Below are 57,671 nucleotides of genomic sequence, written 5' to 3'. Positions count from 1 at the left end.
AAAGTTGATAGTTCATTTCTTTTAACTTATTTTTCAAGTTTTCTGTTTGCATAGAAACTAAATCTGGTAAGCTTTGAGTATTATTATATACAGATATCGACATAATTCGATTTTGGATTTGAACATCAACCATTATATCTTTTAATGATGAGAGCTCTAGATAAAACACAACGCGACAATAATTAGGATCGATCTTTCCATTTTGTTGTTTTTTCCCACTCCACTGAAACGTTAAGTCCGTTTGTAATCGCTCAGTTTGAATAGGGACTTGGGTAATAATTTGTTGTGTCGGACCATTTTCTTGATGAAGAAGAGTTTGACCGTTCAACCTTAATAGCAATTGATCTATTTGTTCTCTTATTGCTGGAGGATGATGGTTTTCTTTCGTCGCTGAAATTAATAAAGGTTTTAAGCTCTCTTTCGTTTCTGTTTCGATAAGAGCGTAATCCTTTTTCAAGTGCTGTAGAAGCTCGTATTCGGCTTTTGAACCTATTTTATCATCCATATACATTAGTAGGTTTTTCACATCGTCACCTGTCTGTAGAGAGGGCTCATGACCCACTAAACGAAAAAGTAGTTTACTTTCTTCATTTGTAAAGAAAGAATAATCCCTTTTTAGATTTGACGATAAGGGATTAGGAGTTTCTTTAATGTCGCTAGTTGTTGATTCTTTAATTTGTGTTTCATGACCTGAAGAATTCGTATCCACGATGTTATTAGCAACAGATGTGTTCCTTAAAAAGTCTAACAAAGGTAAAAACTTGGTATTTTGTTCGTTGTTTATTTTTTGTGAAATTCCTTGGATAAGCAACTGCTCTTTTTCTGGTAGCTGTCCAATTTTTCCCACGTCTGAAATTGCTTTAACCAAATTTGCGGCGATCACCTCAATAGGTTTTTGAATAATTTCCTGTAATACTTTTGTTAGTTTTCGATCGTTTAAAGAGGGTTTGATCATTCCTTCTAAATTTGTTAAAAGTTGATTTATCTGTTTAACTAACGGCTGGGTTGTTTGGACTTCCTTCAATGATTTTATAACAGCTTCCGTAAGAGGGAGATTTTGTTTAAGGGAGAATAAAATAGCTTCTTGCGTTTTAATACCGTCCGTTTTTTGTGTTTGTTTTAACATCTCTGTCGCTAAGACTAATTGTTCCTTTGAGATAGGAATGTTCTCTTTTACTATCGCTTTGACCAAGGAGAGATTTTTATTTGTTGGGCGAACCTGAAACATCGTTAATAAGTCTTTTGCACTATCTTGAATCGATTGCTTAGGTGCTTCTAAGGGCTTTAGTACTTTTAATTGAAAATGTTGTTTTTCATTGTGACCTTTTACAACAAACCAATAGCTTTGCATGGAAGTGAGCGCTGTCTCTAGCTGCGCGATCAATTTAGTTTGTCCTACTTGTATCAATGCTTTTTGATTTGGAAAAAGCTTAAGCACATTCCCCACAATCACTTCATTTTCTCTTAAATTGAGAGGTTGTTGCGACAAAGAGGTTGATGATGTAATTTGTTGAAACATTGATTTAATCGCAGATAGCTGTTCCATTTCCTTCCCTCCCCCCTTTGTCCCGTTATGATTGATTGTTTATGATCATCTCTTTGACTGGTGAAAAACTTTCTCTATGATGTTTAGTTTTTCCATACTTATTTAATGCTTCTATGTGGCTACTTGTTCCATAGCCCATATGCTTATGAAAACCATACTCTGGGTATTCTAGGGCAAGCTCTTCCATTATTCTATCACGGGTAACTTTAGCGACTATTGAACTAGCTGCAATTGAAATACTTTTTGAATCTCCCTTAATAATCGATTTTTGTGGGATTAAGAGAGGTAATTCCATCGCATCGATAAGCAAAAAATCCGGTTGCTGCGAGAGATCAGCAATTGCTAGTTGCATGGCATGTTTTGTTGCTTGGTAGATGTTCATTTCATCGATTTGTCTTGGTGAAACAATACCAATCCCAACTGCTAGGGCATGTTGAACAATTTGATCAAAGTATTCTTCTCTTTTTTTTGGAGAAAGCTTCTTAGAATCGGTAATACCCAATGTGTAAAAATGCTCGGGTAAAATAACTGCAGCTGCCACGACTGGACCTGCAAGAGGACCTCTTCCCACTTCATCAATTCCACAGATAAATTTGAACCCGTCTCTTCTTGCTTCTCTTTCGAACTGCATCATTTCTTCAAATTGCTTGCGGTGTAGTTTTTCTCTTTCATATGTATTTAGCCACTTTTTCACTAGCTGCTGAACCCCTTTGCGTTCGTCACGAACACAAAGTCTTAAAAACGGGTCATCCACTGATGACACGTCGGCTAATTTATGTTCAATTTCTTTTGTTGTCCAACTCATGAGCTCCACCCTTTTCTTACTCTCTATATCGGCATACCTTAAATTTATAATTGACTTATGACCTCGGGGGCAGTACAACCTCGACGTCCTGTCGCTGTAAGTGCACTAGCACCGTCCTGTGCGCTGGTGCTATGCTAGAACGCTCTCTGGCAAGGAAGTCAAAGACGCGACGTCAGTCGCCATGGCTGCACTAGCACGTCTGTGCGTCGGAGCTGGATTCAGAATCGCATACTAAGTCTAAAATCATAAAATTTCCGATATTAAAATAAAGACGCGCAAAGATGCGTGTCTCAATGATTGTTTTCTTTATATTGACTTGGATTCTCGAAGGTTAATCTTCCAAGCTTCTCATTTCTGATTTCTCTAATAATGAGCTCTGAGGTTTTATCGTAATCGATATAGCCACCAGACATGATGCATCCACGTTTTTTCCCTATCTCATCGAACAATGAAACAACTTCTTCTGGAATTTCCTCTAAATGATATCGATCTTTTAACCGTTCTGGATAATTCTCTTTTAAGAAATTTAATGCGAAAACAGTAATTTCTTGCAGGTTAAGTATTGAATCTTTAATAGCACCTGTCGTCGCAAGCTTTAATCCTACAAGCTGATCTTCAAATTTAGGCCATAATATTCCTGGCGTATCCAAGAGCTCAAGTTCTTTGCCAACTTTAACCCACTGCTGAGCTGTTGTAACTCCTGGTCGATCAGCGGTTTTCGTAATATTCTTCCCAGCCAACCGGTTAATCAAAGTTGACTTACCAACGTTTGGAATACCTATGATAAGCGCTCTAATTGCCCGTGGCTTAACACCTCTGGAGGCGAGCCTATCAAATTTTTCTTTGAGCAATTCTCTAGACAATGTAACAATCTGCTTTAAACCTGTGCCTGTTTGAGAATCAATCGCTAGAGCAGGAATTTGTTTTTCTTTAAAATATTGAATCCACTGCTTCGTCAAATAATCGTCAGCCATATCGGCTTTGTTTAACAATACAATACGCGGCTTGCTCGAAATAATTTCATCAATCATTGGATTTCTTGATGACATAGGAACTCTTGCATCAACTAACTCAAATACGATATCAATCAGTTTTATTTTTTCTGTTACTTGTCTCCGTGCTTTGGCCATATGACCTGGGAACCATTGAATCGTCACGTTTACACCTACTTTTAATCGATTACTTTACAAGTTTAATATCTGTTAAAGGCCAATAAATTAGACTCGTTTCCCCCATTACTTCTGAAATTGGGACGGTGCCAATATGCCTACTATCCTTACTGTATCTTCGATTATCACCCATAACAAATAGATGACCATCAGGAACTATAGCTTGGTCAGTTATACCTTCCAATGTAAAATCGTCCGTTAATTGACCATCAATTAATTCCTGTTTGTATTCTTCAAGGTAAGGCTTTTCATATGCTTTTCCATTTATATAAAGTGTATCATCCTTGTATTCTACAGAATCACCAGGTAATCCAATTACTCTTTTTATGTAATCCTTATCCTCTGTTGCATGAAAAACAACAATGTCAAATCTATCAGGATTGCCTATTTTGTAACTAAATTTATTCACAATCATTCGGTCATGGTTTTGCAAGGTAGGCATCATGGATAGACCATCAACCACAATAGGCGCAAATAAAAAATAGCGTATAACTGCTGCTAATAACACAGCAATTGCTAAAGCTTTTATCCATTCAAAAAGCTCGTTTTTCTTTTTAGTCATAGATTCACCTACTCTTAATATAAAAATAAAAGTCCCTACCATTTAATATAGCGTATGAAGCTTATAAGCTTCAACTAAATGAACGTTCATTTATATAAGATTAAATTTAAGCTAGTAAAAAAATTTGCTAAAAAAGGAGCTTAATCTATAAAGACAAGCTCCTCCTAGTACATTTATAGTTACAGAATTATCAACTAATCCCTGATCCCTATAATTGTTTCTTGACATCTGCCAAGTTAAATTATCTAATTTCTTTAATACGTGCTTTTTTGCCACGTAATTCACGAAGGTAATAAAGCTTCGCACGGCGAACTTTACCACGACGTATTACTTCAAGTAGCGCGATTTTCGGCGTGTGTACTGGGAAAGTACGTTCAACACCCACTCCGTAAGAAATCTTACGAACTGTAAATGTTTCACTAATACCACCACCACGACGCTTAATCACAACACCTTCGAACAACTGAACACGCTCACGTGTACCCTCAACAACTTTAACGTGAACTCGCACTGTATCACCAGGGCGGAATGAAGGTAAATCAGTTCTTAATTGTTCTTTTGTGATTGCTTCAATTAGTTTTTGCATCGTATTCAACTCCTTCCAACAGATGCTCATTCCAATACACTTTATTGCAGCGGAACATCGTTTTAAGACTTCTGTAAAAAAGCTTGTCAAACAAGTTTATCTCAGCAAGTCACAAGATTCATCATAACACAGCCAGCCTATCCACGCAATAGTTAGGACTGATTTTTAAATTCCTGCAACCACTTTTTATGCTGTTCAGATAATGGGTATGAATCCAATAAATCAGGTCTACGAAGAAAGGTTCTCCTAAATGATTCTTTCTCACGCCATTCTTCAATTAATTTGTGATTTCCTGATAAAAGCACCTCAGGAACCTTTAAACCACGAAATTCTGCTGGTCTTGTATAATGAGGATGTTCTAATAATCCAGAGCTGTAGGAATCAAGTACAGGCGAATCCGCGTTGCCTAAGACTCCTGGCAATAATCTTACAACACTATCAGCAATCACCATTGAAGCAAGCTCGCCTCCAGTTAATACAAAATCACCGATTGATATCTCATCTGTTACGAGGTGTTCACGAATCCGCTCATCATAGCCCTCATAATGGCCACAGATGAATAATAAATGCTCTTCCGTTGCTAATTCCTCTGCTTTAGCTTGATTAAACCTCGCGCCTTGTGGACACACAAGAATTACTCGCGGTTTAGTATTAGATTTACCTTGAAGCTCTTCAACTGCATCAAAAATTGGTTGTGGCGTTAGCACCATCCCCGCTCCACCACCATAGGGGTAGTCATCAACATTTTGATGCTTATTTTCTGAAAAGTCACGGAAATTTACTACGCTAAACTCAACGGCATTTTTTTCTTGTGCTTTTTTTAAGATTGATTGACTTAGAACACCTTGAAACATGTCTGGAAATAGTGTAAAAAAATCTATCTTCATTCGTCAATTAATCCTTCCATTAAAGAAATCACTATTTTTTGGTCTTCAATGTTAATATCCTGAACAATTTCTTCTATATAAGGTATTAAAACATCTTTTCCTGTTTCTCTTTTAACAATCCAGACATCATTTGCTCCTGTTGAGAGAATTTCATGTATTTTACCTATTTCTTCGCCATCCTCTGAAATGACTCGACATCCAATAATTTCGTGATAATAAAACTCACCTTCATCTAATTCACCCAATTGTTCTTCTGGTACTTTGATAAGGAATCCCTTAAATCCTTCAACTTGCTCAATAGATTGCATTCCTTCAAAGGTTAACAAATCGAAATTTTTATGTACTCGATGGGACTCAACTGTTGCTTCTATTGGTTGATCATTATTTGTTTTGAAAATAAATAATTTGTTTCCCGGCTGATATCTTTCTTCAGCAAAGTCTGTTGATGAGATCACACGGACTTCTCCACGAATACCATGAGTATTCACAATTTTACCGACATTAAACCATTTGTTTGTCATACTTTCACCTCACCGTATTTGTTGTACAACTCCATCTTTTATTACGATTGTTTTTTCCTGTAACAATTCATTCCAATTGTCTCCAATATTCACTTCAATTATTGCTTGTACTTCTTTTTCTTTTAATTCACTACCAAGAGGCAACGTATTGATTTGTTCAATTTTAAAGTCGACTAGCTTGATTTTGTCTCTTCTTTTTTCAATTTCTTTTTCATACTGTAAAGACATCACAGGATTATTCTTTGCTTTTTCAACTTTTCTTTGTTCAAAGTAGAGCTGATCACATTCCTGCTCTAACCTCATTTTTCTATCAGTAAATTGAGTGAGTAAGGCTTGTTTGCTCGTTTGTGTAATCACTTGTTTCACTGTAACAGTGTGGAGTATATTCATCTAGCCTTCCTCCCCAGGATGAGCGTAATCTTTTTATCTTTTGAAATTCATTGTATCAAGTATTTTGGTACAAAGGAACTTGAGACTGAAACAAAAAAAGGGGAGGCTAAGCCCCACCCTTTTTTAACGAATAAAAAACGTTACTCATAAACTTTGAATGCGTTTCTACATCCAGCTCCAACGCCTAGCCCCTCGAGGTCATAAGCCAATTATAAATTGAAGGAAAAACCGCCTTCTATTTATAATCGACTTATGCTTGTCGGGGCTGAGCAAGGCGTTTCCGCTTTTGAATCAGTCATTAATTTCAAGTTGAACTCGCTTAGATGAATTAGATCCTGCTGCATAAACAACAGTTCGAATCGTTTTTGCAACGCGTCCTTGTTTACCAATCACTTTTCCAATGTCTTCTTTATGAACCGAGAGCTTATAGACAACTGAATGGTCATGCTCTATTTCATTCACGAGTACATCTTCTGGGTGATCAACAAGTGGTTTCACAATCGTTTCGATTAACTCTATCATCTCTGAACACTTCATTACTTGCTGAGTTTAGCGTTGTGGAATTTTTCCATAATGCCTTGTTTAGAAAACAAGTTACGAACTGTGTCAGATGGTTTTGCACCATTTTGCATCCACTTAAGTACTAGATCTTCATCAATCTTAACTTCAGCTGGTTGTGCAACTGGGTTGTAAGTTCCAACTGTTTCGATGTAACGTCCATCACGTGGTGAACGAGAATCTGCTACTACGATACGATAAAAAGGAGATTTATTAGCTCCCATGCGTTTTAAACGAATTTTTACTGCCATTTTATAAAGCACCTCCGAAATTGTTTCAACAAGATATTATATTATCAACATTATATATGTTTGTAAAGGTTTTTTTCTTGTCAGAAGAAAATCCCTTTAGTTTTTGCTAAAAATTGATGTTTTTTCGATGTAAAATAGACTAATTTTAAAGGGCATCTTTAAGATAGCGGTTCTTCATCCAGAATCACATAAACGGAAATTTCATTCCGCCCTTTTTCTTACCCTTTGTCATGTTGGTCATTTGTTTCATCATTTTTTTCATTTCTTCGAATTGTTTAAGTAGACGGTTGACTTCTTGTACAGAAGTACCGCTTCCTTTTGCAATTCGTTTCTTACGTGATGCATTCATAAGTTCAGGCTGTTCTTTTTCTTTTGTTGTCATTGATTTAATGATGGCCTCAACATGACTAATTTGCTTTTCGTCTACTTGAACGTTTTTTAAGCCTTTTACTTTATTAGCTCCTGGTAGCATACCAATTAGCTCGTCAAGTGGCCCCATGCTACGAACTTGACTTAATTGATCAAGAAAATCGTCAAATGTGAAGGACATTGTACGCATCTTTTGTTCAAGTTCTTTCGCTTTATCAGCATCAACATTTGTTTGGGCCTTTTCGATAAGTGATAAAACATCACCCATCCCTAAGATACGTGAAGCCATTCGCTCAGGGTGAAACGCTTCGAGTGCATCTAGTTTTTCACCTAGACCGACAAATTTAATTGGTGTGTTTGTCACAGCGCGAATGGATAACGCTGCCCCACCACGTGTGTCACCATCAAGTTTTGTTAAGACAACGCCAGTCAATCCCAGTTGTTCATTGAAGCTGCCTGCAACATTTACAGCATCTTGACCAGTCATCGCATCTACAACTAAGAAAATCTCATCTGGCTTTGAAATTTCTTTCACTTGTTGTAATTCGTCCATCAAATTTTCATCGATATGCAGACGTCCAGCTGTGTCAATAATCACATAATCATGGTGCTGTTCTTTTGCATGCGCTATAGCTTGCTTTGCAATTTCAACCGGACTAACTTGATCTCCAAGTGAAAAAACAGGCATACTAATTTGCTTACCGAGTGTTTCGAGCTGTTTAATCGCTGCAGGACGGTAGATATCAGCAGCAACAAGTAATGGAGTACGGTTGTACTTCTTACGCAACAAGTTGGCTAGCTTGCCTGTTGTTGTTGTTTTACCTGCACCTTGGAGTCCAACCATCATAATAACTGTTGGTGGTCGATTTGACACAGCAATCTTACTTTGCTCGCCACCCATTAAAATCGTTAATTCTTCTTTTACAACTTTAATTACTTGCTGTCCTGGTGTTAAGCTTTTCATAACTTCTTGACCAACGGCACGTTCGCTAACGCGTTTAATAAAGTCTTTAACAACTTTAAAATTTACGTCAGCTTCTAATAGAGCAAGTCGGACTTCACGCATCATTTCTTTTACGTCAGCCTCAGAAACCTTGCCCTTACCGCGAATTTTCGCCATCGTATTTTGCAGTCGGTCGGCTAATCCTTCAAATGCCATAGTTGCCGCCTCCTAATCTAATTTCTCAAGCTCATCAACTAATTGCAAAAACTCAGTATACCCCTCTGACTCTGAGAACACCTGTTTTAATTGCTTCGTTATTATTTTACGCTTTTGAAATTTTTGAAATAGTAATAGCTTTTCTTCATACTGCTCTAACATCGCTTCAGTTCGTTTAATGTTATCATAGACAGCTTGTCTACTTACACTATATTCATCAGCAATTTCACCTAGGGAATAGTCGTCTAAATAATAGAGCGACATATAGCTTCTTTGCTTTGGTGTTAACAACGGTTGATAGAAATCTAATAGATAGTTCAGCCTCGTTGTTTTTTCAAGCATCATAGCATCCTCTCCCTTGTTAAGTGAATTACCTTTACATCATAATAGTCTACAGATGGTACTAGAGAATGTCAAGAAAAAGAGCTGCAAAATGCAGCTCTTCTTACTCTTCTTCTTCAACTAAACCATAAAATAATCCATATACGTATTGTTCCGCGTCAAATTGTTGGAGATCGTCCATTTTTTCACCAAGACCAACGAGTTTTACAGGGATACTTAATTCATTTCGAATAGCTAGAACGATTCCACCTTTAGCTGTTCCGTCTAATTTTGTTAAAACAATCCCTGACACATCAGTTGTTTGTGAAAATTGTTTCGCTTGTGTCATCGCGTTTTGGCCAGTTGTTGCATCTAATACTAGTAATACCTCATGAGGTGCCCCTGGAATTTCTTTTTCAATTACTCGTTTAACCTTTTCTAGCTCTTTCATCAGGTTCACTTTGTTTTGCAGACGACCTGCTGTATCACAGAGAAGTACATCCACTTTTCGCGCCTTAGCAGCTTGTACAGCATCATACATGACCGCGGCAGGATCTGAGCCCTCCGATTGTTTGATTACATCAACTCCAACTCGCTCGCCCCATACCTCCAATTGCTCAATGGCACCAGCTCGAAACGTGTCTCCCGCCGCCAATAAGACTGATTTCCCTTCACCTTTGAGTTTATGTGCTAATTTACCAATCGTCGTTGTTTTCCCGACACCGTTCACACCTACAAATAGTACAACATTTAAACGTTCAGTTTGAATATTTAACGCTGTATTACTTTCTTCCTGATCGCCTTGATAAATCTCAACTAATTTTTCTGAGATAACTGATCGAACTTCTTCTGTGTCTTGGATATTGCGTCTTTTCACTTCCATTTTTAATTCATCAATTAAATTCATTACAGTTGTCACACCGACATCTGCACCAATTAAAATTTCTTCAAGTTCTTCAAAAAACTCCTCATCCACTTTTCGGTAACGCGAAACTAAATCATTTACCTTTCCAGCAAACGAATCTCTCGTCTTTGTTAAACCTTCACGAAACTTCTCTGTTACTGAATCTGTTTGATGAGTTAATTTTTCCTTAAGCTTTTTAAAAAAACTCATTTACTCTCGTCCTTTCAACTGATCGACGAACGTGTCCAATCAGTCTAAATAATTTTCTGAAATTAAGGTCGCTTTAATTAGTTTGATACTAACTCTTTAGAATCCTCAAGTCTTACAGAAACAAGCTTCGACACCCCGGACTCTTGCATTGTTACGCCATATAAGACGTCTGCTTCTTCCATTGTTCCTTTTCGGTGTGTGATCACGATAAACTGTGTTTCTCTGCTAAACTTCTTTAAATATTGCGCAAATCGATGAACATTTGCTTCATCAAGGGCTGCTTCTACTTCATCAAGTACACAAAATGGCACTGGACGTACTTTTAGAATTGAAAATAACAAGGCAATCGCGGTAAGCGCTCGTTCCCCACCGGATAATAGCCCTAGATTCTGAAGCTTTTTACCAGGTGGCTGAGCAACGATATCAACACCAGTATTCAATAGGTCACTTGGATCTGTTAATTTCAATTCAGCACGTCCACCACCGAAAAGAGCTTGAAAAACAGATTCGAAATGCGAACGAATTTGATTAAAGGTTGTCTCAAATTTCCTCTTCATTTCTTCGTCCATTTCACCGATTACTTGGAAAAGGGTATCCTTTGCTGTTGACAAGTCGTCACGCTGTTCGGTGAGAAAGGTAAATCGTTCCGATACTCGTTCATATTCATCAATCGCTCCTAAGTTTACCGTTCCAAGTTCATCAATTGCAAGCTTGATTAGCTTAACGCCTTTTCTTGCCTCACTCGCGTCAATTTCTAAAACGTATTTTTGTTTTGCACCTTCAAAAGTTAGCAAGTATTCTTCGCGTAGATGATTGAGCCTGTTATCTAATTCCACTTCTAGTCGATTTAATTTTACTTCATCATCTTTTAACAAATCGAGCAGTTGTTTGTTTTGTCTTTTTAACTCTTTTAATTCTCGTTCATCGTTTTCTAATTTTGCTTGAAGCTGTAACCTTTGTTCGCGACGGCTACTAATTAACTCAATTGTTTTATTTTTGTCGTGAAGTTTTTTCTTTGATGCCTCTTCTAGTTGGTCTTCTCCAGATGAATTTGAATTCATTTCACTAGATAAAAGAGAATAATCTTCACTCGCTTCAGTAAGACGACGTTTTGTTTCATTTATCTCAATCTTAATACGATCTACTTTCTCCTTCTGATTGAAAAGCGATTGCTCATTACCTGCTAATATCACTTTTAACTCGGTTATTTCTTGTTGTACTTCTTCTTTTGAAGTTTGCTGACTCATTTTTTGCTCGGAGAGTTGCTCAATTTCCTTGTCAAGTTGCTCCAACTTCTCAGTTAGCTGTGATAACTGTTTTATTAGTTCATCTTTTCGAGCTCGTTTTGTTGATTGCTCACTTTGATATGATTCTTTTTCAGCATCATATAGACTTAAATGATCATTTACGTTTTTCTCGTTTAACTCGACTTCTCTTAACTCACTTTTGACACTTTGTTGATTAAACCGTAATTGCTCACCTTTTGTTCTCAGTTTTTCAACAGCTAATTCTTGATTTGTAATCGATTCTTTTAAATGTTTTACATTTTTTTCAAGATCAGCTGTTTTCGCTTCCATATCATTTAGCTTTTCTTGAATGCTTTCAAGCTCGCGGCCACGACTCAGCAAAGAGTTGTTCTTTTGCTTCACTGCTCCACCCGTCATTGAGCCACCAGGATTAACAACATCTCCTTGTAGTGTGACAAAGCGGTAGCGATATTGAATAAGCTTTGCTAATTCATTCGCTCCCTTTAAGTCAGAGGTGATAATAACTGTTCCCAAAAGATTCCCAATGATTTTCTTAAATTTCGAGTCATACCGAACAATCTCTGCTCCTACTCCCACAAATGCTGGATGACTTTTTACCATTTGTAAATCATGTGACGAAATGGACCGTTCCTTTATAACGGAGAGTGGCAGAAATGTTGCTCGACCATAGGAGTGCTGCTTTAAGAACTGAATTGCTTTCCTTGCTGACGACTCATCCTCTACTACAACATGTTGCATAGAGCTACTTAAGGCAATTTCAATCGCAGTTTCATAGGTTTTATCCGTAGATAGCAACTCTGCAACAGCACCATGAATACCTTCTAAACTACCTTTTGCTTTTAAAACTTCTTTAACACCCTGAAAAAAACCTGCATAATCTTCCTGCATGCTTTCTAGCATTTCTTTTCTAGACTTTGTTTGCTGTAATAGCTGATAGGCTTGATAAAGAGCAGATTCTCTCTTTTGATAAGTAGTCTTATTTTGATCAAGATTAGATAATGCATCGCGATATGCTTTGATTTGATCGGATAACTGGACTTCGAACGTTACCATTTGTTTTACTAGTTTTTCTTTTTTCTCTAGTATTTCTTTTCGCTCGGTTAAGTACTTTCGGTTCGTCTCCAGTAACCGATCATTTTTACGATCCTGTTGCCCAAGTTGATCATCAATGTAAGAAATTTCATTACGAGAGGATGCTTGTTCGTTTAATAGCTCAAAATATTCACTCTTCAACATTTCGATCTTTTCTTCCATGTTTTGCGCATAGGATGCAAGCTGGACCTGCTTCTCTTTTAAGCTATGTTGAAATGCTTGTACTTTCTCTTGATAATCGTTTAAAACGAGTTCATTGTTTTTCTTTTCATTTTTTAAGATTGTTAAACGTTCTGATAATTCTTCAATTGATTTTTCAAGCTGGGCTTTGTTTTGATGTGCATTTTTCTTGCGTTCTTTTAAAACTTCCTTACGTCCTTCTAATTTTTCAAGTTCCTCACTTGCGAGTAAAAGGACTGATTGTAATTCATCCACCGATTCGTCAAGAGCGGTAAGATGATCCCGGATTTTTTCAACTTCAGATTCTTTTTTTTGCATGGTGGCTGATTGTTGAAGCTCTTGATCTTTCCCACTCTCTACCGCTTTTGAAAGTTGTTCGTATTTCTGGTGTAATTCTTCAATTTCATGTACCGTTAACGCTACCTCAATTTGCTCTAACTCTTCCTTTTTCTGCAAATAGTCAATAGCAATTGATGCCTGGATCTTTAGGGGCTCAACTTGGGCTTCTAATTCGTGAAGAATATCTTGCACACGGTTTAAGTTTTCTTGTGTTTCGGCAAGCTTATATTCCGCTTTCTTTTTTCGTAATTTGTATTTTAATACTCCGGCTGCTTCTTCAAAAATGGTCCGACGTTCTTCAGATTTACTACTAAGTATTTCTTCAACTTTCCCCTGACTAATAATTGAAAAAGCCTCTTTACCTAGACCGGAGTCCATAAACAAGTCGATAATATCTTTTAATCTACAAGATTGTTTATTTATTAAGAATTCACTTTCTCCAGATCGAGTAACCCGTCGTGTAACACTTACTTCATGATAGTCGATTGGTAAAAAATGATCTTCATTATCTAGAGTAAGTGTTACCTCCGCGACATTAAGACCTTTTCGCGAATCACTTCCTGCAAAAATAATGTCTTCCATTTTCGCACCGCGAAGTGATTTGGCGGATTGCTCACCTAGGACCCATCTAATTCCATCGGTAATATTACTTTTACCACTGCCGTTCGGTCCAACAACCGCAGTTACTCCTTCTACAAAATCCACTGTTACTCGTTCAGCAAATGATTTAAATCCGACAATATCCAACCTTTTGAGGAACATTGTGATCCCCCTATCTATATATTCTCTTGTTGTTTTAGATATAATTTGCATTCATAGTTTATCATATTTCTATTATGAGCGAACGCCTAGTTTTTTTACGACAAAAAGAAACCCCCATTCATAACGGGGGAATTGCTATTTCTTTAGTTTTTGCAGCTTTGATAATGCCTCTTGCGCCGCATGTTGCTCAGCTTCTTTTTTTGATTTGCCACTCCCTGTTCCAAATATTTCTCCGTCTAGAGAAACAGTTGTAACAAATTCCCGATTATGCGCAGGGCCTTTTTCTTGGAGGATTTTGTACTCTAAGATTCCTTTTGTATCCCTTTGCACTAGCTCTTGCAGTTGGCTCTTGAAATCCATCACATGCGAAAAAGCACCTTCATTGATTTTAGGAATTACATACTTATCTAGAAATGAAACAACAGCATCCAATCCTTGGTCTAAATATAATGCCCCGATAAATGCTTCAAAAACATCTGCTAGCAATGCAGGACGCTCTCTTCCACCTGTCATTTCTTCTCCTTTTCCAAGAAGAATGAGGCGACCAAAGTTAAGGTTTTGTGCAAACGACACAAGGGAAGGTTCACAAACAATCGCAGCTCTAAGCTTTGTCAGCTCACCTTCGCTCATCATTGGATACTTTTTAAATAAAAATTGAGATATTGTTAATTCTAGGACTGCATCTCCTAAAAATTCAAGTCGCTCGTTATCTTCGTAAGGCTTTTTGCGATGTTCATTCACATATGATGAATGGGTAAATGCCTGATATAATAACTTTTCATTCTGAAAGGATTGACCAATTTCCACTTGATATTCTTTAAATTCTAAAGCTTTTTTTGCAAAAGATCTTTTCTCTTTATAATTTATATGCTTTGACATATAAGAACCTCCATCACAATCCACTACGTGTTCATTCCTTAAAAGGGATAAAGCCCCGCTATATTAACGGGACTTTGAAGCAACATTACTGTTGGCTCTGTATGTAGTTAACAGCGTCACCCACTGTACCGATTTTTTCTGCATCTTCATCAGAAATTTCCATGTCGAACTCGTCTTCTAATTCCATAACAAGTTCCACTACATCTAGGGAATCTGCCCCAAGGTCATCTTTAAATGAAGCTTCTAACTTTATTTCTGCTTCATCAACACCTAAACGGTCGATGATAATCTTTGTTACACGTTGTAATACCTCTGCCATAGTATTTCACCTCCCCTCAAGTATTATAGAGTATTTCTTTTTAAAAAACTAGCGGACATTTAAAGTTCTATCCGTTTTTCAGAAAGAAACTTTTAGAAATGAGTTTTCACACAATCTCTTAGCTTACATCACCATACCGCCGTCCACATGTAGTGTTTGCCCTGTCATATATCTACTTTTTTCTGAGGCAAGAAAGGTTACAATGTTTGCGATGTCACTTGGTTCTCCTAATGAAGCAAGTGGGATTTGTTTTAACATTTCAGTTTTCATTTCTTCAGTTAACTTATCGGTCATATCCGTGGTGATAAAACCTGGTGCCACTGCATTAGCAGTAATGTTACGAGAAGCTAACTCTTTTGCGACTGTTTTGGTTAAACCAATTACACCTGCTTTAGCTGCTACATAATTTGCTTGTCCTGCATTCCCGCTGACACCAACAATTGACGCAATATTAATAATTCGACCATTGCGTTGTTTCATCATTTGACGAGTTACGGCCTTAGTACATAAAAACACACCTTTTAAGTTTGTATTAATTACGTCATCCCACTCGGTGTCTTTCATTCTCATTAACAGGTTGTCCCTTGTGATGCCAGCATTATTCACAAGAATATCTAGACTACCAAAACGACTGATCACTTCTTTTACCATTTCTTGAACAGATTCCGCGTCAGCCACATCTGCTTTTATAGCAAAAGCATCACTACCTATTGCTTTAATTTCATCAACAACTTCATTTGCCATTACTTCATTTCCTGCATAATTAACAGCAACACGAGCACCATTTTTTGCTAGATCAATGGCAATTGCGCGTCCGATCCCACGTGAAGCGCCTGTCACGAGTGCGACTTTGTTCGTTAGCATTATGATTCCTCCTTAGCTTTTTAGCTTCTCGACAGCAGCTTCAATTGATTCTAAATCAGAAACTGCCAAAGTCATTACTGAACGGTCTATTTTTTTCACGAGCCCTGATAGAACTTTTCCAGGACCAATTTCTATGAATGTGTTTACACCTAGTTCAATCATTGTTCTAATTGATTCTTCCCATTGAACGGGTGAGTATAATTGTTTAACGAGCAACTCTTGTATTTCGTCAGGATTTGTAACTGGTTGTGCAGTTACATTTGCAAGCACCGGTATATCCGCCTTTTGAAAAGACAGCTCAGATAAAACTTGCTTTAATTTAGATGCAGCAGGCTCCATAAGCTGAGAATGAAACGGTCCACTAACTTCTAGTGGGATTGCGCGTTTTGCACCTTTTTCTTTAGCTAGTAATGAAGCTTTTTCAACACCTTCTGCGCTACCAGAAATAACAATTTGTCCTGGGCAGTTTAGGTTTGCTAATTGAACTGGATGCCCACTTTGAGTTATTTCTGCGGTAATTTCTGTTAAGGGCTCTGAATCCATACCAAGAATAGCAGCCATTGCACCTATGCCTGCAGGTACGGCCTCATCCATAAATTCACCGCGTTTTTTTACAGCAAGTACAGCATCTTCAAAGCTCAATACACCAGCAGCTACTAAGGCGGTGTATTCACCTAAGCTATGACCTGCAACGTAGTCAGCTTGAAAACCATATGTTTTAAAATGCTCCAACACCGCAATACTTGTTGTTAATAAAGCAGGTTGAGCATTGTATGTAAGGGTTAATGTATCTTGCGGTCCTTCAAAGATTACTTCTGTTAACGTTTCTGCTAATTTTTTATCAGCTTGCTGAAAAATGGCTGTTGAAACAGGCACTTTATCAAATAGCTCTCTTCCCATACCGACCACTTGAGAACCTTGGCCAGGAAATAAAAATGCAATCTTCCTCATCGTTTCTCTCTTCCCCTCTCTATTTAGCGTCAGAGTTGTCTAATACTTCAACTGTTTGACGAATTGTTTCTGATACATTGTTCGCGACCATTTCTCTTGTTTGACGAATCGCATTGTAGACTGCATTTGCATTAGAAGAACCATGTGCTTTAATGACAGGTGCTTTTAAACCAAATAGACCAGCACCACCATATTCTGAGTAGTCCATCTGGTGTTTAATCCCTTTTAATTGTGGCTTTAGAACGGCTGCAGCTAGCTTCGATGTCAGATTACTCGTTAAAGCGGTTTTAAGCATCGAAAAGACTGAAAGAGCAGTACCTTCGATTGTTTTTAGTGCAATATTTCCTGTAAAACCATCTGTCACGACAACATCTGCTACACCTTCTAACAAGTCACGAGACTCGACATTACCGATAAAATTCAAATTAGAGCTTTTTAACAGCTCAAAACTTTGTCTTGTTAATTCATTCCCTTTTTTTTCTTCTGTTCCTATATTTAGTAATCCAACACGAGGATTTGTAATTCCTCGAACCTTTTCAACATAAACAGATCCCATTATGCCGTACTGTAATAAATGCTCCGGTTTGGCATCAACGTTTGCGCCGACATCTAGCATTAAAAAACCTTTCCCATCTATCGTAGGTAGTGTCGGAGAAAGAGCAGGACGATCAATTCCGTCAATTCGACCAACTACAAACAATCCAGCAGTCATTAGTGCTCCGGTATTCCCGGCAGAGATACAACCATCCGCGCGACCTTCTTTTACTTCATTTGCCATCAGCACCATGGAAGCATTTTTTTTTCTTCGAACTGCTCGAACAGGTTCATCCGTAGCTTCTATCACTTCATCCGTGTGGATGATTGAAATTCGCTCTTGTTTAGTTAAGTATGTTTTTATTTTTTTTTCGTCACCTATAAGCGTAATCTCTAAATCCTTGAAGGCCTCAACTACTTTCATTGCTCCCTCTACGATTGATTTAGGTGCATGATCACCGCCCATTGCGTCAATTGCTAATTTCATGTGTTTTACCTTCCTTTAAGGAATGATTGAGTTGATTAGATCGGTACATTTTAAATTCTCCCAGAAAAACAAGCTCGTTCGCTACATAACTGTGAACAGACACTAATGTTCGCCCTTTTTGATCGTCAACTGATGTCACTTTTGCTTTAGCAATCACGCGCTCATTTTCTTTAACCTGCCTAGTAAACCGAATGTTCGCTTTTGCTGTTAATGCTAATTCATCATTAATAACTGCAACCGCTAACGAATTTGCTTGAGCGAAGATGTGGTGCCCCCGAGCAATTTGATTTCTGCTAAATACATGTTCTTTCGTCACTTCTAAAATTGATATCGCTGAATCATCAAGCTGTAGGTCAATTACTTCTCCAATTACTTCATCTATGGGTAATGAACGAACTTCATCGTCAAGCTTTTTCTCAGCAACATGTTTAATTCGTTCACGTAATTCTGGAATTGATAACTCTAAACGGTCAAGGCGTATTGTTTGTATACTAACTTCAAACTTTTCTGCTAGTTCTTCATCAGTTGTAAATGGCGTTTCAATTATTGCTTCAATCAATAATCGTTGCCTCTCTTTTTTATTTCTTTTCATATGTATAACACCGTCCGAACTATTAAGACTAGGTACTAATAGTAGTATATAGTTTAAGAAAAGAGATTGCAAGAATGTTTTGCAACCCTATCTTCAAGTCATTAATCTAATTTTCCCCCGTCTAGTATTCCTGAATTGCTTAAGTACTCTCTCAAATTTTGATAGATATCCTCTTCCCAAAAAGCAGCAGAATTGATTAGTGTTGCAGCATCATTTCTGGCAACTTCTAAGGCACGATAATCATGAACCATATCGGCTACTTTAAAAACAGGCATGCCACTTTGTTTTTTTCCAAAGAAATCACCTGGACCACGAAGTTCTAAATCTCTTTCTGATAACACAAATCCATCATTTGTTTCCGTCATGATTGTCATTCTTTCCTTACCAGTTTCCGATTTAGGGTCTGCTAGTAGGATGCAGTAAGATTGCGCATCTCCTCGTCCAACACGTCCTCGTAACTGATGAAGCTGAGAAAGTCCAAATCTCTCTGCGTCATAAATGACCATTACTGTAGCATTTGGGACATTCACACCTACCTCGACAACTGTCGTTGAAACCAATAGCCCTAGCTGATTTTCACTAAATTCTCTCATCACTTGTTCTTTTTCATCAGAGCTTAGTCTTCCATGCATAAGTCCCACAGAAAAGCGATCTTTATAAAAGTATGTTAGCGTACTGTGAACATCTATCGCGTTTTGATAATCAAGCTTTTCTGACTCTTCAATTAATGGGCAGATAACATAAGCTTGACGTCCTTGCTTTAATTCCTTTTCAATAAAGTGAAGAATTCGATCGAGCATGTTAGGTTTTACCCAGTAAGTCTCAATTGCTTTTCTTCCCGCTGGTAGTTCATCAATTATGGAAACATCCATTTCTCCAAAAGCTGTGATCGCAAGTGTTCGTGGAATTGGAGTGGCTGTCATAAATAAAACATCAGGGTTTTCGCCTTTTTCACGTAATACTTTTCTTTGTCCTACTCCGAAGCGATGCTGTTCATCTGTGATTACTAGCCCTAATTTATTAAAATTTACTTCATCTTGTATTAATGCATGTGTTCCTACTAGGATATCAATCGATTGGTTTTCAAGCTCCTCTAATAAATGACGGCGTTTTTTACCTTTAACAGAGCTTGACAATAAGGCAATCTTAACGTCCACATTTGCAAATAGTTGAAAAAGTGACTCCGCATGCTGCTCAGCAAGTATCTCGGTCGGGACCATTAAGGCGCCTTGATATCCCGAAAGAATCGCTGCATATAATGAAATAGCAGCGACGACTGTTTTACCTGATCCAACATCACCTTGTAATAGACGGTTCATTCGATAGGGAGATTTTAAATCAGCAGTAATTTCATTGACTACACGTTTTTGGGCAGTTGTCAGTGGAAACGGGAGAGTGTAAACAAACTCTTCCAGTTTGCTATCGGAAAACTGGTGAGAGATTCCATGTGACTGTTCGCGTTGTATTTTTCTTAACGCTTGCATCTTTAACTGAAATAAAAGGAACTCTTCATAGACAAATCGTCTTCTCGCCTGCTTTAAGTCATTGGGTTCTAGAGGGAGATGCATCGTTTTTAAGGCTTCTTTTCTAGGTAGAAGCTTGTACTGAATTCGGAGATGTTCAGGAATATTTTCGACTACTTCCTCTTGAAACTCTTTTAGCGCGAGTGCAATAAACTTTCTAATTCCTTTGACCGTAAGCTTACCTTTTACAGAATATACGGGTTCAAGGTCTGTAGATTTTTGATGGGGGCCAAACGTTATTTCTTGAACGGTGATTGTTTGTCTATGCTTGTCCCATTTACCTGTAATAGTAACGGTTGAACCGAGTACAAGGCGACTTTTATAATAGGGCCGGTTAAAACAAACAGCAGTGATTAAGTACCTTCCAATAAGAACACGAATTGTTAATCTGGAGCGTTTTTTTCCAAAATAGGTAAGAGAAGGTTCACTATGGATCTTCCCTTCAACTGTTACTCGTTCATCGTGTTTCACATTCTCAAGATCCCTCAATTGATAATCTTCATATCGGTAAGGAAAATATTCAAGCAAATCTTCAATCGTCACTATGCCTACATCGTTAAGTAACGTTTCGGTCTCATCCCCAATACCCTTTAACGTTGAAATGGATTCTTTCAGTTTATTCTTCACTTTTGCCCAGCGATATACCAAAAATCTTAGCTTCTAGCTCTCGACCTGTTGGAGTCGCTGCCAACCCTCCTTGCGCTGTTTCTTTTAAAGCAGTTGGCATGGCTTGACCGATTTTAAACATTGCATCAATCACTTCATCACACGGTATTCGACTTGTTATCCCAGCTAAAGCCATATCTGCTGCCACCATAGCATTTGCCGCACCCATTGCATTTCGTTTAACACAAGGTACTTCAACCAAACCAGCAACAGGATCACAAACGAGCCCGAGCATGTTTTTCAAGGTAATTGCCATTGCTTCAGCAGCCTGACTAGGTGTTCCACCCGCTAGTTCAACAATCGCAGCTGCGGCCATCCCAGACGCGGAGCCTACTTCTGCTTGACATCCACCTGCTGCACCAGAAATAGAAGCATTGTTGGCCACAACAAAACCAAAAGCACCTGATGTAAATAAAAATTCGACCATTTCTTTACGAGTAGGGTTTAACGTTTCTTTTACAGCAAATAGAGTTCCGGGTACCACTCCTGCTGAACCTGCCGTTGGAGTCGCACAGATCGTGCCCATCGCTGCATTTACTTCATTTGTAGCAACAGCCTTACTAACTGCGTCTAGTATCGGTTTCCCCGATAGAAAAGATCCTTTTTCAATATATTTTTGCATTAATACTGCATCTCCGCCAGTTAATCCTGAGTGAGAGCTTACACCCGCTAAACCCCTTTCAACCGCTTGTTCCATTACAGTTAAGTTTTTATCCATTTGCTCAAAAACTTCTTCACGAGACCTACCCGTTACCTCGACTTCTTGGTCAATCATGATGTCTGCAATTTTTTTTCCTTTGCTTTCAGCCAGTTCAACCAATTCTGCTACGTTTCGAAACAAGATTCATCTCTCCTTCATTAGGCCGTTCATTTCACGCCAGTTATCTTCGCTTCTGCGAGGAAAATACATTAAGTGTTATTCTGCTATCTTGGTTACTTGTAAAATATTTGGTAACGTTTTCAATTCGTCAATAACCTGTTGATCCATATTCTGATCCACTTCGATCGTCATTAATGCCAGTTGCCCTTTTTCCTTACGCGAGACGTCCATATGCCCAATATTAATGGCATGTTTAGCGAGGATATTCGCAACTGCCGCAATAGCACCATACCGATCATTGTGAACAACTAATATCGCTGGGTGATTTCCAGATAGTTTTAATTCAAAACCGTTCAATTCTGTGATTTCAATTTTCCCTCCACCTATTGAGATCCCAACTAACTCTAATTGACCTTGATCATCTCCAATTATTAACCGTGCAGTATTAGGATGATCTGTAATGGCATCTTCTTCTATAAAAGTAATCTTCATACCTAGTTTTTTTGCAATTTGCAAAGAAGATTTGATTCGTTCATCAAATGTATCGTAATCTAGTAAACCCCCAACTGTTGCAACATCTGTTCCATGGCCTTTGTATGTTTTAGCAAAAGAACCATAAAATGAAATTGTTGCCCACTTTGGTTGTCTGCCGAATAAACTTCTTGCGACACGACCTATTCTTGCAGCGCCTGCAGTATGAGAACTTGAAGGACCAATCATAACTGGACCGATTATGTCAAAAACACTTCTATACTTCATGAAATCCCCTTTCACTAATCACTATATTTATTAAATCAATCACAATTTTCTCCCTGTCTCAGTTTAACAGAAGAAGAATCCTTGTGTAAAAACCTTTATTCAAACAAAAGAAATAGAAGGGGATCCCCCTTCTATTTCTTTTGTTTAATTATAATTATTTAAACAATAAAATTGCTTTTATTCAAAATAAAAGTACTTGCACAATAGCATCTTTATTCCACTGAGAAAATATAAGAATAAAGCGGTTGTTTTCCTTCATGAACTTCAATTTCAATGTCACTAAAGTTTTCCTCTACAAAGGCAACAATACTTTGTACTTCCTCGTCATTCGAATCTTCCCCTTGAATGATCGTTAAAATTTCATCATCTTCAGTTAGGATTTCCGTTAGAAGTTTCTTTGCTGCTTCTAATTGATGTTGATCTGTCGTAACGATTTTCCCATCCGCAATTCCCATGAAATCATCTTTAGCTATATCAAGTCCATCAATATTCGTATCACGAACAGCATACGTGATTTGTCCGGTTTTCACAGAATTCAGTGCAGCTTTCATAGCCGGTTCATTCACTTCAGGAGTTGCAGTTGGATTAAAAGCGAGCAAAGCAGCCATTCCTTGTGGTACTGTTTTCGTTGGTATCACTAAGACATTTTCTTCCACAACTGAAGCTGCCTGTTCTGCTGCCATGACAATATTAGAATTGTTCGGAAGTATGATGATGTTTTCCGCGTTTACATCTTTAATAGCCTGAACAATGTCTTCTGTACTTGGATTCATTGTTTGGCCGCCCTCAATGACGGAATGTGCGCCAATACTTCTAAAAAGCTCAGCAATTCCTTTACCCATAGTAACCGTTACAATTCCATATTTTTGTTTTTCTTTAGTTTCTACTTTTGGTGCTGATCCCACAATGTCAGTATGCTGCTGTCTCATATTTTCTATTTTCATGTTAATTAAGCTACCATATTTCTGACCGTATGAGAGCACTTCACCCGGATGTTCAGCATGAATATGTACTTTTACAACTTCTTCATCAGCTATCACTAATAATGAATCTCCAAACTCACTTAAGTCTTGTCTGAAGTTTTCTTCATCAAAAGATGCGTTTTTATCTTCAAATCGGACCATGAATTCTGTACAATATCCGAATTCAATATCTTCTGTATTCATATGACTCTGAACACTTTTGTGATGTTCTGCATTAACTAGTTCATTCATGGAAGGAAATGACGATTGTATATCAGCTACTTTTTCACCCTTAAGCTCGGCTAAAAATCCTTCATATACAAAAACTAGCCCTTGACCACCACTGTCGACTACACCTACTTCTTTTAAAACAGGTAGTAAATCAGGAGTTCGGATCAAAGATGCTTTTGCTTCTTCAAGAATCGCTTCCATTAAATGAACTAAGGAAGTTTCCGTTTTTGCTTTCGCAACCGCTGCCTTCGCAGAATCTTTCGCTACGGTTAGGATCGTTCCTTCAACAGGCTTCATCACAGCTTTATAAGCCGTGTCTACACCTGATTGCAAGGCATTCGCAAATTCGACACTATTAATAGACTGCTTTTGTTCAATTGCTTTTGAGAATCCTCTGAACAATTGAGACAAGATGACTCCAGAGTTTCCTCTTGCACCCATTAGTAAGCCTTTTGATAATGCGATCCCTACTTTACCGATATGCTCAGAACTATTTGCTTGTACTTCTTTTGCACCAGATGTCATTGATAAGTTCATATTCGTTCCAGTATCACCGTCCGGTACTGGGAACACATTTAAAGCATCGACTATTTTTGCATTATTCGATAGGTGGCTTGCCCCTTGCAATATCATCTCTGCAAAACGCTTACCATCTAAAGTTGTAATTGACACAGCCCTTTTCCTCCTTACTACGGGTTCGTAACACGAACACCTTGCACGAAAATATTAACAGATTCTACTGCAAGTCCAACCGTTTGATCCAACGTATATTTAACTTTTGTTTGAACATTATGTGCTACTTCAGAAATCTTCGTTCCATAGCTTACAATAATGTACATATCAATGTTAATATTGTCTTCATCTTGACGAACAATAACACCACGGCTGAAATTTTCTTTACGTAAAATGTCCGTTATACCATCTTTTAGTTGACTTTTAGATGCCATTCCAACAATACCATAGCAGTCAATTGCTGCTCCCCCTGCAACCGTTGCAATGACCTCATTGGATATATCAATTTGTCCGTACTTTGTTTTTAATTCAATGGACATGTTGGTTCCCCCTTAGCTATTGTTCTCATTGGCTATAGCTATTTTACTATAAGTATGAGTTTTTTTAAAGCAATTATCCATACTAGCTGTAAGTTAGACATCATTATACATATACATCATACCATGATTAGGTGTGTCAAGGAGAAATTCTTGAAAGCTTTAGCTCTGAAGTGTTGCAATATAGAAGTGGTTATGATAAATTATTAAAGTATCTCATGACATTTGACATGATTGATCTATGTAAATATGGTAGTTTTTTTTGGTTAGGAGGGAATTATATGGCACGTGTATGCGCTGTGACTGGTAAAAAAACTTCGTCTGGAAACGCTCGTTCCCACGCGATGAATTCAACAAAACGTACTTGGGGAGCAAACCTTCAAAAGGTTCGTATCTTAGTAAACGGTAAACCAAAAAGAGTATATGTTTCTGCTCGCGCTCTAAGATCTGGAAAAGTTGAGCGTGTATAACTAAAAGCTACTTAGCTGATTAGTTGTATCGTTTCCATAGTACAGAATAGTTATCACTAACATAATAGAGCTAAGAAAAAAGCACCGGTTGACCGGCGCTTTTTTTCTTAGTCTTTTTTAAATGAACCGAGCATTGCTCGTATAATTCCACCCAAGAACTTCGGTAACTTGATTGTATAAAATTTCATCTTTTCCCTCCTCAACCAATCGTTCATTGAAATTACTTTTTAAAAAGTGCCTCATATAAGTTTCATCTTTGATCTTGACACGAAGAATAAATCAGTTCTGTAGCATTATATTCAACTTTTAAAAAATAATGACGCATGATTGTGTTGTTTTACTTAGAAGGCTTAATCCTTACTTCTTATACCTAATAATATGCCGTCAAGAAACGAAAAAGTACCTGCTTGATGAATGAGTTCATTACTAATACATAATGTGGATCCTAGCTCGATTTGACAAGAGGTTAGAGGATATTTAAACCCCTTAAGAGTAATTCCTTTAACTTTTTCACTTACGGGTAGAAACGAAATATATTTTTTGTCTGCCAATTTTTTCATTTCATATGTACCTGGTTGATAAAGCCTCATTTGATTTTGACGATCTATCACTTCTATTGTTTTGTTTATATTCTTATATTTTATTAATAATTGAATGTTTCCCAACATATGATCGATTCTTCCACCGGTCGCTCCAAACAAGATAATTTTTGAATACTCTTGTTGTTGCACGGCCCAGTCTAAAGCTAGCTCTGTATCCGTTTTATCTTTCTCAGCAGAAAAAATTGACAACTGGGGAGATAATTTTTTTAAATTTTCTTTTTCACTATCTGAAATTGAATCAAAATCACCAAAAGCATGGTATGGATCTATGCCTGCATTGATTATATAAAGAAGTCCTTTATCGATTCCAATCCATTTTGTCTCTTCATTGTTGAAAGCATTTAAATCAGGTAATTCTTCCAATGGTCCTCCAGCGACTAAAGCCAAGGTCTGCATGTGTTTCTCCCTTCTAGTTGACATAATACTATTATGTTTTCTTGAACACGACTACAAAAAAAGTTGACTCATCAGTAAGTCACTATTACTCCCTTTCTGTGAGAATATAGAACTTAAGAGCCAACCTTGATTTTCAATAAGAATTAATTTCCTCTAATTTCAGAAATCGCTTTATGGCGATCTTTTTGACTATAAATCGCAGATCCCGCCACAAGAACTGTAGCGCCTGCTTCAACACAAAGCTTGGCCGTCTCTTTATTTACTCCCCCATCTACTTCTATTTCGATGGATAGATTTTTTTCTTTGATAATTTCCGACAAAGCTTTAATTTTTGGTAGAACTTGTGGAATAAATGTTTGTCCACCAAAGCCAGGATTCACAGTCATTAGAAGGACAAGATCAAGATCTTCTAGTACATGCTGAATCATTTCAATAGGAGTATGTGGATTTAAAACAACTCCCGTTTTTATCCCGAGTTTCTTTATTTGCTGAATCGTTCGGTGAAGATGATTACATGCTTCTACATGAACAGATATAAGGTCAGCACCGGCTTTAGCAAAATCCTCAATATATTGATCAGGATTTTGAATCATTAGATGTACATCCAATGGAAGTTTTGTTACTGGCCTTATTGCGTTAACAATTAGTGGACCTATCGTAATATTTGGCACAAAATGACCGTCCATTACATCAACGTGGATATAGTCTGCTCCGCCTAGCTCAACGTCTTTAATGTCATCTTCGAGTCTGGCAAAATTAGCTGAAAGAATAGATGGTGCAATTTTTACCATTGCTAGTACCTCGGCTTTCTATCTTTTATTTCTTCTAGGAACGTTAAATAATGCTCGTAGCGGTAATTAGCTATTTCACCTTTTTCGAGAGCATCCTTAACTGCACACTTAGGTTCTTTGACATGTGTACAGCCTCTGAACTTACAATTTCCACTACGTTCTCTCATTTCCGGAAAGCAGTAAGAGAGTTCTTCTGCTTCAATGTCTGTAAAATCAAGAGAACTAAAACCAGGAGTATCGGCAACAAACCCCGAACCCACAGGGATTAACTCAACATGTCTAGTCGTATGTTTTCCACGTCCTAAATGAGATGAAATGTGATCGGTTTTCAACTCAAGTTCCGGACGCAAAACATTTAGCAACGATGATTTTCCAACTCCAGACTGTCCTGCAAAAACTGAGATTCTTCCATCTAAATAGGGTGATAACTCCTCGATTCCGGTCGTTTCAACAGTAGAAGTTAATAAAACCTTATAACCAATGGCTTCATAGTCTTTCGCGAAGTCTAAAACTTCTAGCTTTACTTTTTCAGAATTAATTAAATCCATTTTGCTAATGACAATAATCGGTTCTATGTCGTTCGCTTCGATTAACACAAGAAATCGATCCAATAAAGTTGGACTAAAACCAGGTTCGACGGCTGAAAAAACCAAGATGGCTTGATCTACATTTGAAATCGGTGGACGAACGAGTTCATTTTTCCGATCAAGTACTTCTAATAGATATCCTTCTTTGTCATTTTCAGCTTGATAAATAACCTCATCACCGACGAGTGGATTCACTTTATTTAATCTGAAAACACCACGAGCTCGGCATTGAATATATCTAGCAGCATCTTGTACGTAGTAAAAACCACTTAGAGCCTTAACGATTTTCCCTTGTGGCATAGATTTCCTCCTTAATTGCTATCATTCAGGATATGGGATTTTCTCAGACTTAACGACTCTATCGTCAATGATAATTTGATAATAGGCTTCTTTCTCGGGTTCGATAATGAATTCAATGATTCTTGTGGTTGCTTCTTTAATTGAAAACGAATCATATGGATCTGAAAACGTTCTCTCAAAGTCAGCGACTTGGATTGTTACTTGTTGTTCTTGACCCTCTTCATCTGGTTCATAGGGTACTTCAATTACTTTAGAGACTGTTTTATTCTGTGCAGGTTCTGGTCCCAGTGAATAGAGAACCTCAAGTGTTGTTTCTTTAGGATTAACTTCAGTTCCTGCATTTGGTTCAAATGAAATTACTTGTCCGATTGGGACGTCTTTCGAATACGCTTCTTCCTCAGTTAAGGTAAAGCCTTTTTCTTTTACATAAGATTGAACATCTGCCTCTGTTTTCCCTTTTAAATCCTCAACTTTTTCCAATTTAGGACCAGCACTGACCAGGAATTCTATACGATCTTCAGAAGGAATGACCTCTTCACCTACTTCTGGGGTTTGTTCTAGTATCGTCCCTGGTTCCGTGTCATCAAATGCAGTTGCTACTTCAATATATATAAAGCCATCTCGTTCAAGTAATTGCCTAACACGGTCAATGTCTTTATCGACATAATCGTCTAACTCTACTTTCTCTTTACCGATACTTTCAAAAATATCAATGCTAGAGCCCTCTTTAGCCATAGATCCTGCTTTAGGGTCTGTTCTTACTACATTGCCTTCTTCTACCTCATCTGATGCAATTTCGTTCTTCTCATCGATAATAAAGCCATTTTCCTTGAGAATTTCCTCTGCGTCATCAGATGTTTCGCCAGCAACATCAGGAACTTCAATATCACTTGGAAGTAGCAGGGGAGGAACGATAAAAAATGCTGCTACACCTGCAACAATAAGTAAGATAAACGTTGTGATAATAAAGATGGCAAACTTATTTTTCTTTTTCTTGCTCTTTTTCTGTTTTTTCTTAGCTTGTTTGTCATCAATAGGACCTGATGATTCTTGATGGCCGTTTTTATTTTTGTTTGTAGACCTTACAAGTGTATCACCAACTGGCCCAGAGTTTATGTCTTCGTTCGTGATAATCGGAATGGCTTTTGTTGCTTCATCGTCTTCTGGAATTGCAAACTTAGGTTCGTTTAGTCGCTTTACATCAAAAGCTGTTCTTATATCTTCTTCCATTTCGGTTGCCGAATTATACCGATGAAACGAATCCTTCGCAGTTGCTTTTAAAATTATATTTTCAACACTTTGCGAAATATCTGGGTTCCAACGCTTTGGTGAAGGCGTATCAGATTGCAAGTGTTTTAATGCAATTGAAATGGCAGATTCTCCGTCAAAGGGTAATCGCCCTGTTAATAATTCGAACATGACAATTCCTAGAGAATAAATATCAGATTTCTTATTTGCTAACCCGCCACGTGCTTGCTCTGGTGATAAATAATGAACCGTTCCCATTACTGAGTTTGTTTGAGTAATTGTCGTTGCACTCAGTGCGATTGCAATACCAAAATCGGTTACTTTTACATTGCCATGTGGATCTATCAAAATATTGTGTGGCTTTATATCTCTGTGTACAATTTGATTATCATGTGCATGATCGATTGCTGTTACAATTTGAATCATAATATTTAAAGCTTCCCTAGGGTGTACAGGAGCAAATTGCTGTATGTATTGCTTTAGAGTTCTACCTTCGACATATTCCATGACGATGTAATAAATTCCGTCTTCTTCTCCTACATCATAAATACTTACAACATTAGGGTGAGCTAAGCTAGTTGCAGATTGTGCTTCTCTGCGGAATCGCTTAATAAATTCATCATCATTCGCAAAATCGAGCCGTAACACTTTCATTGCGACATCACGATCTAATATCATATCTCGAGCTAGATAGACATTAGCCATTCCGCCTCCACCAATTACTTTGAGGATTTTATAACGTCCACTAATTCTTTTTCCTATTAACAAGGTTCGTCACCTATCTTAGGCTCTATTGATGATTGTAGAACAATGACAACCGAGATATTATCTTCTCCACCATTTTCATTTGCAGCATTCACTAAAGACCTTGCAATCTCCGTTAAAGACATGTCAGCCTTCAACGTTTTTTCCATCTCTTGCTCCGTTAATTTATTAGAAAGACCATCCGAACATAACAAGAGAGAATCAGTCTCGTCTAATCCAATAGAAGTTACGTCAATATCGACAGTTTTTTCTGTTCCAAGCGCGCGTAATAGTACGTTTTTTCTTGGATGGTGTTCAGCATCTTCTTTTGAAATCTGGCCTGAACGTACAAGTTCGTTGACGAGAGAATGGTCTTCAGTTATTTGTTTAAAACCACTGCTATTTGATAAATAACAGCGGCTATCCCCGATGTGGCCAACCGTTGTAAATGAATCTGTACAAATTGCCCCTACAAATGTCGTACCCATCCCTTGACAGTCTGGATTCGAAAGGGCATGACTGTGAAGGGTGCTATTCACATGATTAATTTGTTGTATCAACCATTTCTCTGCTTGATCTGGGTTGTCTAATTTCTCCACTTTTTCCCATAATCCCTTAAAAATAGAGATGGTCATGTTGCTCGCTACATCACCAGCAAGGTGTCCTCCCATTCCATCGGCAACAATGGCTAGAACCCCCACTTTGTTTTCAAAAACACCAACACTGTCTTCATTATGTTGCCTAACTTTTCCCCTATCTGTAAAAAAAACAGTTTCCACCTTTGTCACCTCGTCTCCTCTTTACGCTCCTTAGCCCTTAATTGACCACATGCTGCATCAATATCATGACCTTGCTCTCTACGAACCGTTACATTGACACCATGATTTTTTAATGTTTTTTCAAATAAGTTAATCTGTTCTTTTGGTGTTCGAACATATTCTCTTTCTGGGACATAGTTTACCGGAATTAAATTCACGTGACATTTGATTCCCTTAATTAATTGTGCTAGCTCTTCTGCGTGCTCTACTTGATCATTCTCTCCACCAAATAATCCGTATTCAAAGCTTACTCGTCTACCCGATTTGTTCACATAGTATTTAATGGATTCCATTAATTCTGGTAGTTTATAAGCTCGATTAATCGGCATTAGCTTGCTACGTAATTCTGAATTTGGTGCATGCAGTGAAAGAGCAAAATTAATTTGTAATTTTTCATCTGCAAACTGATAAATTTTAGGAATGATTCCACTTGTTGACACGGTAATGTGACGAGCGCCAATGTTTAAGCCTTTGTCATGATTAATAATCTTTAAGAAAGACATCATTTCATCATAGTTATCAAACGGCTCACCAATTCCCATGATGACGACATGACTAACACGCTCTTCCATTTCATCTAGTGTCTGTTGTACTTTTACGACTTGAGCAACGATTTCTCCTGCTTCTAGATTTCTTTTTAATCCACCTAAAGTTGACGCACAAAATGTGCAACCAATTCGACAGCCTACTTGAGTTGTTACACATACAGAATTTCCATATTCATGGCGCATTAAAACCGTTTCAATCGAATATCCATCATGTAGTTCAAATAAAAATTTAATTGTTCCATCTTTTGACGTTTGTTGAATGAGCGTTTTTAATGTGGTTATTGAAAAGTTTTCAGTTAACAGGTTACGAAGTTCTTTTGACAGATTTGACATACCTTCAAAATCCGTCACTCTCTTTTCATATAACCATTCAAAAACTTGGGCAGCTCTAAATGATTTTTCACCGTTGCTTTCTAACCATTCTTTTAACTCGTGTAGTTCAAGTGAATAAATGGATGGTTTATGATCTACTTTCACATCTTGTTTTTTTCTTGTTGTGTTACTTTGTTCCATTTTTTAACCCTTCTTTCGTAAACATGCAATATAAAAGCCGTCTGTACCAAAATAGTGAGGAAGGAGCTGAAGCTGTGCTCGCTTTACATATGGTTTTACTAGTTCAGGCAGACGTTCTATGACAGATTCATCGAGCTCGAACTCAGAATGTTTTTCTAAAAATTTATCTATTACATCACTGTTTTCTTCTTGATCAATTGTACAGGTACTATAAACCAATATTCCACCCTTTTTCAACAATGGTGAGACAGATTCTAGGATAGACAGTTGCAAAGTGGCTAATTTTAACACATCTGCTTGACTTTTCGAATACTTAATATCCGGTTTTCTTCGAATAACACCAAAGCCAGAGCAAGGTGCATCTACTAATACCTTATCAAAACTTTCGCTTTCAAAACGTTCTCCAGCTAAACGACTATCAAGGGCTTCAGCTTTCACATTTTGAAGCTGCAAGCGATTTGCTTGTGATAGGATTAAGTTGATCTTGTGCTCATGTAAATCTAATGATTGAACCACACCCGTTCCGTTAAGTCGCTCAGCAATATGTGTTGTTTTCCCACCAGGTGCTGCACAAGCGTCTAAAACGGTATCGCCCACGTTAACACCCAAAGCTCGTGCGACAAGCATTGAACTTTCGTCTTGAATAGACAGAAAACCTTCTGTAAATGCTTTTGTTTGTACTAGGTTCCCCTTACCCGCTTTGATTGCATCTTCTGCAAGATCACCTATTTCAACTTGCACGCCACTTTGCGATAACTCTTCGATTAGGTTATGAACACTGCTTTTCATGGCATTTACTCGAGCCGACTGCGCGGGAGCTGTGAGATTCGTTTCGCACATTTTCTTTGTATCCTCAAAACCAAACTGCTGTACCCATTTTGAAACTAGCCATTTAGGATGACTCGTTTCAATCGAAAGTCTTTCAACTGGGTCAGTAATTTGTTCAAAGGTTGGAATACCTTCTCGTTGAACAGAACGTAGAATCCCATTTACAAGTGAGGCTATTCCTTTATGCCCTCTTTTTTTAGCAATTTCTACTGCTTCAAAGAAGACTGCTCGTTCTGGAACTCGATCAAGATAAACCATTTGATAAATGGAAAGGCGTAAGAGGACTCGAACCCAGGCCTCTAGCTTGTTTGCTTTTTTTATAAATGGAGTTAAAAAATAATCGAGTGTTTCTTTTCTCTGAAGCGTTCCGTAAACTAATTCAGTTAGCAATGGTATGTCTTTCTCTTTTACAGAATGCTTTTTGATCATTGAATTGAGTAAAAGATTACTATATGCTTGATTTTTCTCTACTAATAGCAGAGTTTCAAGTGCGACATCACGAACATTAGTTAGCTTTTTCATCGTTATCCTCACCAAGCTTTTTTCCAACCTCTAAAGCTGTTCCTCTTAAGAATTCTTCACCGGACATTTTTTTCTTTCCTGATGGCTGAAGCTCTGTAATTTTAATCGCAATGTTGTTTCCAGTTGAAACAACAAACCCGTCGGTGTCAATACCAATAATCGTCCCTGGAGAGGCAAGATGTTCACTCTCCATTTTTTCACCCCACCAAACTTTGATAACTTGTCCTTCGAGGGTAGTAAACGCAACAGGCCATGGATGCAGTCCACGAATGTGATTGTAGATTTCCTCACCGGTCTTCGTCCAATTGATTTTTTCTTGTTCCCGTCTAATATTAGCTGCAAAGGTTGCTTTTTCTTCATCTTGCTCAGTGGATTTAGTTTTGCCCGCAAGCAAATTTGGTAGAGTTTCAGAAAGAAGCTTTGCACCTGCAACGCTTAATTTTTCATGCAGAGTTCCAACATGATCTCTTTCTTCAATCGGTACCTCTACTTGAGTGATAATATCCCCTGCGTCAAGCTTTTCTACCATATACATAATCGTAATCCCTGTCTTTTCTTTTCCTTGCAAAATTGAATAGTGAATGGGCGCACCACCCCTAAGCTCCGGCAGGAGGGATGCATGGACATTAATACAACCGAACTTTGGTGCATCTAAAAGATCCTTCGATAAAATCTGGCCGAACGCAGCTGTAACGATAAGGTCAGGCTGAAGCGCTAGAACTTTGTCTAGATCTTTTTGATTTCTAATTTTTTCAGGTTGTAACACTGGAATTTGATGTTTTACCGCTTCCACTTTAACAGGTGGTGCTGTTAGTGTTTTTTTTCTACCTTTTGGTCGATCTGGCTGTGTAACAACTCCAACCACATTGTACCCATCATTTAATAATTGCTTTAACACAGGAACCGAAAAGTCAGGCGTTCCCATAAAAACCACTCTTGTCATTAACGTCATCCTTCCAACTTTTTCAATTCATCTTCTTTATAATAACGGGTTACTTTTGTAGTAAATAAAACACCGTGTAAATGGTCGATTTCATGCTGTATCGCTCGTGCTAAAAACCCCTCTGCTTCAACGGTTATCTTTTTTCCATGTCTATTGTATGTTTTAACTTTTACAAATTCCGCACGTTTTACTTCACCAAAAAGGCCCGGAAAACTTAGGCAGCCTTCAGGTCCTACTTGTTCTCCGCGTTCAACTATTATTTCAGGGTTAATAAGTTCAATTGTCCCATGATGATCATCTATATCTACAATCGCAACTTGTTTTGCAAGTCCAATTTGAGGGGCTGCTAGACCGACCCCATCCGCCTCTAACATCGTATCATACATGTCGTTCAAAAGCTTTGATAACTTCCGATCAAAAACGGTTACCTTTTCACATGGTTGCTCAAGTACTTCTGCTGGGTGTGTAACAATCGGTTTAACTGACAAAAAGATTTCCTCCAAGCTTAATTGTTGTTTGCTTTTATTCTTCTACATCATTGTACTTGGACTTAAATCAATCGAAATGGATAGATCGTCCTGATGTATTTGCTGTTGATAATGTTCCAATACTTTTTTCAAAATGTCGTTCAGGTTATTTTCTCGCTTGTATTTTACCATGCATTGATAGCGATATCTATCTTTGATCCTTGGAATCGGTGAGGCTACTGGGCCAAGAATTCTCGTTTCAGATGAGAGCTGCCTTCGTAAATGGTGGACAATTTTCTCTGTAACCGCTGCAACCTTTGTTACTTCGGGATGTGAAACGGTGATAAGCGCGATGTAATAAAAAGGTGGATAGGCGTGTTGTTTTCTTAATATCATTTCTGTTTCATAAAAGATGTCATAGTTATGATGACTAGCAAGCTTCACACTATAATGCTCTGGTGTATATGTTTGGACAATGACTTCACCAGGTAATTCATGCCGACCCGCTCGCCCACTTACTTGGGTTAAGAGTTGAAATGTTTTTTCAGAAGCACGAAAATCTGGAAGATGTAGCATCGTATCAGCAGTTAACACGCCCACTAATGTCACATCAGGAAAATCCAGTCCTTTTGCAATCATTTGAGTACCCAGTAAAATATCTGCTTCTTTGTTACCAAATTGAGTAAGCAGCTTTTCATGGGCTCCCTTTCTACCAGTTGTATCGACATCCATCCTAATAATTCTTGCTTGTGGTAAGACCTTAACAAGCTCTTCCTCAACGCGCTGAGTACCTGTTCCAAAAAAACGGATATGTTCACTTTGACACTCTGGGCATTGATTCGGCATCTGTTCTTCATGTCCACAATAATGACATTTTAATTTTTGACCATGGCGATGGTAAGTCAGAGAGATATCACAATGTGGACAGCCAATTACATATCCACAGTCACGGCACATTACAAAAGAAGAATACCCGCGACGATTAAGAAACAGCACAGATTGTTCCCCTTTTTGGATGCGTTTATCAAGTTGCTCTAGTAGCAGTGTTGAAAACATCGTACGATTACCACTTCTAAGTTCTTCCCTCATATCAACAATTTCGACCGTTGGCATCGAACGATTATTCACTCGCTCAGTTAAGGGTAATAGATGGTACACACCTTTTTGGGCTCTAGCAAAAGACTCTAAAGTAGGGGTCGCACTCCCTAAAACAACAGGACACCCATGTTTTTTTGCGCGGTATATCGCGACATCTCTTGCATGGTAGCGTGGGTTTTCTTCCTGTTTGTAGCTTGATTCATGTTCTTCATCAATAATAATCATTCCAATATTTTCAAATGGAGCAAAAATAGCTGAGCGTGCGCCAACGACCATCTTCACTTCTTTACGTTGAATTTTTCGCCATTCGTCATATTTCTCTCCAGTTGAGAGTCCACTATGTAATACAGCAACTTGTGAGCCGAATCTTCCTTTAAATCGATTCACCATTTGCGGTGTTAAAGAAATTTCAGGTACTAGTACAATTGCTTCTTTCCCTTTCCTAACGACAGCTTCAACTGCCTGCATATACACTTCGGTTTTCCCACTACCTGTTACACCATACATCAAAAAAACCTCATGTGAGTTGTTCTCTATGTTTTTTAGGATCGGTGCAATAACAGTTGTTTGTTCAGTAGTTAACACAAGGGGTAAAGATTTTTTAAATTGCCGATCTTCATACGGATCTCGGTAAACTTCCTTCGTCGTTTCAGCAAGATAACCTTTCTTTACCAACGTACGAACCGAGGCATCTGAGCAATTTAATACTGTGAGTAAATCCTGCATGGAGACGCTTTCAACGTTTTTGGTTTCATAAAAATAGGAAAGAATCTCTTTTTGTTTCATTGCCTGTGATGGTAAGCTGTCGACAATCTCCCTTAACTCAAGCTTTGATAAATTTGATGAAATCATTTTCACTGTTTTTTTATTTCCTTTTTGCTTTACTTTATAAATAACCTCTAGATGACCTCTTTCAATCTCTTTTTGTATATCACGTAAAGGTAATTTGTCCTCTAGGTCTTTCCAGTCAATCGCAGTTGATTTCTTAAAAAAAGGTTGAATTGATTCGTTTAACATTTCTCGGTTATGCCCATAAGGTATTGAGATTTCTTTTTCATATTTCGCCTTCATTGCTGCAGGAAGCATTGCTTGAAAAGCTGAAATTTTAAAACAAAGTGTTTTTTCGGTTAACCAATTCCCTAGGTTCAAAAGTTCACTAGTTAAACAGGGAGTTAAATCTAACAGTTCAGAAATTGATTTTAGCTTTTTAAACTCTGACTCGTTTTTCAAGTGAGTAACAAAGCCTTGTACTTTTCTTGATCCAAATGGAACGATTACACGCATGCCAGGTTTGATGAGCTCTTGCCACTGATCTGGAATTTTATAGTCAAAAGCTCGATCTGTCTGCATAACAGGAACATCGACAATGACACTGGCAAACTTCATTTCAGGTTGACTCCTTTTAGTAGGTGGGTTATACGATCTAGTAGCTTTCTTGCCACTTCTCTCTTGGACATCAAAGGTAATTCTACTTTCCCTTCATTCCGATCGTATATTGTCACGATATTCGTATCTGTTCCAAAACCTGCACCCTCTGTGGTTACATTGTTAGCAACGATTAAATCCAAATTTTTTGCTTTTAGTTTTTTTAGCGCATATTCTTCAACTGAATTTGTTTCCGCTGCGAATCCAACTAGCAATTGATGCGTTTTGTTTTGTCCAAGCTCTTTTAAAATATCAGTTGTTCTTTCCATTTCTATATTTAATGTATCAACGTGTTTTTTCATTTTTGTTGCTGAAACCTTTTTTGGTCGATAATCCGCGACAGCAGCCGATTTAATTACAACATTTGTAGCTGGATAATGAGTCATCACTTCATCATACATTTGCTGAGCAGATTCTACAAAGATTGTCTGTACCGTTTGAGGTGGTTGTAGGTTCGTTGGACCCGAAATAAGGGTTACCTTCGCACCTAATAGCGATGCTTCTTCTGCAATTGCATAACCCATTTTCCCGCTCGAATGATTGGAAAAATAACGAACAGGATCAACTGGCTCTCTGGTAGGGCCCGCTGTAATAAGAATGTTCACTCCATCTAACGGTAACACTCGGTCTCTGCAGGAAAAAAAGGTATGTATGAGAGTAACAATTTTCTCTGGTTCTTCTAATCTGCCTTTTCCCACATATCCGCAAGCTAAATAACCATCACTAGGTTCGATAAATTGATAGCCGTCATCAGCAAGTGTTTGAATATTTCGTTCCACTGCAGGATTGTCATACATGTTTACATTCATAGCAGGAGCAACCCAGATTGGAGCTTTTGTTGCCAATAACGTTGTTGTGATCATATTATCTGCAATGCCAACGGCTAGTTTACTAATTACATTAGCCGTAGCTGGAGCAACGATGACTAAATCTGCCCAGTCAGCTAAATCAATATGTGCAATAACTTTGGAATTTTTCTCATCAAAAGTATTGAAAAATACATCATTTCGTGAAAGTGCTTGAAACGTCAATGGTGTTACAAATTCCCGTGCTGAATCACTCATCATCACTTTAACTTCTGCACCCGCTTGTGTTAACTTGCTGGTTAATGCAGCCGCTTTGAAAACCGCAATGCCACCACTAACACACAACAAGATTTTTTTTCCGTTTATCATCGCTCTCCCACCCGTTTTTAAACTTTTCGTCCTGTTTCTATTGTACCAATCCTATATAGATTTGAAAAAAATAACAACCTAGCAACTAGGTTGTTATCAAGTAGATTTATTTTTTTTCAGCTTTTTCGTAATCTAAAAGTCCTTCGTTAATTTCTTCAAGTGCTTTACCTACAAATTTATACGAAATTGGGTGCTCAATTTGTTGATCTAGTTTTTCTTGCATTTCACGTGCACGTCTAGCAGCAACAGTTACAAGGGTATATTTTGAATCTAACTTATTCATTAACACATCAATAGAAGGATATAACATTTTTATTCTACCTCCAGTAGTTTTTTATATCTAGGAGCAATTCGTTCACGTCGACAGTGCTCTGCGACGACAATTGCATTAATCCGTTCACAAGCTAAATCAACACGGTCATTTTCAACCACATAATCATAAGCGTCCATCATAATAATTTCTTCTTTTGCAACTTTCATGCGATTGTCAATTAACTCTTGAGATTCTGTTCCTCTTGTGACAATTCTATTTTTTAATTCATTCAAGCTTGGTGGAGCAAGGAAAATAAACAAACCTTCCGGAAACGCTTTTCGAACCTGAAGTGCACCTTGAACTTCAATTTCTAAGAAAACATCTCTGCCTTCGCTCAAGGTCTGCTCAACATAATCAACAGGTGTTCCGTAATAATTCCCTACGTATTCAGCCCATTCTAGTAATTTTTCTTGCTTTATCAACTCTTCAAACTCTTCTCTAGATTTAAAAAAGTAATCAACACCGTCTACTTCGCCTGCACGAGGTTTCCGAGTTGTCATCGAGATCGAGTATTGAAAATTGGCGTCATTTTGTGAAAATATTTCTTTTCTAACCGTTCCTTTACCTACTCCTGAAGGACCCGATAGGACGATTAATAATCCTCTTTCTTTCATATCCTATTTTCTACCTACCCTTCATCTTGTAACTCTTCTTTATTTGCAAGCCTGTGTGCAACCGTTTCAGGCTGTACTGCTGATAATATGATATGATCACTGTCCATAATCACGACAGCTCGTGTACGTCGACCGTATGTAGCATCAATGAGCATTGCTCGATCTCTAGCATCCTGTATAATTCGTTTAATTGGAGCCGACTCAGGACTCACAATCGAAATAATTCGGTTAGCAGACACAATATTGCCGAATCCGATGTTAATTAGCTTAATACTCATTACCTTTCGCTCCCCCTGGCAAAGACAAAAACTATTCTTCAGGCTGCCCGCCAAACGCTCGCATTCTTCGCCTGCGACCCCTACTCCGGTGCTCATTGCCATTTTGGGCAGCTACGCTCCCCGAACGTGTTATGAGCCTCGACTGACAAACGTTTTCAATCAGCCTGAAGGTGCTCCATTTGTACTTTGTCTACACTCTGTATTCTTGACTTAAACGGACTATTATAATCAATATTTTGAATTCTATTCAATATTCTGAACTTGTTCCTTAATTTTTTCAATCATGCTTTTTATATCGACAACAACTTTTGCAATTTGTCTGTCATTTGCCTTGGATCCGATCGTATTAGCTTCACGGTTAAGCTCTTGAACGATAAAGTCTAGTTTTCTTCCAATCGGTCCTATTACTTCTAACGTCTCTAAAAATTGATGAATATGACTATCTATTCGTGTAAGTTCTTCACTAATATCTACTCTGTCAGCAAAAAGAGCAACTTCCGTTAGAATTCGATTTTCATCGATTATCCCTGTTACATATTCTGAAATTCTTTTTTGGACCTTTTCTCGGTATGAGTCAATGACAAGTGGTGCTAATCTTTTAAGTTCATCCGTATGTATGGATATCTGTGTTAGACGCTTACTTATATCTATCTTAAGCTGTTCTCCTTCGGCTTTACGCATTGTAACTAAATGCAAAACAGCATCGTATACGACATTTATTAGATTGATTTCTAATTCATCTTGGATTTTAGTTTCTTCATTTATACTGATGACATCGTCAATAGCTAGTAGCTGATTTAGAGTCAATGGCTCTTGTATATTATATTGATTCTTAATGGTTGATAACGTCACAGCATACTGTTCGAGAAGATTCCAATCTACCTTGATTGATCGTTCAACCAACGATTCACCATCACATTGAATAAATGCCTCAACTCGTCCCCTATGAACACTTTGTGTAATCGCCTTTTTAATTTTATCCTCGATTGATAGAAACTGTCTTGGCATTTTAATGCTTATTTCAGAAAATCGATGATTTACAGACTTGATCTCGACCGTAAGTTTACCACGGTCAAACTCTCCTACAGAACGACCAAAGCCCGTCATACTTAAGACCATTATGTATCACATCACTTTCCGATTACTCATCGTTTTCGTTCGCATTTCATTAGTATGTATATCAAAAAACGGCAAAGGAGGTGACGTATGTGTCACCTCCTATGGATTATAGCACACCTTATGATGATTTTCTTGTTAAAAATGAGCCGACCAACAAAAAAGTTGGTATTGCGGACATTCCTAGGACGAGTAACCAATCACGAGGTTCGATTGGAACAGTATGGAAAATGGGTTGTAATGGTTCATAGTAAATTACCACTAGCAACAAAAGAAGAGAGGATGCAACTGCACCTAATAAATATTTGTTCCCAAATGGATTACGCTCAAAGATAGATTTTTCACTTCTACAGTCAAAAACATGAATAAGCTGAGCCATGACTAATGTCGCAAATGCGATGGTTTGTGCGTAAATTAAATTGTCAGGATTACGGTAATAAACAACCATAAAGGCTGCCAAGGTTGCAATTCCTATTAAGAACCCTCTAGAAATCACTTTCCAGCCTAATCCTCTCGCGAAGACGCCTTCTTTCGGATGACGAGGTTTCCGTTTCATTAAATCATCCTCTGGTTGATCAAGACCTAATGCCATCGCCGGAAGACCATCTGTTACAAGATTAACCCAAAGTATTTGAATTGGTACTAATGGCAAAGGAAGTCCTAACAACATCGCAAACAACATGACGAGAATTTCTCCAACGTTTGAAGCGAGCAAATACCGAATAAATTTTCGGATATTTTCGTAAATATTTCTTCCTTCTTTAATTGCTGATTTAATGGTTGCGAAATTATCATCAACAAGAACTAATGCAGATGCTTCTTTTGCTACATCTGTTCCTGTGATCCCCATTGAAATTCCGATGTCAGCGGCTTTAATTGCAGGAGCATCATTGACACCATCCCCTGTCATGGCGACAATATGTCCTCGTTTTTGCAATGCTTTGACAATCTTCAACTTATGTTCAGGTGATACCCTTGCAAAAACATACACATCATCAACAACATCTTCTAATTCTTCAACCGATAAAGTTGATAGCGTTTGACCGTCCATCACTTTCCCGTTTAGTGGAAGGATATTTAATTGTCTAGCGATTGCTTTGGCAGTGATCACGTGGTCACCCGTTATCATGACTGTTTTTATCCCAGCATCTCGACATTCCTTCACAGCCGTTTTTACCTCAGGACGTGGAGGATCAATCATTCCTTGTAAACCAATAAAAACTAGATTCTTTTCCGCTTCAAATTCAGAATAGACTTTTTCATTTTCCTTGAGAGGCTTAAATGCAATCGCAATCGTTCTTAACGCCCCAGAAGCTAGTTCATCTATGGCATTTTGAACAGTTGATTTATACTTTGCCGAAAAAACTTCTTGTCTTTCATTCCAAAGTACATGCTCAGAAACACCGATTAAAACATCTGGTGCTCCTTTTGTGACAACAAATCTTTTTTTATTTTTATCTTCTATTACGACACTCATCATTTTCCTTGTTGAATCAAATGGAAATTCCTCGACAATCTTAAAGGATCGCAACAGCATTTCTTTTTTGAAGCCTGCTTTCATCGCAGCCACGATTAAAGCACCTTCCGTTGGATCTCCATCTAAGTGAAAATCTCCTTCTTTTTCAATAACATCTGCGATATTACAAAGCATACCGAACGTGAGAATTTGTTGCAGCGTTTTATTTTGTTTAGCAACGATCTCTTTCCCCTGTTGAGTAAACTCGCCATGTGGATGATAGCCTGTTCCACTCACTTCCCATGTATTATCACTCGACCAAAGATGCGTTACTGTCATTTTATTTTGAGTTAATGTTCCTGTTTTATCAGAGCATATAACCGAAGCGCAACCAAGCGTTTCAACCGCGGGTAGCTTCCTGACTATTGATTTTTGTTTAATCATGCGTTGAACACCTAAAGAAAGTGCAACGGTTACGATCGCAGGTAACCCTTCAGGAATCGCGGCAACGGCTAGTGAAACACCAGCTAAGAACATGTTATAGAGATCATGTCCTTGTAATACGCCAATCGCGACAACAAGAACAGTCAGTAATAGGGCAACAACAATTAGAATTTTTCCTAATTGTTCTAATCGGCGCTGCAGAGGAGTGTCCATAACTTCTGCATTTTGCAAAAGATCTGCGATTTGCCCCATCGCCGTTTTCATACCCGTACCAACAACAATTCCGATTCCGCTACCTCTTGTCACTAGTGTTCCCATGAACACCATATTCGTTAAATCACCAAGTCCTATATTATCCCCTGCAATTGGCTGAGTTGTCTTTTGAACGGGAAGTGATTCCCCTGTGAGTGCAGATTCTTCAATTTCAAGACTTTTCGTTTCTACTAAACGCATGTCAGCCCCAATGCGGTCCCCACTTGAAAATTTCACGACATCACCTGGGACGAGCTCTTTTGATAGCACTCGAGTCCATTCACCGTTTCTCAGCACGCTAACTTGTGGTGCAGATAATTCCTTCAATGCCTCTAGAGACTTTTCAGCTCGTCTTTCTTGAAAAAAACCTAAAACACCATTAACGAGAACAATGGCGATAATCGCAATGGCATCAATATATTCGCCAAGAAGTCCAGAAATTAACGTTGCTACAAGTAATACAAGAACCATGAAGTCCTTAAATTGACTTAAAAACAATAAAAATGCGGAAGGACGTTCAGCTTCTTGCAGCTCATTGTATCCAAATTGCTTAATCTTACTTTCAACTTCTTTTTCTTTTAGTCCCTCATCGACATCTGAATTTGTTGTATTCACTACTTCCTCTAATCTCATCTCATGCCATTTCATGAAATCCGACACACCCCTTACAACGTGAAATAGTTCAAGCCATTGATATATAGTCAACTTATTCAGACTCGTCCTAAAACATGCTATAATTATTAAACAAAAGCGAAAGCGCCTTGTCGGGGCTAGGCGCTAGAGCTGGATGCCGAAACGCAATTCTTTATAAAGAGGTTTATACATTGTTATTTTTGAAGAAATTCACGTAAGCGTCTATACTTTTACTTACACAAGAGAAAGAAAGTAGGTTTTAACCATGTCATTCGATGGCTTGTTTACATATGCAATTACAAAAGAACTAAAAGATACACTTGTTGGTGGGAAGATTGCTAAAATCCATCAACCATATAAATATGATCTTATTCTACAAGTTCGCGTTAACGGGAAAAATCAGAAATTATTTATCTCTGCCCATCCTAACTATGCAAGAATGCACATTACAGGAGAATCCTACGATAACCCGAGCGAGCCACCTATGTTTTGTATGCTTTTAAGGAAGCATTTAGAGGGCGGCGTGATTGAAAATATTGAGCAGCTTGACGTTGAACGGATCGTCATCATTGATATTAAAAGTAGAAATGAATTAGGTGATTTAACTGAAAAAAGGTTAATGATTGAGATCATGGGGAGACATAGCAATATAATTCTCTTAGATAAAGAACGAGGAATGATTCTCGATAGCATCAAGCATCTTTCACCAGCTGTAAACCGACATCGAACTGTTTTACCCGGGAACACATATGTCCTGCCTCCTAGCCAAGAAAAGGCGAACCCTTTTTCTGCTGATGAAGAAACACTTTTAAAAAAGTTGGATTTTCATGGCGGGAAGCTTGATCAACAGCTTGTTGAAAGGTTTTCTGGACTTTCACCTCTATTTGCAAAGGAAGTCCTCCACAAAGCAGGTCTAGTGAACCGAATGTCACTACCGAAAGCCTTTTTAAGTTTAATTGAGGGGATTAGAGCTGGAGATTACACACCGAGTATTATGGTAACCGAAAAAAAAGAGATTTTTTACATGATTTCTTTAACTCACCTTGACAGTCGCGAGAATAAAACATTCTCCACTTTGTCTGAATTATTGGATCGTTACTATTACGGAAAGTCAGAACGTGACCGAGTGAAGCAGCAAGGACATGATTTTGAACGGTTTATTTTAAATGAACGGAAAAAGAACATTAGCAAAATAAAAAAACTGAAATCAACCTTAGAAGATGCTGAAAAAGCGAATAAATTTCAACTCTTCGGTGAATTGTTAACAGCTAATCTTTACAATGTAAAAAAAGGCGACAAGGAAGCTGAAGTGATCAATTACTATGACGAAAGCGGTGGATTTGTTACCATCCCTTTAAGCACATTGAAAACACCCTCTGAAAATGCCCAGAGCTACTTTCAAAAGTATCAAAAAGCAAAAAAATCAATTTCCTTTGTTGAAGAGCAAATTCGATTAGCAGATGCTGAAGTGGTATATTTCGATGGCTTGCTACAGCAAATGGAATCAGCCGCGCCAAGAGATATTGAGGAAATACGTGAAGAATTAATTGAAGGTGGGTATCTTCGACAAAGACAAACAAAAGGAACGAAAAAGAAAAAAGTCTTAAAGCCTGTTCTTGAGCATTATCTTTCTAGTGACGGTATGGAGATCATTGTTGGCAAAAACAATAAACAAAATGAGTTTTTAACAAATCGTGTGGCTGCTCGAGATGATGTGTGGTTTCACACAAAGGACATCCCCGGCTCACATGTTGTTATTCGAAGTAAAACACCTTCAGATGAAACGATATTAGAAGCTGCTAATCTTGCTGCCTACTTTAGTAAGGCAAAAAATTCAAGCTCAGTGCCAGTAGATTATACGGCAATTCGCTATGTAAAAAAACCTAGTGGATCAAAACCGGGCTTTGTGATTTACGACAATCAACAAACTGTTTTTGTTACACCAGATGAAGATTTGGTGTTTCGCTTAAGAAAAGGAACTTCAAAAGGTGTGTAAGTGCACCTTTAAAAGTTCCTTTTTTTATTTTGCCGTTCTTCATACATTCTGTTGAGCTCACTAATAAATTCTTCATCAAATTGATTGCCAATCTGTTCACATATTTGCTTTGCAAGTAATGGACTTGCGCCATTGGTTGAAACAGAAAAGGTGAGTCTTCCCTTAGTTACAAACTTAGGGATCGTTAAATTGCCTTTTTCTGCTGAACTTACAACATTTACAAGCTGGTGCTCACTTGCTTTTTCTGCAATCCACTCATTAATTTCGGGGTGATTTGTGGCAGCAATAATAATCGATGCTGAATTTAAATCTTCAATCGTGATTTCTTTTTGCTCCCATTGAATGACCCCAGTCTCTGCTAGTTCCTCAATTTCTTTCGATGCCTCAGGACTTACAACCCTAATTGTTGCACCCTCGTTTAAGAAGGTCTGAAGTCTTCGAGTGGCAATTTTACCACCCCCGACAATTAATACCTTTTTATCGGTAACATTAATATGCAGTGGTAACATCGCACTTATCTCCCATAAACGAAAACTGTTCCTGCTTATTTTGAAGGGCCTCTTCTACTCTTTCAAGAAATACATCAATCAATGACGGATGTGGAGCAAGATAAGCACAAATAGAAATGTCACGATTTTTCCAATCATATTTTTTAATCGCCGTATCAATCTCTCTTTTTAATACTCCCGTAAAAAGTAAATAAGGAATAATAACAATTGACTGAACATCTGAATGATAAATTTCTTCTATGAAGGATTCAAATTTAGGCTGAGCAGCTGTTAAGAAACAAGCGTGAACAGCTGATAAATTAGAATTAGTTTGTAGTGACGTTGCGATCGTTTTTAAATCTGTTACAACCTCGGAATCACTACTTCCTCTTCCAACAATTATTCCGGTCGAAAATGAAGAAAGGGTTGTGACTTCTTTTATTTTATCGATGAGGATGTCCGTCATGTTAGGATGAACACCAATCGGTCTTCCATAGGTAAGCTTAACGTGCGGATAGTTTTTAGCAACATGTCTTACTTCCTTAGGAATATCCTGTTTGGCATGCGCCGCTGTTAAAAGTAGAAGCGGGACAACCGCAATATGTGTTGCACCTTTGTTCACACAATTTTTAAAGCCATCTTCTATTGTAGGTGAAGATAATTCAAGAAAACTAATTTCTTGGATCGATACATTTACTTTCGGTTTAACACTCTCAATAAATTCGATGGCTTCTTGACATGCTTTAGGTAATCGACTTCCGTGACACACATACAGTACGGCTTGTTTCATAATTAAAGAGCCTCACTTGTCGCTTTTTGATGAAGCATTCCTTCATACCAGCTAATTTGATCTTTTAACCTGACAACTTCACCTACAATGATCATACAAGGATTTGTCAGCTTTTCTTGGATCACTAGATCATAGATCGTACTCAATGTCCCAGTTATTGAACGCTGGACATCTGTTGTGCCCCATTGAATAACGGCCACTGGTGTGTTTTCACTTTTGCCATGCTTGATTAATTGTTGACGAATATAGGGTAAGTTGTTAACTCCCATATAGATTGCTAACGTATCAATCCCTTTTGCTAGTGACTCCCATTTAACGTCCTCGGCCTCATTGTCTTTCCGATGGCCAGTTACGAAAGCCACACTTGCACTTAAGTCCCTGTGAGTTACAGGAATACCAGCATATGCTGCAGCCGCTATTCCTGAGGTAACTCCGGGGACAACTTCAAAGGGGATTTTATTTTTGGCTAATGCTTCGGCTTCTTCCCCACCTCGACCAAAAACGAACGGATCTCCACCTTTAAGTCGTGTAACAACCTTGCCATCTTTTGCATATTTAACAAGAAAATGATTAATTGTTTCTTGTTTCATCGTATGATAGTTTGGGAGTTTTCCACAATAAACGAGGTCAGCACCCGGTTTCGCATACTTTAAAATTTCTTTGTTAATAAGTCGATCATATAAAATGACATCTGCTTTTTCAATACATTTTAGCGCTTTTATCGTTAATAATTCTTCATCACCAGGGCCTGCTCCAACTAAATATACCTTTGCCATTAACCTCACCTCTTTACAACCTTTGAAAAAGTTTCTTGTTCTTGTAAAACAAATCCCGTACTTCCTCAGCAGGCTGTAAAACTTTATTTAACTTTAATCAGCTGCTTATTTTCTAAGTACTTAATAATTATTTTAACAGATTCTTGGATTGTTTGTGTTTCAGTATTAACGGTTAAGTCAGGATTAATTGGTGCCTCATATGGTGAATCAATCCCAGTAAAGTCTTTAATTTCGTGATTACGGGCTTTTTTGTATAAGCCTTTTGGATCTCTTTTTTCGCACTCATCTAATGAACATTCTACATAAACTTCAATAAACTCATTTTCCTCAAGGAGTTGCTGCACTTGTGCTCGATCTTCACGGTATGGAGAAATAAAAGCAGTTATCACCACTTGACCACTGTCTACAAATAGTTTTGATACTTCACCAATTCGACGGATGTTTTCTTTTCGATCACTTTCTGAAAAAAAGAGATCTTTGTTCAAGCCATGACGAATATTATCACCATCTAAAACGTAAGACTCAATTTCTGACTCAAACAGTTGTCTTGATAATGCGTTTGCTAGTGTGGATTTCCCGGATCCAGATAGTCCAGTAAACCATAAAACATAACTACCATGATTATTTTTTTTTCGTCTCTCCTCTTTTGTAACAGAAGCATCATGCCATACAATATTATTTGCACTCATTCTCAAAATCCCCTTCCTTATGACGTCACAGTTTCTTTTAGACCTTCTATCAATACTTCAATCACTTCTTTACGGCTGAATTCACTTGGAGGAATTTCACCGTTGCGAAGCATTTCTCTAACCTTCGTACCACTTAGAATAACGTGATCACTTGCGTCATGTGGACACGTTTTAGAAGAAGCCATCGCTTCACATTTCGTGCAATAAAAGCTATGTTCAAAGAAAAGTGGCGTAATTCCTATTTCTTCTGCTTGAAAGTTTGAGAAAATCTTTTGCGCATCATACGTCCCATAATAATCACCAACACCTGCATGATCTCTTCCAACAATAAAGTGAGTGCATCCATAGTTTTTGCGGACTAGTGCGTGAAAAATGGCTTCTCTTGGCCCTGCATATCTCATGGCAGCAGGGAATACTGCAAGAAATACGCGATCTTTTGGATAATAATTGGCTAATAGTATTTGATAGCTCTTCATTCGAATATCTGCAGGAATATCATCTGACTTTGTTTCACCTACAAGTGGATTCAAAAATAATCCATCTACAGTTTCTAATGCCGTTTTTTGAATGTATTCGTGTGCACGATGAACAGGATTTCTCGTTTGAAATCCAACAATCTTTTTCCAGCCAAGGTCTTTGAATGCTTCTCTTGTATCTCTAGGGTCTAAATAATATTCAGGAAATGGCTTAGGTGGACGTTTTACTAAGGTAATCTGCCCACCTACATAGTAATCTCCACGCTCTAGTAATTTTTTCACACCTGGATGGTTACGATCGTCGGTTCCATATACGCTGATTGCTTCTATTTGTTTATTAGGCTGATAGATTTCATCAATTACGATAGTACCGTATGTAATTGACTTGTTAACCAACCTTACTTCCTCTCCAATCTTAATTTTTGAACTCTCTAACTCGCTAATTGGCAGCGTAATTGGAATGCTCCAAACTGTGCCATCATGTAATCTCATACTCTCAACAACACTTGAATAGTCATCCTTGGTTAGAAATCCATTAATTGGACTGTAGGCACCGATCGCAATCAGCTCTAAATCACTTAATGCAATCGAATCTAATTCAACTTCCTTTTCAATAGTTGAAACTGATTTTCCCAAAAATACTTGTTGTACTAATTCTCCACCATGTGCTTGTAAACTCATTTCTTTTCCTCCTATACTCATCTTTATACTTGGTTTAAAACTTAAATTCCTCCACCATCTTCATGTACAGTCCGCTTTTCTTGTTTCGTACCCTTAATTAAGCTGATTGCCCCTATTGTCGCAAGCAACAAACTCACTAATACAAAAATCGTATAAAGATCGCTCTCTATAAACAGTTTGACAAGAAAGTATGACATCGTAAGCGAAACTAAAGGAGAGATAATCCAAATTTTCAACATATTTTGGACAACCTTCTTTTGGAATACGTTTCTCCCGTTTTTAGCAATGCCAATACCTAAAATGGATGAAGTAGTAATTTGTGTTAGAGGAACAGGAATGCCAAAAAGTGAACTGATGATCACTAAGCTAGCTCCCGTACCAGAGATTAAAATTCCCTCGGTTTTTGAAAATTTGGTAATCTTTTTTCCATTCGTTTCTAATACTCTCTTTCCAAGTAAGACAGCACCTAGTGCAACAAATGCTCCGCCAATCCATGTTCCATTTGTGACGTTGATCATTCCTGCACTTACTAAAGGACCAATGGCATTTGCAACATTGTTCATCCCAGCTGAAAATGCTTCTAAAAACCCAACAAATATAAGTAGATAGGTGAGAATCTTTGCTTCTTTACGAACTTTCTTGTTTCCTTGAAATTTATAAAGCAGTTTAACAAACAAAATTGAGATGAGAAAAGCCGCGATAGGTGTAAGCATCCAAAACATGACAATCCAAAGTAATGATTTAACAAATAACAGATTATACGCAACTCCCACACCTACAACCGCTCCAACTGTCACCTCACTTGTAGACAATGGAATTCCAATTAGATTTGCTAAAAACAAAGAACATGTAGCTGAAAAAAGGATAATAATGACCACTTCAATGGACATTAGTCTTTCTGGAACAATACCTGAACTGATTGTTTTAACAACTTCTCCTCCACCAATAACAGCACCTAATAAAACCCCTACTCCACATAAAAGTAATGCATACCTTGCTTTTGTAATGGCTCCAGAGCCATATGCAACACCCATAGATGCCGCTGCACCACTTGCTCCAATGTTCATTGCAAAAAATAGACTGATTGAAAACGCAATGATCTCTAGCATCTACTCACCCTTCCTCCTATTGATGGAGGCCACATTCTGTTTTCATTTGTCCTGTCCATCTTCCTGCTCGTAAATCACTTTCATCAAAAGCAGGCTTGGTACAGTGGAAACACCCAATACTAGGGTATCCTTTGTCGTGTAATGGATTGTAATCGAGATCGTTTTTGTGAACATATCTCCATATTTCCTTCCAAGTCCAATGGATAAGCGGACAAATTTTTATGGACTGAAATCGATCATCTTTGTTTATAAAATTGACTGATTTTCTTGTTTCTGATTGCTCGCGTCTTAAGCCAGAAATCCAGGCAACAGATCCACTTAATGTTTCTTGTAAAGGCAAGATTTTACGAATTTCGCAGCATGAATTTGGTTCTCGTTCCCAAAGTTTTTCACCGTATTTCTTGGCTTGTTCCTCTAAAGTTAACTTTGGCTTTTTAAGCTCAATCCGAAGAGATGGATACTTAAGTTTCACCTTATCAATTAACTCGTACGTTTCTTTGAAATGGACATCTGTATCTAAGAAAACGATCTTGGCATCTGGTTTTACTTTTGCTATTAAATCAATTAACACAATTCCTTCTATCCCAAAACTACACGCATACACAACATTTTCACCGTACTCTTGGTACGCCCAGCTTAAGACATTTAATGCACCCTTATACCGATCATCGAGATCAAACTCACCCTCAGGGGGACTCCAAGTTTCATACGTTAACATAGCTTAAATCACCTCTTTAGCATTTGTTGTTAAAGAAAAAACGACTATACCGATCGTTGATTTACAACGAAAGATAAGATCGCCTCTAGTTTGTCTAGTCAGCATTTTTTCACTTTAACCGTACTTTTTCATTTTTCTCAAGCTGAATTACTTTTCCATCTTGAATGACAAGCGTAATGGATCCATATTTCATCGTGTTTAGCATTTCCTTTAGTTTATTCGCTACAGCATCAAATTGCTCTTCGTTCCCCATATAACTCCCCCTAAAAAACCTACCATGCTTCTAAAGAGATGATCTTCTCTTAAACTAGGAACTTATGAATAGAACTCATAAACGAAAAAATTCTCTCCAGAATGGAAAGAAGTAGGTATGGATATACCTTATCTTTCAAAATGGGCTTCATTTTGCTGGAATTAGCACCTTACTGAAAAATATCAGCAGGTTGCCGGGTTTCCTCGGGCCAGTTCCCTTCACCACTCTTGATAAGAAGTTATGCTATTATTTTCAAATTTTAGCACAATTCAAACAAAAGTCAACCCGAGTTTACTGATAGGATTAATATTTATTTTAAAATGGGAAAAATTACCCAAATTTCTTCCTGCTTATTGACAAAGTTACCCTTGAAATTTATAGTAAACCAAACCTTTTATTCCTAGATTTGTTATTTTTTTATTTTAAAAAGTGGAACTTTTCTGCATTTTGAACGTTTTATATGTAAGACTACCTTTAAGATATAGAGGTGATTAGCTTGGATTTATACATAAAGATACTTAGTTCTATCGTGGGGATTTACTTTTTTTGTGTAGGACTTGCACATTGCTTGACGTTTAGTTCGAACAAGGAATTTTTAGAGGATTTGAAGAAATCTGTCACTGGTCAAATGTTTTGGTTTTCTATAACTGGTCTACTTTTTTGGAACTTCTTACTACTGATACGGATACCAGATACAAAAGTGAAGCTAATCTATCACACTAGTTTTCTCTTAATAGGTCTAATCGGGTTTGGCTTATCTGTATTCATTTGGTTCATTTAAAGAAAAGGAATAGAATAGACGGTTTAATGTCTCCTCTACTCCTTTTATCCCTTTTAAATAGTCAGCATCCAGTTGTCGCTAGAAGGATCTTCTCGCCAATTCTTTAGCTTTTGTACATCCTTTTCTGAAACATAACCCTCTTCTACTGCTACTTGTATTAAGGCTTCATAATCACTTAAGGAATGGGCTTTAATGTTAGCTTCTTCTAGCAATTCTTTTCCAACTGAAAGTCCATATGTAAAAATGGAGACAACACCAAGTACTTCACAGCCTTCCGCTCGAAGTGCTTCAACTGCTGTGATCGCGCTCCCACCTGTTGAGATTAAATCCTCAACGACGACAACCTTTTGGTTTGGCAATACTTTGCCTTCGATTTGATTCCCTTTTCCATGACCTTTTGCTTTACTGCGTACATAGCACATCGGAAGGGATAAACGATCGCTCACCCATGCTGCGTGAGGTATTCCTGCTGTTGCTGTTCCGGCGATTATCTCCACATCGGGAAAATGTGTCTCTATTAGACTCACTAGACCTTCTGCAATGACATTTCTAATTTCCGGATATGACAAGGTTAATCGGTTGTCACAATAAATAGGAGATTTTATGCCACTTGACCATGTAAAAGGGTTATTTGGCTGTAAATAAACCGCTTCAATTTGTAAAAGTTTTTTTGCAATTTCTTTTTTCATGAAGTAATACCCTCCCACATTTTCTTAACCATCTTGTATGTTTCGTAAGGATCATCTGCACCCGTAATGCTTCTTCCCACAACAATTGCAGTGGACCCAAGCTCTCTCGCTAGTTCAGGAGTAGCGATTCGCACTTGATCGTTGGCAGCATCGCCCTTTATACGGATTCCTGGGGTTACTGTTATAAAATCGGAGCTGATTTGCTGCTGAATAAGCCTAACCTCATGTGAAGAGCAGACAACTCCATCAAGACCACTTTCAAAAGCTGTTTTTCCATAATGAAGCACAACATCCCTTAACTCTTCATTAATTAATAGCTCATCCTTAACCATCTCTTGAGTTGTACTTGTAAGTTGAGTAACCGCAATGCAAGCTGGTCTTACTTTTCCTGCTATTGTTCCACTTTCAAGACCTTCAATAGCTGACTCCATCATAGAACGGCCTCCTGCGGCGTGAACATTGACAAGGTCTACATCGAGTTTTGCTAGTCCATGCATCGCCTTTTTAACAGTATTCGGAATATCATGCAGTTTTAAATCTAAGAAAATTTTATGACCCTTTTCTTTTAAGTCATCAATAATAGATGGTCCCTCTTTATAAAAGAGCTCCATTCCCACTTTCACATAAAGTGTCTCACTTTCAAAAGAGGATAAAAATTGATTGACTTTGATGCGCTCAGAAAAATCAAGGGCAATAATGAGCGGTCTTTCGATCATATTTCCAGCTCCTTCCGACAATTTCTGAAACGTGGTCAAACCCAAGTTCCTTTAATCGTTCCGGCAATGCATCAATAAGCTCAGGGCAAATAAATGGGTTAACAAAATTTGCTGTACCAACTGCAACTGCCGAAGCCCCGGCATACATAAACTCAATGACATCATCCACCGTTTGAATGCCACCCATCCCAATGATTGGAATATTCACTGACTGACTTACTTCATAAATCATTCGAATCGCAACTGGCTTAATTGCAGGACCAGAAAGCCCGCCTGTTTTGTTTGAAAGAATTGGTTTTCCTGTTTTTAAGTTAAGACGCATGCCTAGCAGAGTGTTAATCATCGTTAAACCATCAGCACCTGCTTGTTCAATAGCTTTAGCAATCTCAACGATATTCGTTACATTCGGTGAAAGTTTCACATAGACGGGTACTTCGGAAACATTTTTTACTGCTCTTGTTAGCTGTGCAGCTATTTCTGGAACGGTTCCAAATGCAATGCCACCTGTTTTTACATTCGGACAGGAAATGTTTAATTCAATTGCATGTACATTTGGTGATTTACTAATTTCCTTGGTTACTTCTACATAATCTTCTATTTGTGAACCTGCTACGTTTGCGATGATTGGCACATCGAACTGCTCTAGCCACGTGAGTTCATTTTCGATCACTTTTTCAAGACCAGGATTTTGTAGACCGATCGCATTTAACATTCCTGCTTCCGTTTCTGCGACTCGTGGTGTTGCATTACCAAAACGAGGTTCACTTGTTGTTGCTTTAATCATGATTGCGCCAAGCTGACTTACATCATATATATTTGCATACTCTTTTCCAAAACCGAAGCATCCTGATGCAGGCATGATTGGATTTTTAAGACTCAAACCTGGTAGTTGAACATTTAACATCTCTTAAATAACCACCTCTCCGGCCAAAAATACAGGACCATCGCTGCAAACTTTTTTATAACTTGTACCATCTGGATCAGCTTGTGTATGACAAACACATGCAAAGCAAGCGCCAATTCCACAGCCCATGCGTTCTTCTAAAGACAGATACATAGGTTTATGAGAATATAACGTTTCAAGCGCACGCAACATAGGCGTTGGTCCACATGCAAATGTCGTATCAAACTCTAACTCATAATTAGTGATTAAATCTGTTACAAAACCTTTGCTACCATATGTTCCGTCAACAGTTGTTACATAAGTTTTACCTAACCGTTTAAGTTCATGTTCTAAAAACACAACATCTAGGGTTTCAAAGCCAATAACATGTTTAACAATTACTCCCTTTTCAACTAACCTCTTTGACAATTCTAGTAAAGGCGGCACACCAATACCTCCACCCACTAAAAGTGCGGTTTGACCTGCTTTCAATTGTTCAGTAGGAAAACCATTTCCAAGTGGTCCAAGAACATCTACATTATCGCCAGGTTTTTTAGCAGAAAGAAGCTGAGTGCCAGCTCCTTCTGCTCGGTATATCATTGTGAATTGATTTTTTTCTTTGTCAATTTCAGAGATACTGATCGGTCTTCGTAATAAAGGCGCTGAGCCTTCTGTTACTTTTAAATGAACAAATTGACCTGGCTCACTCATTTCTTTAACGAGCTCACCTTCAACTGTTAACTGAAAGATGTTTTTTGCTATTCTCAGTTGGTTAATCACTGTCATGAGCTCTTTTTTGATCACGCTAGACTCACCACCTGCTGCTTTTTAACTTTAGGCATTGTTTCAGTTGAAAATGTCATCGATTCGAGTACTGCTAATATTGCTTTAGCCGTATCCAGTGATGTTAAGCAAGGAATTCCATTCTCTACGGATTCACGACGAATTTTAAAGCCATCTCTTGCTGGTTGTTTTCCCTTTGTTAAGGTATTGATGACAAATTGCGCGTCACCTTTTCGGATAACATCCAAAAGATTTGGTTCATCTGCCCCGATTTTGTTAACGATTTTTGCTGGAATGCCTTGCTTGCTTAAATGTTCTGCAGTTCCACTTGTAGCTAGTATCTGATAGCCGATGTGATGAAATCTTTTCGCAATTTCTAAGCCTTCTTCTTTGTCCTTATCTGCAATAGTCAACAGAACAGAGCCATGGTTTTGAATATGAATGCCAGAGGCAACGAGCCCTTTGTATAACGCTTTTTCTAACGTATGATCCTTCCCCATAACTTCTCCTGTTGATTTCATTTCAGGACCGAGTGTGATGTCAACGTTGCGTAGCTTTGCGAATGAAAATACTGGTACTTTGACATAGACTCCAGCGCTTTCTGGATGCAATCCAGTGCTAAAGCCTAGATCACTTAACTTTGTTCCTAGAATGACTTTTGTTGCGAGATTAGCCATTGAAATCCCTGTGATTTTGCTTAAAAATGGTACTGTTCGACTTGAGCGAGGGTTAACCTCCAAGACGAAAATATCATCTTTGTAAAGTACAAATTGGATATTTAATAGCCCTACAATGTTTAAGCCCTTTGCAAGTCTAATCGTATAATCAACAATTTTCTGTTGAATTTCCCCTGATAGCGTTTGTGGTGGATAAACAGCGATTGAATCTCCCGAATGCACTCCTGCTCGTTCGATATGCTCCATAATTCCAGGAATGACGACTGTTTGCCCATCAGAAATCGCATCTACCTCAATTTCTTTGCCTGTTAAATATTTATCAATTAACACAGGGTGCTGCGGGTTAATTTTCACAGCGTTTTCCATATAGTGAAGGAGTTCATTTTCTTGATAGACAATTTCCATTGCACGACCACCTAGTACATACGAAGGTCTCACTAATACGGGATAACCAATCTTTTTTGCTATTTTTACGGCTTCGTGTACAGATGTTGCGGTTTTTCCTAGAGGTTGAGGAACTCCTAGTTTTTCTAATGTTTGTTCGAATTTATCTCGATTTTCAGCTCGGTCCAAATCTTCAAGAGAGGTACCAAGAATTTTCACTCCACGAGCTTGAAGCTCACTTGCAAGATTAATAGCCGTTTGGCCTCCGAATTGTACGATAACACCTTTTGGTTTTTCTAGATCGATAATATGCATCACATCTTCAACCGTCAGTGGCTCAAAGTAAAGCTTGTCTGAGATGCTAAAGTCAGTAGACACTGTTTCAGGGTTGTTGTTTACGATGATTGCCTCATAGCCTGCTTCTTTTATTGCCCACACAGAGTGCACGGTTGCATAATCAAACTCAATTCCTTGTCCAATTCGAATTGGTCCTGATCCAAGCACAATTACACTTTCTTTCTCAGTAACAATTGATTCATTTTCTTCTTCGTACGTTCCATAGAAATAAGGAGTTGTCGATTCGAACTCCGCAGCACAAGTATCGACCATCTTATAGACAGGGCTTATTCCCGCTTGTTTACGGAGCTCATAAACTTCCCTTTCGGTTGTGTTCCAAAGTGTTGCAATTGCTGAATCAGAGAATCCAAGTTCCTTTGCTTCAAGTAAACATTGAAGTTCGAAGATGTTTTCTTTCAGTGTTTCTTCAAACTCAACAATATTTGAGATTTTCACTAAAAAGAATAAATCGATTTGACTCCACTCATGGATGGTTTGCAGTGTTACACCTCTTTTAATCGCCTCAGCAATGTAGAAAAGGCGCTCATCGCCCGCTTTACGGATTCTTTTTTCAATTAGCTCATCCGAAATCATTTCAGCGTCCTTTAAGTGAAGATGACTAACATCTGCTTCTAGAGAACGCACCGCTTTTAGCAAGGACTCTTCGAATGTTCGTCCGATTGCCATTACTTCCCCTGTTGCTTTCATTTGTGTACCTAAATGGCGATTCGCAGATTCGAATTTATCAAAAGGCCAGCGTGGAATTTTGGTAACAATGTAATCAAGTGCAGGCTCAAAGCATGCATAGCTTTTCCCTGTTACAGGGTTTTTCATTTCATCAAGTGTTAATCCTACAGCAATCTTAGCAGCTAATTTAGCAATCGGATAACCAGTTGCTTTGGAAGCAAGTGCAGATGATCTGCTTACCCTTGGGTTTACTTCAATAATGTAATAGTGAAAACTGTGTGGATCTAACGCGAGCTGAACGTTACAGCCACCCTCAATTCCTAGCGCACGGATAATTTTTAATGAAACATTCCGTAGCAGTTGATATTCTCGATCGCTCAACGTTTGGCTTGGTGCAACAACAATCGAGTCCCCGGTGTGAATTCCAACCGGATCAAAATTCTCCATGTTACAAACTACGATTGCATTGTCATGTGCATCACGCATAACCTCGTATTCGATTTCTTTAAAGCCAGCTATGCTTTTTTCAAGTAAGCATTGTGTCACAGGACTGCTTTTTAAGCCGCCTTTGACAATTTCAATTAGCTCAGCTTCATCGTGACAAATTCCGCCGCCAGTTCCGCCTAATGTGTAAGCAGGTCTTACAATGACGGGGTAACCAAT

57 protein-coding genes and 1 riboswitch (2 of these 58 cut by a window edge) are annotated in these 57,671 nt (G+C 38.0%); of the genes, 2 read left to right on the top strand and 55 right to left on the bottom strand.

The annotated features are described in order from the left end of the window. The 25 genes from ACFFIX_RS07435 to ACFFIX_RS07315 all read right to left on the bottom strand — a co-directional run. Positions 1–1,546, bottom strand: partial view of a hypothetical protein gene (locus ACFFIX_RS07435; RefSeq protein WP_378932119.1) — the 5' portion only. The gene continues 113 nt to the left of window position 1, outside the view; the window shows 1,546 of its 1,659 coding nt (coding positions 1–1,546); it begins with the start codon at positions 1,544–1,546; its stop codon lies beyond the left edge, outside the window. Positions 1,547–1,571: 25 nt separating this feature from the next. Beyond that, positions 1,572–2,351 carry a ribonuclease HII gene (rnhB, locus tag ACFFIX_RS07430; RefSeq protein WP_378932117.1) on the bottom strand — a complete coding sequence of 260 codons (780 nt, stop codon included), beginning with the start codon at positions 2,349–2,351 and terminating at the stop codon, positions 1,572–1,574. 290 nt (positions 2,352–2,641) lie between these two features. Beyond that, positions 2,642–3,508: a ribosome biogenesis GTPase YlqF gene (ylqF, locus tag ACFFIX_RS07425; RefSeq protein WP_378932115.1), complete on the bottom strand. Its 867-nt coding sequence runs from the start codon at positions 3,506–3,508 to the stop codon at positions 2,642–2,644. Between the two features lie 22 nt (positions 3,509–3,530). Continuing rightward, positions 3,531–4,082 (bottom strand): signal peptidase I, encoded by a 552-nt coding sequence (gene lepB, locus ACFFIX_RS07420; RefSeq protein ID WP_378932113.1) that lies wholly within the window; start codon positions 4,080–4,082, stop codon positions 3,531–3,533. Positions 4,083–4,323: 241 nt separating this feature from the next. Continuing rightward, positions 4,324–4,668 carry a 50S ribosomal protein L19 gene (gene rplS, locus ACFFIX_RS07415; RefSeq protein WP_378932111.1) on the bottom strand — a complete coding sequence of 115 codons (345 nt, stop codon included), beginning with the start codon at positions 4,666–4,668 and terminating at the stop codon, positions 4,324–4,326. 152 nt (positions 4,669–4,820) lie between these two features. Then, a complete protein-coding gene (gene trmD / locus ACFFIX_RS07410) occupies positions 4,821–5,555 on the bottom strand; it encodes a tRNA (guanosine(37)-N1)-methyltransferase TrmD (protein ID WP_378932109.1) in 735 nt (244 codons plus the stop codon). Next, positions 5,552–6,076 (bottom strand): ribosome maturation factor RimM, encoded by a 525-nt coding sequence (gene rimM, locus ACFFIX_RS07405; protein ID WP_378932107.1) that lies wholly within the window; start codon positions 6,074–6,076, stop codon positions 5,552–5,554. Before rimM ends, trmD begins: the two co-directional genes overlap by 4 nt. 9 nt (positions 6,077–6,085) lie before the next feature. Then, a complete protein-coding gene (locus tag ACFFIX_RS07400) occupies positions 6,086–6,466 on the bottom strand; it encodes a YlqD family protein (RefSeq protein WP_378932106.1) in 381 nt (126 codons plus the stop codon). A 291-nt stretch (positions 6,467–6,757) separates the two neighbouring features. Further along, positions 6,758–6,988 (bottom strand): KH domain-containing protein, encoded by a 231-nt coding sequence (locus ACFFIX_RS07395; protein WP_378932104.1) that lies wholly within the window; start codon positions 6,986–6,988, stop codon positions 6,758–6,760. A 14-nt stretch (positions 6,989–7,002) separates the two neighbouring features. Next, positions 7,003–7,275 carry a 30S ribosomal protein S16 gene (gene rpsP, locus ACFFIX_RS07390; protein WP_378932427.1) on the bottom strand — a complete coding sequence of 91 codons (273 nt, stop codon included), beginning with the start codon at positions 7,273–7,275 and terminating at the stop codon, positions 7,003–7,005. 184 nt (positions 7,276–7,459) lie between these two features. Beyond that, the gene (gene ffh / locus ACFFIX_RS07385) at positions 7,460–8,803 is read right to left on the bottom strand and encodes a signal recognition particle protein (RefSeq protein WP_378932102.1); all 1,344 of its coding nucleotides are present in this window, start codon (positions 8,801–8,803) and stop codon (positions 7,460–7,462) included. Positions 8,804–8,815: 12 nt separating this feature from the next. Then, complete coding sequence (locus tag ACFFIX_RS07380; RefSeq protein ID WP_378932100.1) at positions 8,816–9,148, bottom strand: putative DNA-binding protein; 333 nt, start codon at positions 9,146–9,148, stop codon at positions 8,816–8,818. A gap of 100 nt (positions 9,149–9,248) precedes the next feature. After that, positions 9,249–10,238, bottom strand: a complete 990-nt coding sequence (gene ftsY / locus ACFFIX_RS07375; protein WP_378932098.1) for a signal recognition particle-docking protein FtsY — start codon at positions 10,236–10,238, stop codon at positions 9,249–9,251. Between the two features lie 77 nt (positions 10,239–10,315). Continuing rightward, entirely contained in the window at positions 10,316–13,879 is a 3,564-nt protein-coding gene (smc, locus tag ACFFIX_RS07370) for a chromosome segregation protein SMC (RefSeq protein ID WP_378932096.1), read from the bottom strand. A gap of 135 nt (positions 13,880–14,014) precedes the next feature. Next, a complete protein-coding gene (gene rnc, locus ACFFIX_RS07365) occupies positions 14,015–14,758 on the bottom strand; it encodes a ribonuclease III (RefSeq protein WP_378932094.1) in 744 nt (247 codons plus the stop codon). Between the two features lie 85 nt (positions 14,759–14,843). After that, positions 14,844–15,077, bottom strand: coding sequence for an acyl carrier protein (acpP, locus tag ACFFIX_RS07360; protein ID WP_378932092.1), 234 nt, complete (start codon positions 15,075–15,077; stop codon positions 14,844–14,846). 123 nt (positions 15,078–15,200) lie between these two features. Next, complete coding sequence (gene fabG, locus ACFFIX_RS07355; RefSeq protein WP_378932090.1) at positions 15,201–15,941, bottom strand: 3-oxoacyl-[acyl-carrier-protein] reductase; 741 nt, start codon at positions 15,939–15,941, stop codon at positions 15,201–15,203. A gap of 12 nt (positions 15,942–15,953) precedes the next feature. Next, positions 15,954–16,892, bottom strand: a complete 939-nt coding sequence (gene fabD, locus ACFFIX_RS07350; RefSeq protein WP_378932088.1) for an ACP S-malonyltransferase — start codon at positions 16,890–16,892, stop codon at positions 15,954–15,956. Between the two features lie 19 nt (positions 16,893–16,911). Further along, a complete protein-coding gene (plsX, locus tag ACFFIX_RS07345; protein WP_378932086.1) occupies positions 16,912–17,913 on the bottom strand; it encodes a phosphate acyltransferase PlsX in 1,002 nt (333 codons plus the stop codon). Continuing rightward, a complete protein-coding gene (fapR, locus tag ACFFIX_RS07340; protein ID WP_378932084.1) occupies positions 17,897–18,505 on the bottom strand; it encodes a transcription factor FapR in 609 nt (202 codons plus the stop codon). The genes plsX and fapR overlap by 17 nt, the downstream gene beginning before the upstream one ends. A 101-nt stretch (positions 18,506–18,606) precedes the next feature. Beyond that, positions 18,607–20,655, bottom strand: a complete 2,049-nt coding sequence (gene recG / locus ACFFIX_RS07335; RefSeq protein ID WP_378932083.1) for an ATP-dependent DNA helicase RecG — start codon at positions 20,653–20,655, stop codon at positions 18,607–18,609. Further along, positions 20,645–21,535 carry an L-serine ammonia-lyase, iron-sulfur-dependent, subunit alpha gene (sdaAA, locus tag ACFFIX_RS07330; protein WP_378932082.1) on the bottom strand — a complete coding sequence of 297 codons (891 nt, stop codon included), beginning with the start codon at positions 21,533–21,535 and terminating at the stop codon, positions 20,645–20,647. The genes recG and sdaAA overlap by 11 nt, the downstream gene beginning before the upstream one ends. A gap of 75 nt (positions 21,536–21,610) precedes the next feature. Continuing rightward, the gene (sdaAB, locus tag ACFFIX_RS07325) at positions 21,611–22,273 is read right to left on the bottom strand and encodes an L-serine ammonia-lyase, iron-sulfur-dependent subunit beta (protein ID WP_378932081.1); all 663 of its coding nucleotides are present in this window, start codon (positions 22,271–22,273) and stop codon (positions 21,611–21,613) included. 212 nt (positions 22,274–22,485) lie between these two features. Further along, complete coding sequence (locus ACFFIX_RS07320; RefSeq protein ID WP_378932080.1) at positions 22,486–24,138, bottom strand: fatty acid kinase ATP-binding subunit FakA; 1,653 nt, start codon at positions 24,136–24,138, stop codon at positions 22,486–22,488. 17 nt (positions 24,139–24,155) lie between these two features. Continuing rightward, positions 24,156–24,518 (bottom strand): Asp23/Gls24 family envelope stress response protein, encoded by a 363-nt coding sequence (locus ACFFIX_RS07315; RefSeq protein ID WP_378932079.1) that lies wholly within the window; start codon positions 24,516–24,518, stop codon positions 24,156–24,158. 278 nt (positions 24,519–24,796) lie between these two features. Between ACFFIX_RS07315 and rpmB the strand changes: the two genes are divergently transcribed. Continuing rightward, on the top strand, positions 24,797–24,985 hold the full coding sequence (gene rpmB / locus ACFFIX_RS07310; RefSeq protein ID WP_378932078.1) for a 50S ribosomal protein L28: 189 nt from the start codon (positions 24,797–24,799) through the stop codon (positions 24,983–24,985). Positions 24,986–25,092: 107 nt separating this feature from the next. Here rpmB and spoVM read toward each other — a convergent pair whose 3' ends face one another. The 17 genes from spoVM to ACFFIX_RS07225 form a co-directional block, all read right to left on the bottom strand. Beyond that, positions 25,093–25,173 (bottom strand): stage V sporulation protein SpoVM, encoded by an 81-nt coding sequence (gene spoVM / locus ACFFIX_RS07305; protein ID WP_101565213.1) that lies wholly within the window; start codon positions 25,171–25,173, stop codon positions 25,093–25,095. Between the two features lie 162 nt (positions 25,174–25,335). Then, positions 25,336–25,983, bottom strand: a complete 648-nt coding sequence (locus ACFFIX_RS07300; protein ID WP_378932077.1) for a thiamine diphosphokinase — start codon at positions 25,981–25,983, stop codon at positions 25,336–25,338. Positions 25,984–26,126: 143 nt separating this feature from the next. Beyond that, positions 26,127–26,774, bottom strand: coding sequence for a ribulose-phosphate 3-epimerase (rpe, locus tag ACFFIX_RS07295; protein WP_378932076.1), 648 nt, complete (start codon positions 26,772–26,774; stop codon positions 26,127–26,129). A 2-nt stretch (positions 26,775–26,776) separates the two neighbouring features. Beyond that, entirely contained in the window at positions 26,777–27,661 is an 885-nt protein-coding gene (gene rsgA, locus ACFFIX_RS07290) for a ribosome small subunit-dependent GTPase A (RefSeq protein WP_378932074.1), read from the bottom strand. 21 nt (positions 27,662–27,682) lie between these two features. After that, on the bottom strand, positions 27,683–29,677 hold the full coding sequence (gene pknB, locus ACFFIX_RS07285; protein ID WP_378932073.1) for a Stk1 family PASTA domain-containing Ser/Thr kinase: 1,995 nt from the start codon (positions 29,675–29,677) through the stop codon (positions 27,683–27,685). After that, a complete protein-coding gene (locus ACFFIX_RS07280) occupies positions 29,671–30,432 on the bottom strand; it encodes a Stp1/IreP family PP2C-type Ser/Thr phosphatase (protein WP_378932424.1) in 762 nt (253 codons plus the stop codon). Before ACFFIX_RS07280 ends, pknB begins: the two co-directional genes overlap by 7 nt. A gap of 5 nt (positions 30,433–30,437) precedes the next feature. Then, positions 30,438–31,532 carry a dual-specificity RNA methyltransferase RlmN gene (gene rlmN, locus ACFFIX_RS07275; RefSeq protein ID WP_378932071.1) on the bottom strand — a complete coding sequence of 365 codons (1,095 nt, stop codon included), beginning with the start codon at positions 31,530–31,532 and terminating at the stop codon, positions 30,438–30,440. Positions 31,533–31,535: 3 nt separating this feature from the next. Continuing rightward, positions 31,536–32,882, bottom strand: a complete 1,347-nt coding sequence (gene rsmB / locus ACFFIX_RS07270; RefSeq protein WP_378932070.1) for a 16S rRNA (cytosine(967)-C(5))-methyltransferase RsmB — start codon at positions 32,880–32,882, stop codon at positions 31,536–31,538. Then, positions 32,866–33,825, bottom strand: coding sequence for a methionyl-tRNA formyltransferase (gene fmt, locus ACFFIX_RS07265; protein ID WP_378932068.1), 960 nt, complete (start codon positions 33,823–33,825; stop codon positions 32,866–32,868). The genes rsmB and fmt overlap by 17 nt, the downstream gene beginning before the upstream one ends. A 5-nt stretch (positions 33,826–33,830) precedes the next feature. Continuing rightward, positions 33,831–34,313: a peptide deformylase gene (gene def / locus ACFFIX_RS07260; protein WP_378932066.1), complete on the bottom strand. Its 483-nt coding sequence runs from the start codon at positions 34,311–34,313 to the stop codon at positions 33,831–33,833. Between the two features lie 42 nt (positions 34,314–34,355). Then, positions 34,356–36,776, bottom strand: a complete 2,421-nt coding sequence (gene priA / locus ACFFIX_RS07255) for a primosomal protein N' (protein ID WP_378932064.1) — start codon at positions 36,774–36,776, stop codon at positions 34,356–34,358. Further along, entirely contained in the window at positions 36,773–37,990 is a 1,218-nt protein-coding gene (coaBC, locus tag ACFFIX_RS07250) for a bifunctional phosphopantothenoylcysteine decarboxylase/phosphopantothenate--cysteine ligase CoaBC (RefSeq protein WP_378932062.1), read from the bottom strand. Before coaBC ends, priA begins: the two co-directional genes overlap by 4 nt. Positions 37,991–38,096: 106 nt before the next feature. After that, complete coding sequence (rpoZ, locus tag ACFFIX_RS07245) at positions 38,097–38,300, bottom strand: DNA-directed RNA polymerase subunit omega (RefSeq protein ID WP_378932060.1); 204 nt, start codon at positions 38,298–38,300, stop codon at positions 38,097–38,099. Positions 38,301–38,302: 2 nt separating this feature from the next. Next, positions 38,303–38,917: a guanylate kinase gene (gene gmk, locus ACFFIX_RS07240; protein WP_378932059.1), complete on the bottom strand. Its 615-nt coding sequence runs from the start codon at positions 38,915–38,917 to the stop codon at positions 38,303–38,305. A 14-nt stretch (positions 38,918–38,931) separates the two neighbouring features. Further along, positions 38,932–39,195: an extracellular matrix/biofilm regulator RemA gene (remA, locus tag ACFFIX_RS07235; protein WP_378932057.1), complete on the bottom strand. Its 264-nt coding sequence runs from the start codon at positions 39,193–39,195 to the stop codon at positions 38,932–38,934. A gap of 243 nt (positions 39,196–39,438) precedes the next feature. Beyond that, positions 39,439–40,314: a YicC/YloC family endoribonuclease gene (locus ACFFIX_RS07230; protein WP_378932055.1), complete on the bottom strand. Its 876-nt coding sequence runs from the start codon at positions 40,312–40,314 to the stop codon at positions 39,439–39,441. Positions 40,315–40,432: 118 nt separating this feature from the next. Beyond that, positions 40,433–43,111, bottom strand: coding sequence for a calcium-translocating P-type ATPase, SERCA-type (locus tag ACFFIX_RS07225; RefSeq protein ID WP_378932053.1), 2,679 nt, complete (start codon positions 43,109–43,111; stop codon positions 40,433–40,435). 250 nt (positions 43,112–43,361) lie between these two features. Here ACFFIX_RS07225 and ACFFIX_RS07220 point away from each other — a divergent pair, with 250 nt between their 5' ends. Continuing rightward, positions 43,362–45,092 (top strand): Rqc2 family fibronectin-binding protein, encoded by a 1,731-nt coding sequence (locus ACFFIX_RS07220; RefSeq protein ID WP_378932051.1) that lies wholly within the window; start codon positions 43,362–43,364, stop codon positions 45,090–45,092. Positions 45,093–45,100: 8 nt separating this feature from the next. Here the strand turns inward: ACFFIX_RS07220 and ACFFIX_RS07215 are convergent, their stop codons facing one another. From ACFFIX_RS07215 to carB, 13 genes are all read right to left on the bottom strand, one after another. Beyond that, positions 45,101–45,601, bottom strand: a complete 501-nt coding sequence (locus ACFFIX_RS07215) for a siroheme synthase domain-containing protein (protein WP_378932049.1) — start codon at positions 45,599–45,601, stop codon at positions 45,101–45,103. Then, positions 45,582–46,370 carry a sirohydrochlorin chelatase gene (locus ACFFIX_RS07210; protein WP_378932047.1) on the bottom strand — a complete coding sequence of 263 codons (789 nt, stop codon included), beginning with the start codon at positions 46,368–46,370 and terminating at the stop codon, positions 45,582–45,584. The genes ACFFIX_RS07215 and ACFFIX_RS07210 overlap by 20 nt, the downstream gene beginning before the upstream one ends. Before the next feature lie 2 nt (positions 46,371–46,372). Then, positions 46,373–47,146: a uroporphyrinogen-III C-methyltransferase gene (gene cobA, locus ACFFIX_RS07205; RefSeq protein ID WP_378932046.1), complete on the bottom strand. Its 774-nt coding sequence runs from the start codon at positions 47,144–47,146 to the stop codon at positions 46,373–46,375. A gap of 83 nt (positions 47,147–47,229) precedes the next feature. Next, complete coding sequence (gene cysC / locus ACFFIX_RS07200) at positions 47,230–47,835, bottom strand: adenylyl-sulfate kinase (protein WP_378932044.1); 606 nt, start codon at positions 47,833–47,835, stop codon at positions 47,230–47,232. A gap of 17 nt (positions 47,836–47,852) precedes the next feature. Next, positions 47,853–48,992: a sulfate adenylyltransferase gene (gene sat / locus ACFFIX_RS07195; RefSeq protein WP_378932042.1), complete on the bottom strand. Its 1,140-nt coding sequence runs from the start codon at positions 48,990–48,992 to the stop codon at positions 47,853–47,855. A gap of 41 nt (positions 48,993–49,033) precedes the next feature. Then, positions 49,034–50,101, bottom strand: coding sequence for a sulfate permease (cysP, locus tag ACFFIX_RS07190; protein ID WP_378932040.1), 1,068 nt, complete (start codon positions 50,099–50,101; stop codon positions 49,034–49,036). A gap of 16 nt (positions 50,102–50,117) precedes the next feature. Further along, positions 50,118–50,819, bottom strand: a complete 702-nt coding sequence (locus tag ACFFIX_RS07185) for a phosphoadenylyl-sulfate reductase (RefSeq protein WP_378932039.1) — start codon at positions 50,817–50,819, stop codon at positions 50,118–50,120. Between the two features lie 109 nt (positions 50,820–50,928). Further along, positions 50,929–51,072: a YezD family protein gene (locus ACFFIX_RS07180; RefSeq protein ID WP_378932038.1), complete on the bottom strand. Its 144-nt coding sequence runs from the start codon at positions 51,070–51,072 to the stop codon at positions 50,929–50,931. Between the two features lie 125 nt (positions 51,073–51,197). Further along, positions 51,198–51,309: riboswitch (SAM riboswitch) on the bottom strand. 597 nt (positions 51,310–51,906) lie between these two features. Beyond that, the gene (gene pyrE, locus ACFFIX_RS07175; RefSeq protein ID WP_378932036.1) at positions 51,907–52,542 is read right to left on the bottom strand and encodes an orotate phosphoribosyltransferase; all 636 of its coding nucleotides are present in this window, start codon (positions 52,540–52,542) and stop codon (positions 51,907–51,909) included. After that, the gene (gene pyrF, locus ACFFIX_RS07170; RefSeq protein ID WP_378932422.1) at positions 52,539–53,255 is read right to left on the bottom strand and encodes an orotidine-5'-phosphate decarboxylase; all 717 of its coding nucleotides are present in this window, start codon (positions 53,253–53,255) and stop codon (positions 52,539–52,541) included. Before pyrF ends, pyrE begins: the two co-directional genes overlap by 4 nt. Further along, positions 53,227–54,162 carry a dihydroorotate dehydrogenase gene (locus ACFFIX_RS07165; protein WP_378932034.1) on the bottom strand — a complete coding sequence of 312 codons (936 nt, stop codon included), beginning with the start codon at positions 54,160–54,162 and terminating at the stop codon, positions 53,227–53,229. The genes pyrF and ACFFIX_RS07165 overlap by 29 nt, the downstream gene beginning before the upstream one ends. A 3-nt stretch (positions 54,163–54,165) precedes the next feature. Next, on the bottom strand, positions 54,166–54,945 hold the full coding sequence (locus ACFFIX_RS07160) for a dihydroorotate dehydrogenase electron transfer subunit (protein ID WP_378932032.1): 780 nt from the start codon (positions 54,943–54,945) through the stop codon (positions 54,166–54,168). Next, on the bottom strand, positions 54,942–57,671 hold the 3' portion of the coding sequence (gene carB / locus ACFFIX_RS07155; RefSeq protein ID WP_378932031.1) for a carbamoyl-phosphate synthase large subunit. Its footprint extends 483 nt past the window's final position; only the last 2,730 of its 3,213 coding nucleotides appear in the window; its start codon lies off the right edge, out of view — the gene reads right to left on this strand; its stop codon occupies positions 54,942–54,944. Before carB ends, ACFFIX_RS07160 begins: the two co-directional genes overlap by 4 nt.

It is taken from the genome of Metabacillus herbersteinensis, from assembly GCF_042433335.1.
GTDB classification, from domain to species: Bacteria; Bacillota; Bacilli; order Bacillales; family Bacillaceae; genus Metabacillus; species Metabacillus herbersteinensis.
This window is presented reverse-complemented; position numbering and strand designations above follow the sequence as displayed.

What these genes read in the sequence shown, in the direction of transcription:
- rplS (WP_378932111.1), bottom strand. Translation starts at nt 4,668, where the DNA reads ATGCAAAAACTAATTGAAGCAATCACAAAAGAACAATTAAGAACTGAT.
- sdaAB (WP_378932081.1), bottom strand. Translation starts at nt 22,273, where the DNA reads ATGAAGTATAGAAGTGTTTTTGACATAATCGGTCCAGTTATGATTGGT.
- ACFFIX_RS07300 (WP_378932077.1), bottom strand. Translation starts at nt 25,983, where the DNA reads ATGCAGACCTTGGCTTTAGTCGCTGGAGGACCATTGGAAGAATTACCT.
- spoVM (WP_101565213.1), bottom strand. Translation starts at nt 25,173, where the DNA reads ATGAAATTTTATACAATCAAGTTACCGAAGTTCTTGGGTGGAATTATA.
- ACFFIX_RS07230 (WP_378932055.1), bottom strand. Translation starts at nt 40,314, where the DNA reads ATGGTCTTAAGTATGACGGGCTTTGGTCGTTCTGTAGGAGAGTTTGAC.
- priA (WP_378932064.1), bottom strand. Translation starts at nt 36,776, where the DNA reads ATGAAGTTTGCCAGTGTCATTGTCGATGTTCCTGTTATGCAGACAGAT.
- rpsP (WP_378932427.1), bottom strand. Translation starts at nt 7,275, where the DNA reads ATGGCAGTAAAAATTCGTTTAAAACGCATGGGAGCTAATAAATCTCCT.
- fmt (WP_378932068.1), bottom strand. Translation starts at nt 33,825, where the DNA reads ATGACAAGAGTGGTTTTTATGGGAACGCCTGACTTTTCGGTTCCTGTG.
- ACFFIX_RS07395 (WP_378932104.1), bottom strand. Translation starts at nt 6,988, where the DNA reads ATGATAGAGTTAATCGAAACGATTGTGAAACCACTTGTTGATCACCCA.
- ACFFIX_RS07180 (WP_378932038.1), bottom strand. Translation starts at nt 51,072, where the DNA reads ATGGGGAACGAAGAGCAATTTGATGCTGTAGCGAATAAACTAAAGGAA.
- ACFFIX_RS07185 (WP_378932039.1), bottom strand. Translation starts at nt 50,819, where the DNA reads ATGTTAACGTATGAAACTTGGAGTCCCCCTGAGGGTGAGTTTGATCTC.
- rpe (WP_378932076.1), bottom strand. Translation starts at nt 26,774, where the DNA reads ATGGTAAAAATTGCACCATCTATTCTTTCAGCTAATTTTGCCAGACTC.
- ACFFIX_RS07220 (WP_378932051.1), top strand. Translation starts at nt 43,362, where the DNA reads ATGTCATTCGATGGCTTGTTTACATATGCAATTACAAAAGAACTAAAA.
- coaBC (WP_378932062.1), bottom strand. Translation starts at nt 37,990, where the DNA reads ATGATAAACGGAAAAAAAATCTTGTTGTGTGTTAGTGGTGGCATTGCG.
- smc (WP_378932096.1), bottom strand. Translation starts at nt 13,879, where the DNA reads ATGTTCCTCAAAAGGTTGGATATTGTCGGATTTAAATCATTTGCTGAA.
- gmk (WP_378932059.1), bottom strand. Translation starts at nt 38,917, where the DNA reads ATGAAAGAAAGAGGATTATTAATCGTCCTATCGGGTCCTTCAGGAGTA.
- ACFFIX_RS07380 (WP_378932100.1), bottom strand. Translation starts at nt 9,148, where the DNA reads ATGATGCTTGAAAAAACAACGAGGCTGAACTATCTATTAGATTTCTAT.
- ACFFIX_RS07400 (WP_378932106.1), bottom strand. Translation starts at nt 6,466, where the DNA reads ATGAATATACTCCACACTGTTACAGTGAAACAAGTGATTACACAAACG.
- cysP (WP_378932040.1), bottom strand. Translation starts at nt 50,101, where the DNA reads ATGCTAGAGATCATTGCGTTTTCAATCAGTCTATTTTTTGCAATGAAC.
- cysC (WP_378932044.1), bottom strand. Translation starts at nt 47,835, where the DNA reads ATGAGTGCAAATAATATTGTATGGCATGATGCTTCTGTTACAAAAGAG.
- rimM (WP_378932107.1), bottom strand. Translation starts at nt 6,076, where the DNA reads ATGACAAACAAATGGTTTAATGTCGGTAAAATTGTGAATACTCATGGT.
- sat (WP_378932042.1), bottom strand. Translation starts at nt 48,992, where the DNA reads ATGAGTTTACAAGCACATGGTGGAGAATTAGTACAACAAGTATTTTTG.
- rnhB (WP_378932117.1), bottom strand. Translation starts at nt 2,351, where the DNA reads ATGAGTTGGACAACAAAAGAAATTGAACATAAATTAGCCGACGTGTCA.
- acpP (WP_378932092.1), bottom strand. Translation starts at nt 15,077, where the DNA reads ATGGCAGAGGTATTACAACGTGTAACAAAGATTATCATCGACCGTTTA.
- ACFFIX_RS07215 (WP_378932049.1), bottom strand. Translation starts at nt 45,601, where the DNA reads ATGTTACCACTGCATATTAATGTTACCGATAAAAAGGTATTAATTGTC.
- rnc (WP_378932094.1), bottom strand. Translation starts at nt 14,758, where the DNA reads ATGTCAAAGCATATAAATTATAAAGAGAAAAGATCTTTTGCAAAAAAA.
- fabG (WP_378932090.1), bottom strand. Translation starts at nt 15,941, where the DNA reads ATGCTAACGAACAAAGTCGCACTCGTGACAGGCGCTTCACGTGGGATC.
- fabD (WP_378932088.1), bottom strand. Translation starts at nt 16,892, where the DNA reads ATGAGGAAGATTGCATTTTTATTTCCTGGCCAAGGTTCTCAAGTGGTC.
- pyrE (WP_378932036.1), bottom strand. Translation starts at nt 52,542, where the DNA reads ATGAAAAAAGAAATTGCAAAAAAACTTTTACAAATTGAAGCGGTTTAT.
- remA (WP_378932057.1), bottom strand. Translation starts at nt 39,195, where the DNA reads ATGAGTATTAAGCTAATTAACATCGGATTCGGCAATATTGTGTCTGCT.
- ACFFIX_RS07165 (WP_378932034.1), bottom strand. Translation starts at nt 54,162, where the DNA reads ATGTTAAATGTTCAACTACCAGGTTTGAGTCTTAAAAATCCAATCATG.
- fapR (WP_378932084.1), bottom strand. Translation starts at nt 18,505, where the DNA reads ATGAAAAGAAATAAAAAAGAGAGGCAACGATTATTGATTGAAGCAATA.
- ffh (WP_378932102.1), bottom strand. Translation starts at nt 8,803, where the DNA reads ATGGCATTTGAAGGATTAGCCGACCGACTGCAAAATACGATGGCGAAA.
- ACFFIX_RS07315 (WP_378932079.1), bottom strand. Translation starts at nt 24,518, where the DNA reads ATGTCCATTGAATTAAAAACAAAGTACGGACAAATTGATATATCCAAT.
- lepB (WP_378932113.1), bottom strand. Translation starts at nt 4,082, where the DNA reads ATGACTAAAAAGAAAAACGAGCTTTTTGAATGGATAAAAGCTTTAGCA.
- rpmB (WP_378932078.1), top strand. Translation starts at nt 24,797, where the DNA reads ATGGCACGTGTATGCGCTGTGACTGGTAAAAAAACTTCGTCTGGAAAC.
- rsmB (WP_378932070.1), bottom strand. Translation starts at nt 32,882, where the DNA reads ATGAAAAAGCTAACTAATGTTCGTGATGTCGCACTTGAAACTCTGCTA.
- rsgA (WP_378932074.1), bottom strand. Translation starts at nt 27,661, where the DNA reads ATGCCACAAGGGAAAATCGTTAAGGCTCTAAGTGGTTTTTACTACGTA.
- rlmN (WP_378932071.1), bottom strand. Translation starts at nt 31,532, where the DNA reads ATGGAACAAAGTAACACAACAAGAAAAAAACAAGATGTGAAAGTAGAT.
- rpoZ (WP_378932060.1), bottom strand. Translation starts at nt 38,300, where the DNA reads ATGTTATATCCTTCTATTGATGTGTTAATGAATAAGTTAGATTCAAAA.
- plsX (WP_378932086.1), bottom strand. Translation starts at nt 17,913, where the DNA reads ATGAAATTAGCAATTGACGCAATGGGCGGTGATCATGCACCTAAATCA.
- ftsY (WP_378932098.1), bottom strand. Translation starts at nt 10,238, where the DNA reads ATGAGTTTTTTTAAAAAGCTTAAGGAAAAATTAACTCATCAAACAGAT.
- ACFFIX_RS07210 (WP_378932047.1), bottom strand. Translation starts at nt 46,370, where the DNA reads ATGAAACAAGCCGTACTGTATGTGTGTCACGGAAGTCGATTACCTAAA.
- ACFFIX_RS07225 (WP_378932053.1), bottom strand. Translation starts at nt 43,111, where the DNA reads ATGAAATGGCATGAGATGAGATTAGAGGAAGTAGTGAATACAACAAAT.
- cobA (WP_378932046.1), bottom strand. Translation starts at nt 47,146, where the DNA reads ATGGCAAAGGTATATTTAGTTGGAGCAGGCCCTGGTGATGAAGAATTA.
- trmD (WP_378932109.1), bottom strand. Translation starts at nt 5,555, where the DNA reads ATGAAGATAGATTTTTTTACACTATTTCCAGACATGTTTCAAGGTGTT.